61 protein-coding genes and 1 other RNA gene (2 of these 62 cut by a window edge) are annotated in these 53,393 nt (G+C 66.0%); 49 read left to right on the top strand and 13 right to left on the bottom strand.

Features of this window, described 5'->3' with window-relative positions:
* The 16 genes from P0D62_RS01235 to P0D62_RS01160 form a co-directional block, all read left to right on the top strand.
* A protein-coding gene (locus P0D62_RS01235; RefSeq protein ID WP_275700791.1) for an ABC transporter ATP-binding protein/permease crosses the window boundary here: on the top strand, positions 1 to 2,548 show its 3' portion. Its footprint begins 959 nt before the window's first position; the window shows 2,548 of its 3,507 coding nt (coding positions 960-3,507); the start codon falls outside the window, past its left edge; the stop codon is at positions 2,546 to 2,548.
* A gap of 200 nt (positions 2,549 to 2,748) precedes the next feature.
* A complete protein-coding gene (gene rplN / locus P0D62_RS01230; RefSeq protein ID WP_275700790.1) occupies positions 2,749 to 3,117 on the top strand; it encodes a 50S ribosomal protein L14 in 369 nt (122 codons plus the stop codon).
* A gap of 1 nt (position 3,118) precedes the next feature.
* Complete coding sequence (rplX, locus tag P0D62_RS01225) at positions 3,119 to 3,490, top strand: 50S ribosomal protein L24 (RefSeq protein WP_275700789.1); 372 nt, start codon at positions 3,119 to 3,121, stop codon at positions 3,488 to 3,490.
* The gene (gene rplE / locus P0D62_RS01220) at positions 3,490 to 4,119 is read left to right on the top strand and encodes a 50S ribosomal protein L5 (protein WP_275700788.1); all 630 of its coding nucleotides are present in this window, start codon (positions 3,490 to 3,492) and stop codon (positions 4,117 to 4,119) included. The genes rplX and rplE overlap by 1 nt, the downstream gene beginning before the upstream one ends.
* A gap of 9 nt (positions 4,120 to 4,128) precedes the next feature.
* Positions 4,129 to 4,314: a type Z 30S ribosomal protein S14 gene (locus P0D62_RS01215; RefSeq protein WP_219080753.1), complete on the top strand. Its 186-nt coding sequence runs from the start codon at positions 4,129 to 4,131 to the stop codon at positions 4,312 to 4,314.
* A 74-nt stretch (positions 4,315 to 4,388) separates the two neighbouring features.
* Positions 4,389 to 4,793: a 30S ribosomal protein S8 gene (gene rpsH, locus P0D62_RS01210; protein WP_275700787.1), complete on the top strand. Its 405-nt coding sequence runs from the start codon at positions 4,389 to 4,391 to the stop codon at positions 4,791 to 4,793.
* A gap of 26 nt (positions 4,794 to 4,819) precedes the next feature.
* Positions 4,820 to 5,362: a 50S ribosomal protein L6 gene (rplF, locus tag P0D62_RS01205; RefSeq protein WP_275700786.1), complete on the top strand. Its 543-nt coding sequence runs from the start codon at positions 4,820 to 4,822 to the stop codon at positions 5,360 to 5,362.
* Positions 5,362 to 5,745 carry a 50S ribosomal protein L18 gene (gene rplR / locus P0D62_RS01200; RefSeq protein WP_275700785.1) on the top strand — a complete coding sequence of 128 codons (384 nt, stop codon included), beginning with the start codon at positions 5,362 to 5,364 and terminating at the stop codon, positions 5,743 to 5,745. The genes rplF and rplR overlap by 1 nt, the downstream gene beginning before the upstream one ends.
* A 25-nt stretch (positions 5,746 to 5,770) precedes the next feature.
* On the top strand, positions 5,771 to 6,376 hold the full coding sequence (gene rpsE, locus P0D62_RS01195; protein WP_275700784.1) for a 30S ribosomal protein S5: 606 nt from the start codon (positions 5,771 to 5,773) through the stop codon (positions 6,374 to 6,376).
* Positions 6,376 to 6,558: a 50S ribosomal protein L30 gene (gene rpmD / locus P0D62_RS01190; RefSeq protein WP_275700783.1), complete on the top strand. Its 183-nt coding sequence runs from the start codon at positions 6,376 to 6,378 to the stop codon at positions 6,556 to 6,558. The genes rpsE and rpmD overlap by 1 nt, the downstream gene beginning before the upstream one ends.
* Position 6,559: 1 nt before the next feature.
* A complete protein-coding gene (gene rplO, locus P0D62_RS01185; RefSeq protein ID WP_275700782.1) occupies positions 6,560 to 7,000 on the top strand; it encodes a 50S ribosomal protein L15 in 441 nt (146 codons plus the stop codon).
* 201 nt (positions 7,001 to 7,201) lie between these two features.
* Positions 7,202 to 8,518 carry a preprotein translocase subunit SecY gene (gene secY / locus P0D62_RS01180; protein WP_275700781.1) on the top strand — a complete coding sequence of 439 codons (1,317 nt, stop codon included), beginning with the start codon at positions 7,202 to 7,204 and terminating at the stop codon, positions 8,516 to 8,518.
* Complete coding sequence (locus P0D62_RS01175) at positions 8,515 to 9,105, top strand: adenylate kinase (protein WP_275700780.1); 591 nt, start codon at positions 8,515 to 8,517, stop codon at positions 9,103 to 9,105. Before secY ends, P0D62_RS01175 begins: the two co-directional genes overlap by 4 nt.
* Complete coding sequence (gene map, locus P0D62_RS01170) at positions 9,102 to 9,932, top strand: type I methionyl aminopeptidase (RefSeq protein ID WP_275700779.1); 831 nt, start codon at positions 9,102 to 9,104, stop codon at positions 9,930 to 9,932. Before P0D62_RS01175 ends, map begins: the two co-directional genes overlap by 4 nt.
* Positions 9,933 to 9,987: 55 nt before the next feature.
* Positions 9,988 to 10,356 (top strand): DUF1707 SHOCT-like domain-containing protein, encoded by a 369-nt coding sequence (locus P0D62_RS01165; protein ID WP_275700778.1) that lies wholly within the window; start codon positions 9,988 to 9,990, stop codon positions 10,354 to 10,356.
* Between the two features lie 200 nt (positions 10,357 to 10,556).
* Positions 10,557 to 11,489 (top strand): neutral zinc metallopeptidase, encoded by a 933-nt coding sequence (locus P0D62_RS01160; RefSeq protein WP_275700777.1) that lies wholly within the window; start codon positions 10,557 to 10,559, stop codon positions 11,487 to 11,489.
* Positions 11,490 to 11,494: 5 nt separating this feature from the next.
* Here P0D62_RS01160 and P0D62_RS01155 read toward each other — a convergent pair whose 3' ends face one another.
* From P0D62_RS01155 to P0D62_RS01135, 5 genes are all read right to left on the bottom strand, one after another.
* Positions 11,495 to 13,309 (bottom strand): glycoside hydrolase family 3 protein, encoded by a 1,815-nt coding sequence (locus P0D62_RS01155; RefSeq protein ID WP_275700776.1) that lies wholly within the window; start codon positions 13,307 to 13,309, stop codon positions 11,495 to 11,497.
* A 45-nt stretch (positions 13,310 to 13,354) separates the two neighbouring features.
* A complete protein-coding gene (locus P0D62_RS01150) occupies positions 13,355 to 14,185 on the bottom strand; it encodes a carbohydrate ABC transporter permease (RefSeq protein ID WP_275700775.1) in 831 nt (276 codons plus the stop codon).
* Between the two features lie 3 nt (positions 14,186 to 14,188).
* Positions 14,189 to 15,133 carry a carbohydrate ABC transporter permease gene (locus tag P0D62_RS01145; protein WP_275700774.1) on the bottom strand — a complete coding sequence of 315 codons (945 nt, stop codon included), beginning with the start codon at positions 15,131 to 15,133 and terminating at the stop codon, positions 14,189 to 14,191.
* 2 nt (positions 15,134 to 15,135) lie between these two features.
* Positions 15,136 to 16,428 carry a sugar ABC transporter substrate-binding protein gene (locus tag P0D62_RS01140; RefSeq protein WP_275700773.1) on the bottom strand — a complete coding sequence of 431 codons (1,293 nt, stop codon included), beginning with the start codon at positions 16,426 to 16,428 and terminating at the stop codon, positions 15,136 to 15,138.
* 145 nt (positions 16,429 to 16,573) lie between these two features.
* A complete protein-coding gene (locus tag P0D62_RS01135) occupies positions 16,574 to 17,611 on the bottom strand; it encodes a LacI family DNA-binding transcriptional regulator (protein ID WP_275700772.1) in 1,038 nt (345 codons plus the stop codon).
* A 105-nt stretch (positions 17,612 to 17,716) separates the two neighbouring features.
* Between P0D62_RS01135 and P0D62_RS01130 the strand changes: the two genes are divergently transcribed.
* The gene (locus tag P0D62_RS01130) at positions 17,717 to 20,899 is read left to right on the top strand and encodes a GH36-type glycosyl hydrolase domain-containing protein (RefSeq protein ID WP_275700771.1); all 3,183 of its coding nucleotides are present in this window, start codon (positions 17,717 to 17,719) and stop codon (positions 20,897 to 20,899) included.
* Between the two features lie 12 nt (positions 20,900 to 20,911).
* On the opposite strand, the gene P0D62_RS01125 is transcribed toward P0D62_RS01130, so the two are convergent.
* Entirely contained in the window at positions 20,912 to 21,190 is a 279-nt protein-coding gene (locus tag P0D62_RS01125; protein ID WP_275700770.1) for a YciI family protein, read from the bottom strand.
* Positions 21,191 to 21,321: 131 nt separating this feature from the next.
* Between P0D62_RS01125 and infA the strand changes: the two genes are divergently transcribed.
* The 13 genes from infA (at position 21,322) to P0D62_RS01060 (ending at position 31,748) form a co-directional block, all read left to right on the top strand.
* Positions 21,322 to 21,543, top strand: a complete 222-nt coding sequence (infA, locus tag P0D62_RS01120; protein ID WP_068749455.1) for a translation initiation factor IF-1 — start codon at positions 21,322 to 21,324, stop codon at positions 21,541 to 21,543.
* A gap of 230 nt (positions 21,544 to 21,773) precedes the next feature.
* Entirely contained in the window at positions 21,774 to 21,887 is a 114-nt protein-coding gene (rpmJ, locus tag P0D62_RS01115) for a 50S ribosomal protein L36 (RefSeq protein ID WP_020575560.1), read from the top strand.
* Positions 21,888 to 22,126: 239 nt separating this feature from the next.
* Positions 22,127 to 22,501 (top strand): 30S ribosomal protein S13, encoded by a 375-nt coding sequence (rpsM, locus tag P0D62_RS01110; protein WP_275700769.1) that lies wholly within the window; start codon positions 22,127 to 22,129, stop codon positions 22,499 to 22,501.
* A gap of 41 nt (positions 22,502 to 22,542) precedes the next feature.
* Positions 22,543 to 22,950, top strand: a complete 408-nt coding sequence (gene rpsK / locus P0D62_RS01105) for a 30S ribosomal protein S11 (protein ID WP_275700768.1) — start codon at positions 22,543 to 22,545, stop codon at positions 22,948 to 22,950.
* Positions 22,951 to 22,982: 32 nt separating this feature from the next.
* On the top strand, positions 22,983 to 23,588 hold the full coding sequence (rpsD, locus tag P0D62_RS01100) for a 30S ribosomal protein S4 (protein WP_275700767.1): 606 nt from the start codon (positions 22,983 to 22,985) through the stop codon (positions 23,586 to 23,588).
* Between the two features lie 99 nt (positions 23,589 to 23,687).
* On the top strand, positions 23,688 to 24,710 hold the full coding sequence (locus tag P0D62_RS01095) for a DNA-directed RNA polymerase subunit alpha (RefSeq protein WP_275700766.1): 1,023 nt from the start codon (positions 23,688 to 23,690) through the stop codon (positions 24,708 to 24,710).
* Between the two features lie 54 nt (positions 24,711 to 24,764).
* Positions 24,765 to 25,256 carry a 50S ribosomal protein L17 gene (gene rplQ / locus P0D62_RS01090; protein ID WP_275700765.1) on the top strand — a complete coding sequence of 164 codons (492 nt, stop codon included), beginning with the start codon at positions 24,765 to 24,767 and terminating at the stop codon, positions 25,254 to 25,256.
* A 162-nt stretch (positions 25,257 to 25,418) separates the two neighbouring features.
* The gene (locus tag P0D62_RS01085) at positions 25,419 to 26,423 is read left to right on the top strand and encodes an ABC transporter substrate-binding protein (RefSeq protein ID WP_275700764.1); all 1,005 of its coding nucleotides are present in this window, start codon (positions 25,419 to 25,421) and stop codon (positions 26,421 to 26,423) included.
* 89 nt (positions 26,424 to 26,512) lie between these two features.
* The gene (locus tag P0D62_RS01080; protein WP_275700763.1) at positions 26,513 to 27,556 is read left to right on the top strand and encodes an ABC transporter substrate-binding protein; all 1,044 of its coding nucleotides are present in this window, start codon (positions 26,513 to 26,515) and stop codon (positions 27,554 to 27,556) included.
* A 10-nt stretch (positions 27,557 to 27,566) separates the two neighbouring features.
* Positions 27,567 to 28,469, top strand: coding sequence for an ABC transporter permease (locus tag P0D62_RS01075; RefSeq protein ID WP_275700762.1), 903 nt, complete (start codon positions 27,567 to 27,569; stop codon positions 28,467 to 28,469).
* Positions 28,469 to 29,260 carry an ABC transporter ATP-binding protein gene (locus P0D62_RS01070; protein WP_275700761.1) on the top strand — a complete coding sequence of 264 codons (792 nt, stop codon included), beginning with the start codon at positions 28,469 to 28,471 and terminating at the stop codon, positions 29,258 to 29,260. The genes P0D62_RS01075 and P0D62_RS01070 overlap by 1 nt, the downstream gene beginning before the upstream one ends.
* Positions 29,261 to 29,354: 94 nt before the next feature.
* Complete coding sequence (locus P0D62_RS01065; protein ID WP_319946972.1) at positions 29,355 to 30,440, top strand: glycosyltransferase; 1,086 nt, start codon at positions 29,355 to 29,357, stop codon at positions 30,438 to 30,440.
* Positions 30,441 to 30,536: 96 nt separating this feature from the next.
* Complete coding sequence (locus P0D62_RS01060; protein ID WP_275700760.1) at positions 30,537 to 31,748, top strand: glycosyltransferase 87 family protein; 1,212 nt, start codon at positions 30,537 to 30,539, stop codon at positions 31,746 to 31,748.
* Positions 31,749 to 31,752: 4 nt separating this feature from the next.
* Here P0D62_RS01060 and P0D62_RS01055 read toward each other — a convergent pair whose 3' ends face one another.
* Positions 31,753 to 31,896, bottom strand: a complete 144-nt coding sequence (locus P0D62_RS01055) for a hypothetical protein (RefSeq protein ID WP_275700759.1) — start codon at positions 31,894 to 31,896, stop codon at positions 31,753 to 31,755.
* A 119-nt stretch (positions 31,897 to 32,015) separates the two neighbouring features.
* On the opposite strand from P0D62_RS01055, the gene P0D62_RS01050 reads away from it, so the two are divergent.
* The 3 genes from P0D62_RS01050 to P0D62_RS01040 are packed head-to-tail and all read left to right on the top strand — an operon-like array spanning position 32,016 to position 34,697.
* A complete protein-coding gene (locus P0D62_RS01050; protein WP_275700758.1) occupies positions 32,016 to 33,104 on the top strand; it encodes a sensor histidine kinase in 1,089 nt (362 codons plus the stop codon).
* 16 nt (positions 33,105 to 33,120) lie between these two features.
* Positions 33,121 to 34,215 carry a sensor histidine kinase gene (locus tag P0D62_RS01045; protein WP_275700757.1) on the top strand — a complete coding sequence of 365 codons (1,095 nt, stop codon included), beginning with the start codon at positions 33,121 to 33,123 and terminating at the stop codon, positions 34,213 to 34,215.
* Positions 34,167 to 34,697: a response regulator gene (locus P0D62_RS01040; protein ID WP_275700756.1), complete on the top strand. Its 531-nt coding sequence runs from the start codon at positions 34,167 to 34,169 to the stop codon at positions 34,695 to 34,697. Before P0D62_RS01045 ends, P0D62_RS01040 begins: the two co-directional genes overlap by 49 nt.
* An 85-nt stretch (positions 34,698 to 34,782) precedes the next feature.
* Here the strand turns inward: P0D62_RS01040 and P0D62_RS01035 are convergent, their stop codons facing one another.
* The 4 genes from P0D62_RS01035 to trmB are packed head-to-tail and all read right to left on the bottom strand — an operon-like array spanning position 34,783 to position 37,601.
* Positions 34,783 to 35,397 carry a superoxide dismutase gene (locus P0D62_RS01035; protein WP_275700755.1) on the bottom strand — a complete coding sequence of 205 codons (615 nt, stop codon included), beginning with the start codon at positions 35,395 to 35,397 and terminating at the stop codon, positions 34,783 to 34,785.
* Between the two features lie 58 nt (positions 35,398 to 35,455).
* Complete coding sequence (locus tag P0D62_RS01030; protein WP_275700754.1) at positions 35,456 to 36,061, bottom strand: class I SAM-dependent methyltransferase; 606 nt, start codon at positions 36,059 to 36,061, stop codon at positions 35,456 to 35,458.
* A complete protein-coding gene (truA, locus tag P0D62_RS01025; protein WP_275700753.1) occupies positions 36,058 to 36,873 on the bottom strand; it encodes a tRNA pseudouridine(38-40) synthase TruA in 816 nt (271 codons plus the stop codon). Before truA ends, P0D62_RS01030 begins: the two co-directional genes overlap by 4 nt.
* Positions 36,870 to 37,601: a tRNA (guanosine(46)-N7)-methyltransferase TrmB gene (gene trmB / locus P0D62_RS01020; protein ID WP_275700752.1), complete on the bottom strand. Its 732-nt coding sequence runs from the start codon at positions 37,599 to 37,601 to the stop codon at positions 36,870 to 36,872. Before trmB ends, truA begins: the two co-directional genes overlap by 4 nt.
* Positions 37,602 to 37,665: 64 nt before the next feature.
* On the opposite strand from trmB, the gene P0D62_RS01015 reads away from it, so the two are divergent.
* Together P0D62_RS01015 and P0D62_RS01010 are read left to right on the top strand one after the other, a co-directional pair.
* Positions 37,666 to 38,076, top strand: a complete 411-nt coding sequence (locus tag P0D62_RS01015; protein ID WP_275700751.1) for a YccF domain-containing protein — start codon at positions 37,666 to 37,668, stop codon at positions 38,074 to 38,076.
* A gap of 8 nt (positions 38,077 to 38,084) precedes the next feature.
* On the top strand, positions 38,085 to 38,477 hold the full coding sequence (locus tag P0D62_RS01010; protein WP_275700750.1) for a phage holin family protein: 393 nt from the start codon (positions 38,085 to 38,087) through the stop codon (positions 38,475 to 38,477).
* 71 nt (positions 38,478 to 38,548) lie between these two features.
* Here the strand turns inward: P0D62_RS01010 and P0D62_RS01005 are convergent, their stop codons facing one another.
* A complete protein-coding gene (locus tag P0D62_RS01005; RefSeq protein WP_275700749.1) occupies positions 38,549 to 40,633 on the bottom strand; it encodes an elongation factor G-like protein EF-G2 in 2,085 nt (694 codons plus the stop codon).
* Between the two features lie 243 nt (positions 40,634 to 40,876).
* Between P0D62_RS01005 and rplM the strand changes: the two genes are divergently transcribed.
* The 12 genes from rplM to P0D62_RS00945 all read left to right on the top strand — a co-directional run bounded on the left by rplM (position 40,877) and on the right by P0D62_RS00945 (position 50,605).
* Entirely contained in the window at positions 40,877 to 41,320 is a 444-nt protein-coding gene (rplM, locus tag P0D62_RS01000) for a 50S ribosomal protein L13 (protein ID WP_275700748.1), read from the top strand.
* 23 nt (positions 41,321 to 41,343) lie between these two features.
* Positions 41,344 to 41,868 carry a 30S ribosomal protein S9 gene (rpsI, locus tag P0D62_RS00995; protein ID WP_275700747.1) on the top strand — a complete coding sequence of 175 codons (525 nt, stop codon included), beginning with the start codon at positions 41,344 to 41,346 and terminating at the stop codon, positions 41,866 to 41,868.
* A 131-nt stretch (positions 41,869 to 41,999) separates the two neighbouring features.
* The gene (gene glmM, locus P0D62_RS00990; protein ID WP_275700746.1) at positions 42,000 to 43,352 is read left to right on the top strand and encodes a phosphoglucosamine mutase; all 1,353 of its coding nucleotides are present in this window, start codon (positions 42,000 to 42,002) and stop codon (positions 43,350 to 43,352) included.
* Between the two features lie 66 nt (positions 43,353 to 43,418).
* A complete protein-coding gene (locus tag P0D62_RS00985) occupies positions 43,419 to 44,159 on the top strand; it encodes a zinc ribbon domain-containing protein (RefSeq protein WP_275700745.1) in 741 nt (246 codons plus the stop codon).
* Between the two features lie 58 nt (positions 44,160 to 44,217).
* Entirely contained in the window at positions 44,218 to 44,451 is a 234-nt protein-coding gene (locus P0D62_RS00980; RefSeq protein ID WP_275700744.1) for a type II toxin-antitoxin system ParD family antitoxin, read from the top strand.
* The gene (locus P0D62_RS00975; protein ID WP_275700743.1) at positions 44,448 to 44,738 is read left to right on the top strand and encodes a type II toxin-antitoxin system RelE/ParE family toxin; all 291 of its coding nucleotides are present in this window, start codon (positions 44,448 to 44,450) and stop codon (positions 44,736 to 44,738) included. Before P0D62_RS00980 ends, P0D62_RS00975 begins: the two co-directional genes overlap by 4 nt.
* A 90-nt stretch (positions 44,739 to 44,828) precedes the next feature.
* Positions 44,829 to 45,186, top strand: an RNA gene (gene rnpB / locus P0D62_RS00970) — RNase P RNA component class A.
* 256 nt (positions 45,187 to 45,442) lie between these two features.
* The gene (locus P0D62_RS00965) at positions 45,443 to 45,916 is read left to right on the top strand and encodes a hypothetical protein (RefSeq protein ID WP_275700742.1); all 474 of its coding nucleotides are present in this window, start codon (positions 45,443 to 45,445) and stop codon (positions 45,914 to 45,916) included.
* 98 nt (positions 45,917 to 46,014) lie between these two features.
* Positions 46,015 to 47,523, top strand: coding sequence for a DUF4041 domain-containing protein (locus tag P0D62_RS00960; RefSeq protein ID WP_275700741.1), 1,509 nt, complete (start codon positions 46,015 to 46,017; stop codon positions 47,521 to 47,523).
* Between the two features lie 86 nt (positions 47,524 to 47,609).
* Positions 47,610 to 48,305 carry a DUF3800 domain-containing protein gene (locus tag P0D62_RS00955; RefSeq protein WP_275700740.1) on the top strand — a complete coding sequence of 232 codons (696 nt, stop codon included), beginning with the start codon at positions 47,610 to 47,612 and terminating at the stop codon, positions 48,303 to 48,305.
* A 429-nt stretch (positions 48,306 to 48,734) separates the two neighbouring features.
* Positions 48,735 to 49,592, top strand: a complete 858-nt coding sequence (locus P0D62_RS00950; RefSeq protein WP_275700739.1) for a DUF3800 domain-containing protein — start codon at positions 48,735 to 48,737, stop codon at positions 49,590 to 49,592.
* 230 nt (positions 49,593 to 49,822) lie between these two features.
* Positions 49,823 to 50,605 carry an enoyl-CoA hydratase/isomerase family protein gene (locus P0D62_RS00945; protein ID WP_275700738.1) on the top strand — a complete coding sequence of 261 codons (783 nt, stop codon included), beginning with the start codon at positions 49,823 to 49,825 and terminating at the stop codon, positions 50,603 to 50,605.
* Between the two features lie 162 nt (positions 50,606 to 50,767).
* Here the strand turns inward: P0D62_RS00945 and P0D62_RS00940 are convergent, their stop codons facing one another.
* The gene (locus P0D62_RS00940; RefSeq protein ID WP_275700737.1) at positions 50,768 to 51,694 is read right to left on the bottom strand and encodes a CPBP family intramembrane glutamic endopeptidase; all 927 of its coding nucleotides are present in this window, start codon (positions 51,692 to 51,694) and stop codon (positions 50,768 to 50,770) included.
* A gap of 133 nt (positions 51,695 to 51,827) precedes the next feature.
* On the opposite strand from P0D62_RS00940, the gene P0D62_RS00935 reads away from it, so the two are divergent.
* Positions 51,828 to 53,021: a sensor histidine kinase gene (locus P0D62_RS00935; protein ID WP_275700736.1), complete on the top strand. Its 1,194-nt coding sequence runs from the start codon at positions 51,828 to 51,830 to the stop codon at positions 53,019 to 53,021.
* Positions 53,009 to 53,393 carry the 5' portion of a response regulator gene (locus P0D62_RS00930; protein ID WP_275700735.1) on the top strand. The gene runs 254 nt beyond the window's last position, so the window shows 385 of its 639 coding nt (coding positions 1-385); the start codon lies at positions 53,009 to 53,011; the stop codon falls past the right edge of the window. The genes P0D62_RS00935 and P0D62_RS00930 overlap by 13 nt, the downstream gene beginning before the upstream one ends.

The following is a 53,393-nucleotide window of genomic DNA, read 5'->3' as shown; positions in this document are numbered from 1 at the left end:
GTCCGGCATGGTCCAGGAGGTCTCGGGGACGCGAGAGACCAAACCCGGTCATGTGCGCGAGGTGCAGGCGATCTCGAAGATGTTCTCCAGCGTCGGCACGAACGATCTCGAGTCGTTGAAGCACTTCCTCGACACCAACGGCGGAGGCATCGACAGCCACGTCAACTCGATCCAGTACGCCTATGACGTCTCGCCGCAGATCTTCGCGTCGGACACGTCGGACGGGGCCCGCCAGATCAATCCCGACACGAGTTTCGATTCCCTCGGCTTCGGCGGGATGTCGGCCAACTCCATGCTGTCGGCGTCGATGAGCACCAACGTCTTCCACGAGTTGATGGAGGACCGCTCCCTGATCGACTCCCACTTCGAACTGGTTGCCGGCCAGTGGCCCACCGCCGCCGACGAGACCCTCATCGTGCTCACCCCCAGCGGCGGGTTCAGCGACTTCGGCCTCTACGCCATGGGCCTGCGCGATCCCGCAGAGCTGGACGAGATGGTCCGCCAGGTGATCGACGAGGAGAAGGTCGAGCCGCCGGGCCCGCCATTGAACGTCAGCTACGAAGAGATCATGGACGTCACCTTCACGCTGGTGGACGCCGCCGACTTCTACACCTACGACGACGAATTCGACGTGTGGACCGACCGCAAGGGCGACAAGGGGTACGTCAAGGATCTCGTCGAGGAAGGCGACGAACTCCGAGTGGCGGGCATCGTCAAACCCACCGACGACTCGGCGCGCCTCCAACCCGGCATCTACTACACGCGCGCGCTCACCACCGAGGTCATCGATCGGGCGGCGCGCTCGGAGATCGCGCGCAGCCAGCTCGACGCGACGGACACCGACGTCTTCACGGGACGGCGCTTCGGCGAGGAGCCCGACCAGGAGGAGTTCGACTTCGCATCGATGTTCACCATCGACGAGAAGAAGATCGCGAAGGCGTTCACCTTCGACCAGTCGAAGCTGAAGCTCGACATGTCAGGCCTGGAGTCCGGCTTCTCGGGGATGGACCTCAGCCTGGCCGACATTCAGATCGATCCGTCCAAGATGCCGGCGCTCGACCTCGACGGCATCATCGCCGGCCTCGATCTGGCCGACATCATCCAGCTTCCCGAACCCGACCCGGATGCCGAGCAGCCCGGCACCCAGGAGCCTGACACAGACCAGCCCATGCCGACGATCGATCCCGAGCAACTCGGGCTCATCCTGACGCAGCTCGGCGAGGGCTACGCGGCCTTCGCCGCCGCCAACGGCCTGGATCCGGTCGACGTCGCGACGAACCTCCCGGTGTTCCTGGCATCCCCCGACGGGCAGGCGCTGATCGCCTCAGCTGGAGAGGGGCTCGATACCGAGCAACTCGACGCCGTGCTGCAGGGCTACGTCGCGTTCGCGCTGGAGAACGAACTGGACCCCGTCGATCCGACCACCACGCTTCCCGAGTTCGTGGCCTCCGAAGAAGGCCAGGAGCTGCTCGGCATCGCCGACGCGCTGACCCCTGATCCCAACGCCGGCCTCGTCGAGCGGCTGATCCAGGGCTATCTCGTCTTCACCATCGAGAAGGGGCTCGATCCCACCGACGCGCAGAAGAACTTCACGGCCTTCCTGGAGTCCGACGCGGGGAAGGCGTTGCTGGGGGAGGCGCGTTCCTACATCAACACCGACGCCATCCAGAGCCAGCTGCAGGGAGTCCTTGGCGACTACATGCAGAAGGTCATGGCCGTCTACATGGAGGATGTCGGCTCCCAGCTGGCGTCTGCGCTGGGCGACCAGATCGGCTCGGCGCTGGAGTCCAACATGGGGGATCTCGCCAAGAACATGGGCGAGGCGATGGGCGTCGATCAGGAGGCCTTCATGGAGGCCTTCAAGATGGAGCGCAGTCCGGAGCAGGTGGCGCAGCTGCTGATGTCGGTGGCCACCACCCAGACGGCCAGCCTTGAGAGCAACCTCCGCAAGCTCGGCTACGCCGACTTCGACGACCCCTCGCGCATCGACATCTATCCGCGCGACTTCGAGTCGAAGGGCGAGGTCACCCGGATCCTCGACGAGTACAACGACCGCATGCGGGGTGCGGGCAGCGAGGATCAGGTGGTCACTTACACCGACATCGTCGGGGTGCTGATGAGCTCGGTGACGGAGATCGTCAACATGATCAGCAACATCCTGATCGCCTTCGTCGCCATCTCGCTGGTCGTCTCGTCGATCATGATCGGCGTCATCACCTATATCTCGGTGCTGGAACGCAAGAAGGAGATCGGCATCCTTCGCTCCATCGGCGCCAGCAAGCGCGACATCCGTCGTGTGTTCAACGCCGAGACGCTGATCGTCGGCTTCGTCGCCGGCGCCCTCGGCGTCACCATCACCTTCTTGCTGACGATCCCCGCCAACGCAATCGTCTACGCCAACTTCGACGTGCCCAACATCGCCCAGCTGCCGCTGGCAGCCGCCGGCATCCTGGTGCTGATCAGCATGACCCTCACCGCGCTCGCCGGCTTGATCCCGTCGACGGCCGCCTCCCGTAAGGACCCCGTCGAAGCCCTCCGCAGCGAGTAGGGTGCTGATTTCGTCGCTCAGGTGCGGTGGGATAGACTGTCGAAGTTGTCTTGGGTCTGAGCCCTCTCTCGAGGGGACCTCTCCCGGGCGCATGGTCACCATCTCCATCGAGCTTGGTGGCTGCCTTCTGGCAAAATCCAGGGGGACCGTTTCTAGTTTCGCAAGGCCTTTTACCGGAACCGGCGAGACAAGGAGAAGTAATGATCCAGCAGGAGTCGCGGCTTAAGATCGCCGACAACACTGGTGCCAAGGAGATCCTTTGCATCCGTGTTCTCGGTGGATCCCGACGCCGCTATGCCTACCTCGGCGACACGATCGTCGCCACCGTCAAGGACGCGATCCCTGGCGGCAACGTCAAGAAGGGCGACGTGGTCAAGGCCGTCGTCGTCCGCACCAAGAAGGAGCGTCGCCGCGCCGACGGTTCCTACATCAAGTTCGACGAGAACGCCGCCGTGATCCTCAAGGCCGACGGGGAACCCCGCGGTACCCGCATCTTCGGCCCCGTCGCCCGTGAGCTGCGCGAGAAGAAGTTCATGCGCATCGTCTCGCTCGCCCCGGAGGTGATCTGAGATGAATTCGCTCCATGTCAAGAAGGGTGACCGCGTCAAGGTCATCTCCGGCAAGGACAAGGGTGCCATCGGCGAGATCATCGCCGTCTACCCCGAGGACCAGCGCGTCACCGTTCAGGGTGTCAACCTGGTCAAGCGTCACCGCCGCGAGGCGCAGGGCGCCAACGGCCGCCGGATCGAAGGCGGCGTGATCACCTCCGAGGCCCCGATCCACGTGTCCAACGTGCAGCTCGTGACCAAGGTCGACGGCAAGGACGTGGTGACCCGCGTCGGCTACAAGCGCGTCGAGGTCACCAAGCGTCGTCCTGACGGTTCGGAGTACAAGGCCTTCCGTTCGGTGCGCATCGCGCGCAAGACGGGGGAGGAGATCTGATGAGCGCCACCGCAACCACCACCGCTTTGCCGCGGCTGAAGCAGAAGTACCGTTCGGAGATCGTGCCTGCTCTCCAGCAGGAGTTCTCCTACGACAACGTGATGCAGATCCCGGGCCTGGTGAAGGTCGTCGTGAACATGGGTGTCGGCGAGGCTGCTCGCGACTCCAAGATCATCGACGGCGCCATCCGCGACCTGACCGCCATCACCGGCCAGAAGCCCCAGGTGACCCGCGCCCGCAAGTCCATCGCTCAGTTCAAGCTGCGCGAGGGCATGCCCATCGGCTGCCACGTCACCCTTCGTGGCGATCGCATGTGGGAGTTCGCTGACCGCCTGCTGACCCTGGCGCTGCCCCGTATCCGCGACTTCCGCGGCCTCAACGGCGCCCAGTTCGACGGCAACGGCAACTACACCTTCGGTCTCAACGAGCAGGTCATGTTCCTCGAGATCGATCAGGACAAGATCGATCGCGTGCGCGGCATGGACATCACGTTCGTGACCTCCGCCACCAACGACGCTGAGGGCCGGGCGCTGCTGAAGCACCTGGGCTTCCCGTTCAAGGCCGTCGACGACCCCAAGAAGGCCAAGTCGAAGCGCGGTCCCGCCTACTACGCCAAGAAGAAGAAGTGAGCTTAAGCGATGGCTAAGACAGCACTCAAGGTCAAGCAGTCCCGCAAGCCCAAGTTCGGCGTGCGTGCCTACACCCGCTGCCAGAAGTGCGGGCGGCCCCACTCGGTCTACCGCAAGTTCGGCCTGTGCCGAGTCTGCCTGCGCGAGATGGCACATGCCGGCGAACTGCCGGGCGTGACCAAGTCGTCGTGGTGACCAGCCCCACCTACTGATCAATACGCGACAGGTCCGGCTCCCGGAAACCGGCGCGAGAAAGAGGCAAACAAGTCATGACAATGACTGATCCAATCGCAGACATGCTCACGCGTGTGCGCAACGCCAACCAGGCGTACAAGGACGAGGCGACCATGCCTGCGTCCAAGATCAAGGTGGGCATCGCCAAGATCCTTAAGCAAGAGGGCTACATCGAGGACTTCGAGCTGACCCAGGTCGAGGGCCAGGTCGGCGACGTTCTCAAGGTCGTCCTGAAGTACGGCGATTCCCGCGAGCGTTCGATCGCGGGCCTGCGTCGCATCAGCAAGCCCGGTCTGCGCGTCTACGCGAAGGCCACGGCGCTGCCGAAGGTGCTCGGCGGTCTTGGTATCGCGATCATCTCGACGTCGCAGGGTCTGCTGACCGACAAGGAAGCCAAAGCCAAGTCCGTGGGCGGCGAAGTGCTCGCCTACGTCTGGTGACCGGGCAGGGATAGGAGGAAGAGAATATGTCGCGTATTGGCAGGCTCCCTATCACCGTTCCGTCCGGTGTGGATGTCAAGCTCGATGGCCAGCAGGTCGACGTCAAGGGCCCCAAGGGTTCGCTGACGCTCACCGTCGCTGAGCCCATCGCTATCGATAAGAACGCTGAGGGCCAGCTCGAGGTCACTCGTCCCAACGACGAGCGTCAGAGCCGTTCCCTGCACGGTCTTACCCGCACTCTCGTTGCGAACATGATCGTCGGTGTCACCGAGGGCTACACGAAGAAGCTCGAGATCGTCGGCGTCGGCTACCGTGTGGTGGCCAAGGGCCCGTCGCAGCTCGAGTTCGCTCTGGGCTACTCGCACCCCGTCGTCATCAACGCGCCGGAGGGCATCACGTTCACCGTCGAGACCCCCACCCGGTTCTCGGTCGAGGGCATCGACAAGCAGCTCGTCGGCGAGACTGCGGCCAACATCCGCAAGCTCCGCAAGCCCGAGCCGTACAAGGGCAAGGGCATCAAGTACCAGGGCGAGCAGATCCGCCGCAAGGCTGGAAAGGCTGGCAAGTAATGGCTATCTCGCTAAGCACCAAGAAGTCGCTGGCTCCCAAGCAGGCGTCGCGTTCGCGTCGTCAGCTGCGTGGCCGCAAGCGCATCAACGGTTCCGCCGAGCGTCCCCGCATGGTGGTCACCCGCTCCTCGCGTCACCTGTTCGTTCAGGTGATCGACGATGTGCAGGGTCGTACCCTCGTGTCGGCGTCCACCATGGAGGCCGACCTGCGCGCCCTCGAGGCGGACAAGTCGGAGAAGGCCCGCAAGGTGGGCGCCCTGGTTGCCGAGCGCGCCAAGGCCGCCGGCATCGAGCAGGTCGTCTTCGACCGCGCAGGCAACAAGTACACCGGCCGCCTGGCGGCCCTGGCTGATTCGGCCCGCGAGGCCGGCCTCAGCTTCTGACCCGACGAAAGGAAAAGGGAACACGATGAGTGAAACCCAGCAGCGCCGCGGTGGCGGTGCTCACGGTGAACGTCGTGGCCGTGACGATCGTCGTGGCCAGGCTGCCAAGGAAGAGAAGAACCAGTACCTGGAGCGCGTGGTTGCCATCAACCGCGTCGCCAAGGTCGTGCAGGGCGGCCGTCGCTTCAGCTTCACCGCTCTCGTAGTGGTGGGCGACGGCGAAGGCATGGTCGGCGTCGGCTACGGCAAGGCGAAGGAAGTTCCGGCTGCCATCGCCAAGGGCGTGGAAGAGGCCAAGAAGAACTTCTTCCGCGTGCCGCTGATCCAGCGCACCATCCCGCACCCCGTCCAGGGCGAGAAGGCCGGCGGCGTCGTGCTGCTGCGTCCGGCGAGCCCCGGTACCGGTGTCATCGCCGGTGGCTCGGCTCGCGCCGTGCTGGAGTGCGCGGGCGTTCATGACGTCCTGTCGAAGTCGCTCGGCTCCGCCAACGCGATCAACGTGGTGCATGCCACCGTTGCCGCGCTGAAGCAGCTGGAGACCCCCCAGCAGATCGCGAACCGTCGCGGCCTGCCCGTCGAGCGTGTGGCCCCCGCGGGTCTGCTGCGCGCGGCTCAGGAGGGACGCAACTGATGGCAGAGCTGAAGATCACCCAGAAGAGGGGCCTGGTGGGCAGCAAGCAGAACCAGCGCGCCACCCTCCGCACCCTGGGTCTGAAGAAGATCGGCGACTCGGTCGTTCGTGAGGATCGTCCCGAGGTCATCGGCATGATCCGCACGGTCGCCCATCTCGTTACCGTGGAAGAGGTCAAGTGACATGGCGCTGAAGATTCATGATCTGCGTCCTGCTCCGGGTGCCAAGACCGCCAAGACCCGCGTGGGTCGCGGTGAGGGCTCCAAGGGCAAGACCGCGGGCCGGGGCACCAAGGGCACCGGAGCGCGCAAGAACGTGCCCGAGGGCTTCGAGGGTGGGCAGATGCCGATGCATATGCGCATCCCCAAGCTCAAGGGCTTCAAGAACCCCTTCCGGGTTGAGTACCAGGTGGTGAACGTCGCCACGCTGGCCGAGCTGTTCCCCAAGGGCGGCGAGGTTACCGTGGCCGACCTGGTCAAGGCTGGCGCCGTGCGCGCCGGTCGTCCGGTGAAGGTTCTCGGTTCCGGCGAACTCGACGTCAAGCTCGACGTCACCGCCGATGCGTTCTCCGGCTCCGCGAAGGAGAAGCTCGCTGCGGCGGGCGGCTCCGCGACGGTGGCCTGAGCAACAACTCGAACAAGCGCCTGGGGGCGGCAGGGAGACCTGCCGCCCCCAGGCGCTTTCTGTACCTCTTCGGCGCGTCGGCGCACGCATCGTGGACGCATCCGCCGTTTTTGGGGGCTGTTGCCGGAGCGGGGTATGCTGCCATGGTTGTCGTGCGCTGTTGCGCGCGCCCAAAAAGCGAGTAGACGAAAGTAGTGCCGGATGATTTCCGCCTTCCTCAACGCGTTCCGAACACCGGATCTGCGTAAGAAGATCTTCTTCACCCTGGGCGTCCTCGCCGTGTTCCGATTGGGCTCCACCATCCCGACGCCCAATGTGAACATGGCGCGCGTGGGTGAGTGCGTGGCGCTCGCCACCCAGGGTGCTCAGGCTGGGCTCTACAACATGATCACCCTGTTCTCGGGTGGTGCGCTGCTTCAGCTGACGATCTTCGCGCTGGGCATCATGCCGTACATCACGTCGTCGATCATCATGCAGCTGATGACGGTGGTGATCCCGAAGCTCGAGGCCCTCAAGAAGGAGGGCGCGTCGGGGCAGGCGAAGATCACCGAGTACACGCGGTACCTGACGCTGGTCCTCGCGGTGCTGAACGCGTCGGCGTTCGTCACGCTCGCTCGCACCGGACAGCTGTTCAGCGGGTGCCCCGGCGTCCTCTACACCGAGGAGCTGTTCCCGCTGGTCACGATGGTGCTGATCATGACCGCGGGCACCGCGATCATCATGTGGATGGGCGAACTGATCACCGACCGCGGCGTCGGCAACGGCATGTCCATCATGATCTTCACCCAGATCGCGGCGTCCTTCCCGTCGGGTCTGTGGTACGTCAAGCAGCAGAACCCCGGCGCGGTCGGTTGGTTCATGTTCTTCGCCGTGATCGGCGTGGGTCTGCTCGTCATGCTGGGCGTGATCTTCATCGAACAGGGACAGCGTCGCATCCCGGTGCAGTATGCCAAGCGCATGGTGGGTCGTCGCCTGGTCGGCGGATCGACCACCTACATCCCCCTGAAGGTCAACCAGGCAGGCGTGATCCCCGTCATCTTCGCCAGCTCGATCCTCTACCTGCCCATCCTCTACAGCACGTTCCAGCCCGATAGCGCCGTGGGCCTCTGGATCGCCCAGAACCTCGGCGGCACGAGCGGCCAGTTCTCGTGGGCCTACAACCTGCTGCAGTTCGTGCTGATCGTCGCCTTCGCGTACTTCTACGTCTCGATCACCTTCAACCCGGAGGAAGTCTCGGACAACATGAAGAAGTACGGCGGCTTCATCCCGGGCATCCGCGCCGGCAAGCCCACCGAGCGCTACCTCGCGTACGTCCTGTCGCGGCTCACGGCCCCCGGCTCGCTCTACCTCGCGGTCGTCGCGCTGATCCCGACCATCGCGTTCGTGCTGGTGGGAGCCAACCAGAATTTCCCCTTCGGCGGCACCTCGATCCTTATCATGGTGGGCGTCGGTCTCGATACGGTCAAGCGCATCGAGAGCCAGCTACAACAGCGTAGATACGAGGGCTTCCTTAGATGAAATTTCTGATCATGGGTGCGCCTGGTGCCGGGAAGGGCACCCAGGCCAACGACTTGGCGCAGTACTACGGGGTACCCGCCATCTCCACCGGCGAGATCTTCCGCGACAACATTCGGAACCAGACGCCCTTGGGCATCGAGGTGAAGAAGCTGATCGACGCGGGGGAGTACGTGCCCGACGATGTCACCGAGGAGATCGTCGCCGCCCGCATCGCAGAGCCGGATTGCGAGGGCGGCTTCCTTCTCGACGGCTTCCCCCGCACCATGCACCAGGTGCATTTCCTCGACAGCCACCTCGCCGAGCAGGGGCTGGCCCTCGACGCCGTGGTCTCGCTCTACGTCGAGCCCGACGTGCTGGTGGCGCGCCTGCTCGCTCGGGCAGCCAAGGAGGGCCGGGCTGACGACAACGAGGACACGATCCGTCGGCGCATGGAGGTCTACGCGGGCCAGACCGCGCCCCTGCTGATCCACTACGAGATGAAAGGCCTGCTCGTCGAGGTCGACGGCACCGGAAGCATCGACGAGATCAGGGAGCGCATGTTCGCCCAGCTCGATGACTTCCTGAAGACGTCTCCCCGGCGCGGATGAGCATTGATCGCAAGACCCCGCAGCAGCTGAAGCTGATGCGCAAGGCCGGTCTGGTCGTGGCCGAGGGGCTGGCCGCGATGATCGACGCGGCGCGTGTGGGAATCACCACGGCGGAGATCGACGCCGTCGGACGTGACGTGCTGGAGCAGCGCGGTGCCGTGTCGTCCTTCTTCGGCTATGGCGGCGACTACGGCCCACCGTTTCCTGCGGTGGCCTGCATCTCGGTCAATGACACCCTGCTGCACGGCATTCCCGATGCCAGGCCGCTCGCCGACGGCGACGTGGTCTCGATCGACTTCGGGGCGATTGTCGACGGCTGGCACGGTGACGCCGCCCGGACGATCATCGTCGGGAATGGGGAGTCCGCGGATGCGGCCATGATCGCCGTCTCCGAGCAGTCGTTCTGGGCAGGTGCGTCGGCGATGCGGCCGGGCAACAAGGTGGCCGACGTGTCCCGCGCGATCGAGACCGCCATCCGGCGCGCCCCCGAGTCGTACGGCATCCTGCGCGAGTACACCGGTCATGGGATCGGCACCGAGATGCACATGGAGCCCGACGTGCCCAACTGGCATCGCAGCCTCGCCCGCACGCCCCGTCTCGATCCTGGGGTCACGCTGGCCATCGAGCCGATGATCACGCGCGGCACCCGGCGCACCGTCGTGGCAGACGACGAATGGAGCGTGCTCAGCGCGGACGGGTCGCGGGGATCGCATTGGGAGAACACCGTCGCGATCACCGCCTCCGGCGTATGGGTGCTGACTGAGCCCGACGGGGGAGAGGCGCGGCTGCGCGCCCTCGGCGTGCCGTTCGGCGCCCTGTCCGACTGAGCGAGGGTAGGCGAGGGGGACGTCCGAGCTTGCGATTGCCGTTAGCATGGATGCCATGATTCAGCTGCCGCCGTCGTCGAAGTATCGTGCTCAGGCAGATGCGGCCGTGGACGACGCCGAACGCGAGGCCCTGACCAGCCGCCTCAATGACGCCTTCGAGCGCGGGGATCTGACCCAGGAACGGTATCTGGAGAATCTCGACATCGTGTACGCCGCCACCACGCTCGGCGATCTGATCCCCGTGGTGGAGCAGCTGCCGGGCCCGGTGGCGTCCACTCCTGCCATCGTCGAGTCGCAGTCCGCACCGCCAGGGGTGGTCAAGCAGGGCCGCAGCGTCGTGATGCCGGCCGTGGTGATCGGTGTCGGGGCTGTTGCGCTGCTGATGGTGCTCTCTGTGCTGATCGCGGTGTTGATGTTCTTGTGAGCGAGCGTCCGAGCTTCCTCCCTCCGGAAGGTCCGCGTCGTCCACCGGCGCAGCCGGGCTGGGGCGTCGGATGGCCGCCGCCGCAGGCTCCGACTCCGCGCTTCGTCGCACCTCAGCAGTTTCCTCCACCCCCGTACCCGCGCCATGCGGCCCCACCGTCCTGGCAGCCTCCTCCGCCCAGGCGTCGTCGTGGTGGCTGGGTGGTCGGCCTTCTGGTCGCCCTCGGCGGACTCGCGCTTTTCGGTTTCGGCGTGCTGACGGTGATGGGAATGCTGCTTCCCGACATCGACGACGAACCGACCGTTCGACCTTCCCCGCCAGTGGTCTCGGTGCCGCCGGCCGAGGAGCCCGACCCCGACCCGCCCGTCATGCAACCTCCCGGCGAGGAGCCGGACGCCGATCCCCGGCCTCCGGGCTGGGATCTGCCGGAGCGCGAGTGGCCGGAGATCCCGCCGGCCAACTCCAGCGACCCGAACTGGGTGGTGGTGCAGACCAGCGTCCTCTACAGCGCCCAGTTTCCCGCCCACACCGGATGTCCGCCGCCCCGCTACGCCTTCGAGTACGCCGAGATGCAGGACTACGTCACGCAGCAGATGGCGTGCATCCAGCGAGCGTGGAAGGACGTGCAGCGCGAACTCGGCTTCAGCACCCAGGACATCCCCGTGCACTTCTACTCCGGCGACGGCGTCTCGTCGGCCTGCGGATACGTGGAGGCTCCCGCCTTCTACTGCTCAGCCGACGGGGGAGCGATCTACTTCGGCCAGGGCACGCTGGACTGGGGCACCTTCCAGCTGTTCGGCATGAAGGACATGGCCGCCCACGAGTACGGCCATCACTTGCAGGCGCAGGCAGGGTTCTTCGAGGCCATGTACTACCTGGGCAACGACGACGAGATCATCCGCCGCTCGGAGTTGCAGGCCACCTGCTTCGGCCAGGGCATGATCGGTCGCGACGACTCCTTCGTGATGGACGAGGAGTACTACGACGAGCTTGAGCTCAAGCACGAGCAGGTGGTCGACGACGGCACCCACGGCAGCAACAAGGCCAACGACTTCTGGGGCTTCCGCGGGCTGTACGCCACGTCACTGTCCGAGTGCAATACCTGGACCTCGCCGTCGAAGGACGTGAAGTAGCTCCCTCAGCGCGGAGCCGCGAACAGGGGATCCTCCAAGCCCACCTGGTCCTCCGGGTGATCGCGGACGTCCTGCATCGAGCGGGGCAGATCGAAGGGAAGCACCCCCACGGGAGGAACGACGCCTGTCAGCGCGTCGACCAGGGCGTCGTCGCTGGTGCCGTAGTTCGCCGTGAGCACCGAGGCGACGTCGAGGAGGGGAGTGATTACGGCCGGGCGATCGAGGAAGACGTCGACGAGCACCGGGCAATGCCGCGCGATCCGCGCGAGCCGGTGCGCCAGGCCCGGCTGGAACTCCAGCGAGCCCTGGTGGAACCAGGCCTCAAGGAACAGCTCGTCGCGAGGCTCCCAGGGAGCGCGAAGCCGAATCACCGCGAGGCCGGCTTCCTCCGGAGTGTTCACGACGGTGCCCAAGCGCGACGCGGCCTCCGTCGACATCCCCTCGACGTAGACGCTGCGCGTGCCGGTCAGGGGCAGCACGTCGTGGCCCCGCAGCACCGTCACCGACGCCGCCTGAGCCCGGTGCCCCTCCGCGCGGAACAGGGAGCTGCCGACGATCTCCATCGCGTGCTGCTCGTCGACATAGGGGTTGTCGAAGAGTCCCAGCTGGAACTTGACCGTGAGAAGGCGTCGCACGGACTCGTCGATTCGCGCTTCACCCACCCTGCCCTGGGCGACGAGGTCGGCGAGGACCGAGACGCATTCCTCGCCGCCGAACTGGTCGCAGCCCGCCTCGAGGAGGCGTTCCATCCGGCCGTGGGTATCGAGGTGTTCGACGCCCCAGGCCCGGGCCGCGAGCACCTGATCGCCCACGTGGTTGTCGTTGACGAGCTCCCAGTCCGAGAGCACGACACCGTCGTAGCCCAGCTCGCGACGCAGCAGCTCGGTCACGATGGGGCGGTTGTAGCCGAAGCCCACCTCGTCGGCGTCGATGCCACGGAGACGCAGGCCGATCGGCTTGGAGTAGTAGGGCATGATCGCGCTCACCCCGGCCGCGATCGCCGCAGGGAAGGGCTGCAAGTGCGCTTCCTGGCTCTGGCTCGGGTACACCTGCTCAGCGCCGTAGGGGAAGTGCGAGTCCTCGCCGCCCTTGACGGTGCCGCCGCCGGGGAAGTGCTTGGCCGTGCAGGCGACGCTCCCCGTTCCCAGCTGTCGCCCTTGCATGCCGGCGATGTACGCGACGCCGAGCGCCGTGACGACCTCGGGATTCTGCCCGAAGGTCTGTGCCTGGCGCGCCCAGCGAGGCTCGGTGGCCAGGTCCAGGGTGGGGTGCAGGGCGGCGCGAATGCCGACCGCGATGTACTCCTGGCGAGCGATGTCGGCGAACCGTCGCACCAGGTCGGGATCGCGCAGGGCGCCCAGGCCGAGCATCTCGGGCCACTGTGAGAAGCAGCCCGCAGAGAAGCTCGCGCCGGCGTTCTCGGCGAAGGAGTGACGAGGATCGCTGGAGATCGTCACAGGAATGCCGTGGGGAGTCTGCTCGGCGATCGCCTGGACGGCGTTGTGCCATCGAGCCGCCGCGCCAGCGTCGCGAAGCAGATGCACGTTGAAGTGGTTGACCAGCTTGTCCTTGACGACCGTGGAGGTGGCCGTCTTGCTGATCGCGCCCGGCCCCTCCACCACCGATCCGTCCGGCCCCGCCTCGATGACGGTCTGGAACATGAGGCCGATCCTCTCGGGCAGTGAGAGCCTGCCGAGGAGATCCGCCACGCGTTCGGCGACGGGAAGGCGCGGATCCTCGTAGGGATCCATCACCCCGTTGCGGTTCAGGTCGCGGAAGACGATTCCGTGGGGATCGGTGGTGAAGGTCGGGTGTGTCACGTGGGTTCTCCTGGTCGTGGGTGCAGAGCTATCGGTGAGAGCGGATCACTTGATGCCGGTCGTCGCGATGCCCTGGATGAACCGGCGCTGGAAGATCAAGAACACCACCAGCACGGGAAGCACCACGATGGTCGCTCCGGCCATCAGCAGGCCGTACTCCGTCTGGTTCTGACCCGTCGAATAGAGCGCGAGCGCTACGGGAAGGGTATAGGTGTCGTTCGTCTGCGCGACGACCAACGGCCAGAGGAAGTTGTTCCAGCTTCCGAGGAAGGTCAGGATGCCGAGGGTGGCCAAGGCCGGCCCGAGCAGCGGAAGGATGACCCTCAGGAAGATCTGGATCTCGCCGGTGCCGTCGATGCGCGCGGCCTCGATGAGCTCTCGCGGCAGTCCGCTGATGAACTGGCGCATCATGAACACCCCGAACGGTCCCACCAGGAACGGGAGGAACAAGCCCGGCAAGGTGTTGATCAGGCCCATGTTCGCCACCAGGACGAACAGCGGGACGAAGGTCACCACACCGGGGATCATGAGAGTTCCCATGATGAGGAAGAAGATCACCTTCTTGCCCCGGAACTCCAGCATCGCCAGCGCGTAGCCCACCATCGAGCAGAAGAGCAGGTTGCCCGCGGTGACGACGCTGGCGACGATGATGGAGTTGCGGAAGTAGACGTCGAAGGAGAGTCGGCTGAAGAGGTCCGTGAAATTCGTCAGCGTGGGGCTCTCCGGCCACCAGGTGGGAGGCACTTGGCGCAGCTCGGCGCTCGTCTTGAACGCGCCGAGCACCATCCAAGCGAATGGCGTGATGACGACGACCAACGCGACCGTCAGGATGAGATAGAGCCACCAGCGTTGGCGGAAGCCGGCTTTTGTCAGCATGACTCAGTCCTCCTTACCGAGGAACTTGAACTGGAGCAGCGTGATGATCGCGATCACCAGGAAGATCAGATAGCTCAGCGCGGCGGCGAAGCCGTAGTTGCCGAAGCTGAACTGCTGATAGGTGTACATCGACGCCGAGATCGTCGAGTTCAACGGACCGCCGCTGGTCATGACGAACGGCTCCTCGAAGAACTGCAGATAGCCGATGACCGTGGTGACGGAGACGAAGAGCACCGTCGGCCTCAGGATGGGAAGCGTGACGTTGAGGAATCGCTGCCACGCGCCGGCGCCGTCGAGGGACGCCGCCTCATGCAACTCCACGGGCACCGACTGGAGGCCGGCGAGGAAGATGATCATCGAGGTGCCGAAGTTGCGCCACACGGCCATCGCGATCAGCGAGGGCATCGCCCAGGTGGTCGAGCCGAGCCAGTTCGGTCCGTCGATGCCGACCCAGCCGAGGACGGTGTTGACCAGACCGCTCTCGGGGTTCAGCAGGAAGCGCCACACCACCGCCACGGCGACGATCGACGTGATCACCGGGGTGTAGAAGCCGAGCCGGAAGACCGCTCTGAGTTTGGTGATGCCGTTGTTCAGCGCGATAGCCGCTGCCAGTGCCACTGCGAGGGTGAGTGGTACGCCGACCACGACAAAGATGCCGGTGTTCAGTGCCGCTTGCTGGAAGATCGGATCGGCAAGCGCTTTCGCGTACTGCTCGAGCCCGACGAAGTTCACGGCGAAAGGGGTGCGCAAGTCGCGGTTGCGGATGTCGGTCAGCGAGAAGAAGATCGACTGCACCACCGGCCATGCGGTGAAGACCAGGAACAGCAGCAGGAACGGCAGGGTGAAGATCCACCCCGCCCGCTCCTCCATCTTGGCGCTGGGCCCTCCGGAGGAGCGGGCGCGATTCCTGCCGGCGCGTGCCGACGGAGTCGCTGCGGTGGCCGACATGGCTACTGACCTGTGCCGATCGAATCGGCCTGCGCCTGGGCCGCCGTCATGGCGTCCTGGCCGGACAGTCCCTGTTTCGCGACCTTCTCGATCTCGCCGTCGAAGCTCTCCGCGACCTGCTCCCACGACGGGAAGGAGGGCGGTGCCTGAGCGGTGAGCAGCTGGTCGCCGAACTTGGAGAGCTTCTCGTCGCCGGCCAGAACCTGGTCATCCCAGGCCGCCTGAACCGAGGGCAGGTCGCTGGTCAGGTTGTACCACTTGATCTGGGTCTCGGGCTGGCTCAGCCAGTCCACGAGCGCCCATGCCGCATCGCGGCTCTCGGTGCCCTTGAACACGGCCAGGTTCGATCCGCCGATGAAGGAGCTGCTGGTGGCGCCGCCGGAACTCGGGATCGGCGCGACGTCGTACTTGGACGCGAAGTCGTCGTCCCCGCCCGTGGCGGCGTAATCCTCGATGATGCTCATCATCCAAGGACCGGAGACGAACATGGGCACCGCGCCTCCCACGAAGTCGGCCTCCGTCTGGCCGGCCGGCGGCTGCGGATCGGCGATGCCGTCGGCGAAGTAGGAGCCGAAGTAGTCGACGGCCGCCACCATCTCCGGCGTGTTGAAGGTGTACGCGTCGTCGCTGGCGACGGATGCTCCGCGCGACCAGGCGAAGGGAAGCACGGTCTGCCAGGATCCGGTCTGGCCCGGCTGCAGGCTGATGCCCCACTTCACGCCGTCCTGGCCCTTGAGGGAGGCCGCCATGGCCTTGAACTCGTCCTGATCCGTCGGGACGGCCGAGACTCCCGCGGCGGCGAGAATGTCGGTGCGGTAGTAGACGAGTCGCGTCTCGACGTACCACGGCACGCCGTACGAGGTGCCGTTGACGACGGTGGTGTTGTGCGCGCCCTCGAAGAAGACGCTCGAGTCGATGGAGCTGGGGGTCGGATCCAGGGCGTCCATGCCGGCGAACTCGCCCATCCAGGTGGTGCCGACCATCGCCACGTCCGGCGTGGTTCCGGCCGTGATCGAGTTGACGAACTTGTCGTGGGCGGAGTCCCAGGGGACCGCGGTGACGTTGACGGTGATGTTGGGATTGGCGTCGGTGAATTCCTTCACCAGCTCGGGCAGCTTCTCGCCCTCCGCGCCCATCGCCCACACGTCGAGAGTGCCGGAAGCATTCTCCGTGTCGACAGATTGCACGGGGGCGGGGCTCTCGCCGCCTGTGGGGTTGTCATCCGCACGGCCGCAGGCGCTGAGCATGACTGCCGCACCGGCCGCTAGAGCAACGAAGGTTAGGCCGCGTCGCATGTTTCCTCCTGTGTGTTCGGGCCGGTGGTTCTGCGACGTCAAGGTGTGGGTTCCCCGAGGGACGTCGTTGAGCCTCGACCAAATGTCGCGCGTGTAAGCGCTTACATTTGATGGTACCTGACCCCGGAGAGGAGTGCAAGAGGGGTCAGTTCGGCTCGGGGCAGCCGCAGGACTGTCGGTACACGACGGCGGTCGGGAGTCGGTGCTTGCTGTCGGTCTCGGGTGAGGAGCCGAGCAGTTGCTGGAATCTCTCGACGACCAGATGGCCGAGGTCGCGCACGGGCTGGCGGACCGTCGTCAACGCGGGGGAGAGGTAGCGGGCGGCGAAGACATCGTCCCACCCGGTGACGGAGATGTCGTCCGGGATGCGAACGCCGCTCTTCTTCAGGGCGCGCAAGACGGGGAGGGCGAGCTCGTCGTTGGCGCACACCAATCCGTCGGTTCGGATGAGCCCTGAGGTCAGGCTGTCCGCGAGAATGGCGCCGATTCGCTCGCCCCCTGCTTCGTGTGGCAGGCAGGGCACGGGATCCCGCGGGCTGAGGTCGCGCTCCTCGTGCGCTTCGACGAAACCTCTGTATCGCTCATGGAGGTCGGGTGCGACGCTGGGGTCGCCGAGGAAGAGGAGGTCTCGGCGGGCGTGAGTGTCGAGGAGGTGGCTCGTCAGCTCCTTCGCGCTGGCGAGGTTCTCGGTGGAGAAGTCCTCGATTCCTTCGTGGTGGTCTCCAGCAAAGGTGACGACGGGGATCTTGCGGCGGATCGCCTCGAGCGTGGTGGCCTTGACGCGGACGTTGCCCATGACGGCCAGCGCGTCGACCCTCCCCGCGAGCCGGCGCACCATGGCGTCGGCGTTCTTCTTGCCGTTGGTGAGCATCACCATGACGCTCGCCTCATAGGTCGCGGCCGCGGCCTCGAAGCCGGTGAGCAGTTCGGCGTAGTAGGGGCCGCTCAGTTCCGGCAAGGCCAGACCATAGGCCTCGTTGTTGCGGGCTGCGAGGGCACGCGCGGCGCCGTCGGGCACGTAGTTGAGATCCTCGACGGCGCGCAGCACGCGCTCCCTGGTGGCGGGGGAGACCACCTCGGGCTTGCTGAGCACGCGGGAGACCGTAGCGATGGACACACCCGCGGCGTCGGCCACCTCGTAGATGGTCTTGCGCCCGGTGTTTCCTCCTGGTGCCTCCGTCATTGGTCTCCCATGCTGTCGCGTGCCGTCCTGGCTGGGATGAGCTTAGCTGTTTGGCGCTAGGGGGAGCGTTGCCTCGGCGTTAGGTAAGCGCTTACAGTTTGCGTCATGGCCGATCTGCTTGCACCGTTGCACCCCTCCACTCCGCTGGAGGACGGATTGGCGGGGCTCTGGCTCCGCGAACGCGTGGATGGCGAGGAGTCGCTGTGGCGGCCGATGGATCTCTCGCGGCGTCGTTCGGGGGTCGCCGAGGGTCTGCGATGGACCTGGCGGCGCGAGGCGCAGGAGTCGGGGTGGTCCACGGAGATCCTCGTCACCAATCTCCGATCGGAGCCGGTGGAGTTCGATCTGCTCTGCGTCGAGGATCCGTCGTTGAGCCCACCAGAGGTGCTGGAAGCCAACCGTCTCTATCCCAGCCAGTACCTGGATGTGACGCCGCTCGACCTGGGAGACCGAGGCACGGGACTGGCGATCAGGCAGAACATGCCCGGTCCTCGAACGCCGTGGGCACTTCTGGGCAGCTACACGCCGTGCGTCGCGTGGGCCACGGACGCGCTGCAGCTCTTGGGGCGCGGCCTGCCGGAAGGGGCTCCGTGGCCGGGCCTCCGACGCGATCTTCCCAGCGAGCGCCTTCAGCACGAACACGCGCTCGCTGCGCTGCAGACCGAGGCGATCACGCTCCGCCCGGGTGAGCGGTGGCGTGGGGGCTTCTTCCTGATCCACCTCGACGACCACCCCGAGGCCACGACCGCTTCGGACGCGGCTCGTGCGACGTCGCTCGCGTTGAAGGCAGACGTCGAGCACCCCGTCCAGGCCCCGGTGGACGAGGCCTCCGAGAGCCTGGTCGGGCGAGAGGCCGCCTACCTACCGGTGCGAGCCCTCAGTGACGAAGAACTGTCCCGCTTGGTTCCGGGGGAGCGCCGACACCCCGAGATCGTCGACGGCCGGACGCTCGGATGGTTCACCGCCGACGGCGACCTCCTCGTCACCGCCGCGAAACAGGCGATCGTGCTGCGTCCGCACGGGCAGATCCTGCGCCCGCTCGGTGGCCTTACCCCGGACGAACACGACGTGACCAGCACCGTGTGGATGGACGGTGGCTTCTGCACGCATCTGACGCAGGGGCACGCAGCGCGGGGGAGGATCCTCTCCTCGCGCCTCACGCCGCTCGGCATCGGCCGAATCCACGGCCTTCGGATACTGGTGGACCTTGGGCGGGGCTGGCAGCTCCTGGGGACACCGTCGGCATGGCTGTCGGGGGTGGACAAGGCGACGTGGTGGTATGCGACGGGCGGGCACCTGCTGCAGGTCAGCACCGGTGCGCCCGGTCCCGATGGACGTTGCGTCGTCGCCGTCTCCGCGCTCGTCGGCGAGCCGGTGCCCGCCATGGTGGCGTTGTCGTTCGACTGGAGCGGGGCCCCCGGTGCGCTCGGGCCGGTCGCGGTAAATGGGGTGAGCGTCATCGTCGCGGCGCCCGAAGGCTCACTCGCGCGCGCTGCCAATGAGGAGGCGCGCCTCGAGATCCTGGTGCCCGACGGCGCCGTGGTGGCCGACGACGGCCCGCTTTTCGCCGACGGCTCAGGCAGGGGGGAGCCGATCGTCACCGTAGCCGTCGCTCCGATGAGGCAGTGGTCAGTGTCCTTGCTGCCCCGAACGACCCAGAGCCAAGGTGAGAGCCGAAGCGTCGAGGACTGCGGCTGGGATGACGTGCATACGAGCGTCGCCGTTCGGAGCGCGTCGCCCGGACCCGCATCCGACCTGCTGTCGCGGATCGATCAGATGACAGGTTGGTACGCCCACGACGCCATCGTCCACTACCTGTCGCCCCGAGGGCTGGAGCAGCACACCGGGGGCGCCTGGGGAACGAGGGACGTCGCGCAGGGGCCGGTCGGCCTGCTGCGATCATGGGGAGAGCATGCGGCGTGGCGCGACCTGCTGATCACCGTCTTCGGCGCGCAGCGCGCGCGAGGAGACTGGTCCCAGGCGATCGAGTTCCTGCCCGGCTTCACCCGGGCTGCGGAAGAACCCCACGGCGACGTGGTCTATTGGCCGCTGCTCGCGCTCGGGCAGTATCTCGGTGCCACCGGGGACACGTCGGTTCTGGACGCGATGGTCGCGTTCGGCGATGCCCCTGGCCGGTCGGCGTCGCTGATCGAACACGTCGGGCGAGCCCTCGACCTCATCGAGTCGACCTTCATCGACGGCACCTCGCTACCGGCTTACGGTCATGGCGATTGGAACGACTCCCTGCAGCCCGCGAACTCCGAGCTCACCCAGCGCATGGTCTCGACCTGGACGGTCGTCCTGCAGATCGAGGCGCTGGGACGGCTGGCGGCAGGGCTCGCGACTGCCTCGCCCGAGGTTGCGCAGCGATCGCTGGCCTTCGTCGAGGCGAGCAAGGAGCAGCTCCGGAACTGGTTGCTGCTCGACGGCGTGCTCGCCGGCTACGGGGTCGCTGAGGGGCCGGGGCGGTTCCGTCCGCTCATCCATCCTCGTGACGACGAAACGGGCCTGACCTACTCCTTGCTGCCCATGATCCACGCGATCTCCGGCGACCTGCTCACCATCGAGGAGGCGACGCGTCACCTGAGCCTGATCGAGCAGCACCTGACCGGTCCGGACGGCGCGCGGCTGTTCGACCGGCCGGTTGCCTACCGCGGCGGCCCGATGACGGTGTTTCGACGGGCGGAGGCCGCCAGCTTCTTCGGTCGGGAGATCGGCCTGATGTATCTGCATGCGCACATCCGGTACGCGGAGGCGCTGGCGCGGATCGGCGACGGGCCCGCACTGCTGCGTGCGATGGCTCGTGCGGTGCCCGTCGGGATCGAAGAGCTGGTGCCGAGCGCGATGCCCCGTCAGGTGAATGCGTACTCGTCCAGTTCGGACGCGGCATTCGCGGATCGCTACGAGGCCGCCGACGACTATCGCCGGGCATTGGCCGGTGAGGTGCCCCTCGAGGCGGGGTGGCGGGTGTATTCGTCCGGACCGGGGCTGTTTCTGGAGATCCTCACCCAACGCATGCTCGGCATCCGGCACGCGGCTCGTGAGATCGAGATAGACCCGGTCCTCGATCCTCAGCTGGGTACGGTCGGCGCCCGGCTTCCCGTGCTCGGCGGTCCGCTCGAGGTAGAGATCGTGCCAGGTGAGAAGGGGCACGGCCTCTTGGTCGTCGAGGTGGACGGGAGGCCGGTGCCCATGCGAGCCCTGGCCAACCCGTACCGAACGGCCGGGGTCACGGTGAGCGCGGACGACCTTCGGGGCGCCAGAAAGCTGCGCGTCGTCACGCTGTGACGCGAACGCGCCTCAGCCGGCGAAGACCCCGATCACGGGAAGCCACTTCTCGATGTGGCGTTCGGCGATGAGGTCGGCCAGCTTGAAGGGGTCCGCGTCGAGGGCCTGCTCGATCTCTGCCGCGCTCTCGCCGCGCAGGATCAGCAGCGCGTGGCTGGGGGAGGTGTCGGGCAGCGGACCGGAGGCGACCATCTGAGACAGCGACCCCAAGAAGGCGCGGTGCTCCGGTCGGATCTTGTCGAGCGATTCCTTGTCGTCGCGGTAGACGTAGCTCACGGCGTAGTAGTCCATAAGGATCAGCCTAAGGGGCCCTCGCGCTGCTACGGAGGGGAGGGGTGATTTGGGGCGCCACGAGGGCGCCCGGTATTATGACACAGGCGGAGACGTCCGTCTCCTCCCCGAAAGACGACGAATGAGAGTTTATGGCTAAGAAGGAAGGCGCCCTCGAACTCGAGGGAACCGTGGTCGAGGCCCTGCCCAACGCGATGTTCCGCGTGGAGCTGGCCAACGGTCACAAAGTCCTCACGACGATCTCCGGCAAGATGCGCCAGCACTACATCCGGATCCTGCCCGCCGACCGGGTGGTCGTCGAACTGTCGCCCTACGACCTGACCCGCGGCCGGATCGTTTACCGGCACAAGTGAGTCCAGTCCTCTGACGCAATGCGTCCGGCCTTCAGGCCGGGCGCATCTTTGCATTTTCGCGAGGCTCGGCCTCGGGCTCCGGGATTTGGGATCGGCGTCGGCATCCAGTAAAGTGGCTCGTCGGTCGTGTCTGCCCTCGGTCCTGTACTGCGGGTCGTCACGGCTCGACGATTATCCACCACAAAGATTGGGCACAGTGCTGCCCAGTCGCCGATTGAAAAGGTTGCTCGATGAAGGTTCAGCCGAGCGTCAAGAAGATCTGCGACAAGTGCAAGGTCATCCGCCGGCACGGTCGTGTGATGGTGATCTGCGAGAACCCGCGCCACAAGCAGCGCCAGGGCTGACCCTGGGCTGAGGCTCGGGAGCGAGCAGAGCATCGCGGTGCAGGAGGTCACACTCCGAAGCCGCCGACAACTACACAGCAACGTGAACGCAAAAGGTCGGAGTCCGCTCCGGCCCACACCCTTGGACGAAGGCCAAGGCCCTCACGCCACTCGGGCGGGGGGACGCGTCGCGCCACACACCTTCGCGGTCCTCAACCGGACGAGAGTCCTGGATCGAAACCTATGAAAGGTACCGCCTGATGGCACGCCTCGTTGGCGTCGATCTCCCGCGCGAAAAGCGCCTGGAGGTTGCGCTCACCTACATCTTCGGCATCGGCAAGACCCGTGCCGCCGAAACCCTCGCCGCCACTGAAATCAGCGGCGATCTCCGTGTCCACCAGCTCACCGACGATCAGCTCGTCGCGCTGCGTGACCACATCGAAGGCAACTACGAGATCGAGGGCGACCTCCGCCGTAGCGTCGCCGCCGACATCCGCCGCAAGGTCGAGATCGGCAACTACCAGGGCCGTCGTCACCGCAGCGGTCTTCCCGTGCGTGGGCAGCGTACGCGTACCAACGCGCGCACCCGCAAGGGCAAGAAGAAGGCCGTGGCCGGCAAGAAGAAGGCTCGCTGACCTCACGGTTGAGCGTTTAGGACTCAGGAGAAAAATCACTTATGGCTACTGCAAGCCGGAAGGCGGCCGCCAAGACCAAGGTGCGCCGCAAGGAAAAGAAGAATGTGCTGGCCGGCGAGGCGCATATCAAGAGCACCTTCAACAACACCATCATCACGATCACCGATCCCACGGGCGCTGTGATCTCATGGGCCTCCGCGGGCACCGTCGGTTTCAAGGGCTCGCGCAAGTCCACCCCGTTCGCCGCTCAGATGGCCGCTGAGGCCGCCGGCCGTCGCGCCATGGAGCACGGCATGAAGAAGGTCGACGTCTTCGTCAAGGGCCCCGGCTCCGGCCGTGAGACCGCCATCCGCTCGCTGGGTGCCGTCGGTCTCGAGGTCGGCGCGATCTCCGACGTGACCCCGGTGCCGCACAACGGCTGCCGTCCGCCCAAGCGTCGTCGCGTCTGATCGCCCGAGAAGAAGAAAGAAGGTAAGACAACATGGCTCGCTACACCGGCCCCATTACCAAGAAGTCTCGTCGTCTCGGCACCGATCTCGTCGGCAACGACAAGGCGTTCGAGCGTCGTCCGTACCCCCCGGGTGTGCATGGCCGCGGCCGCACCAAGGACTCCGAGTACTCGCTGCAGATGAAGGAGAAGCAGAAGGCTCGTTTCGCCTACGGCGTGCTAGAGAAGCAGTTCCGTCGTTACTACGAGGAGGCCGCTCGCCTCTCCGGCAAGACCGGCGACAACCTGCTGCGCATCCTCGAGTCGCGTCTCGACAACGTCGTGTACCGCGCTGGGTTCGCCTCCACCCGCCGTCAGGCTCGTCAGCTGATCGTGCACGGCCACTTCCTGGTCAACGGTCAGCGGGTGAACATCCCCAGCTACCGCGTCCAGGGCAAGGACATCGTCGACGTCGCTGAGAAGTCGATGAACCTGCACCCGCTGGTGGTCGCCCGTGAGACCCATCACGAGCGTTCCGTTCCGGCGTGGCTGGAGGCCCGTCCCAACCGGATGCGCATCCTCGTGCACCAGCTCCCCGTCCGCGAGCAGATCGTGGTGGACGTTCAGGAGCAGATGATCGTCGAGCTCTACTCCAAGTAGCAGGGCTCCGGTGGGCCGGCCGGCTTCCGGGCGGCCCACCTGCATATCCCCTTTTAGTTCGCACCATCAAATAGCGGTTGGTGCGGGAAGGAAACCTACATGCTCATCACTCAGCGTCCCACCCTGTCGGAAGAGGTCGTCTCCGAGCAGCGCTCCCGGTTCATCATCGAACCGCTGGAGCCCGGCTTCGGCTACACCCTCGGCAACTCGCTGCGTCGCACCCTGCTTTCGTCGATCCCTGGCGCCTCGGTGACCAGCATCAAGATCGAGGGTAACCAGCACGAGTTCTCCACCATCCCCGGTGTCGTCGAGGATGTCACCGAGATCATCCTCAACCTCAAGGGCCTGGTGCTCTCCTCCGAGGAGGACGAGCCCGTGGTCATGTACCTGCGCAAGGCAGGTGCGGGCGCCGTCACCGCGGGCGACATCCAGCCCCCGGCCGGCGTCGAGATCCACAACCCCGAGCTGCACATCGCCACGCTGAACGAGAACGGTCGGCTGGAGATGGAGCTCGTGGTGGAGCGTGGCCGCGGCTACGTGTCCTCGGTGCTCAACAAGAACCCCGAGGCCGAGATCGGCCGCATTCCCGTGGACTCGATCTACTCCCCGGTGCTGAAGGTGACCTACAAGGTGGAGGCCACCCGCGTGGCCCAGCGCACCGACTTCGATCGCCTCATCATCGACGTCGAGACCAAGGCCTCGATCGCCCCGCGCGACGCCGTCGCGTCGGCCGGTCGCACCCTGGTCGAGCTGTTCGGGCTCGCCCGTGAGCTCAACGTCGAGGCCGAGGGCATCGAGATCGGCCCGTCGCCCGTCGACGAGCAGATCGCGGAGTCGCTGAGCCTCCCCGTCGAGGATCTCGAGCTGTCGGTTCGTTCCTACAACTGCCTCAAGCGCGAGGGGATCCACACCGTGGGCGAGCTCGTTGCCCGCAGCGAAGAGGATCTGCTGGACATCCGCAACTTCGGTTCCAAGTCCATCGACGAGGTGAAGGAGACCCTGGCCACCCTGGGCCTCGCCCTCCGCGACTCGAACCCTGGCTTCGACCCTATGCAGGCCATCGAGCGCTATGACGAGGACAACGACGAAGACGTTGACTTCGCGGAGACCGAGCAGTACTGACCCGCCCGGCGAGCCACGGCTCGCACTGAATCATTCACACCTGGAGATAGAGAAATGCCGAAGCCAACCAAGGGCCCTCGCCTGGGCGGCACCCCCACCCACGAGCGCATCATCCTGCGTAACCTGGCCAGCCAGCTCTTCGAGCACGGCCGCGTCACCACCACCGAGACCAAGGCTCGCCGCGTGCAGCCGCTGGCCGAGAAGCTGATCACCAAGGCCAAGCGCGGCGATCTGCACTCGCGTCGTCTGGTGCTCAAGGACATCATCGACCGCGACACCGTGGCCGTGCTGTTCGAGGAGATCGCGCCCACCCTCAAGGATCGCGAGGGTGGCTACACCCGGATCACCAAGATCGGCAACCGCAAGGGCGACAACGCCCCCATGGCCGTGATCGAGATCATCACCGAGACGGTGGAGCAGTCGCGCTCGAACAAGGGCCGCACCGCGCCGGCCGCCACCGCCAAGGCCGACGAGGTCAAGGCGCAGATCGAGGAGGCCGCGGAGGAGACCGCCGCCGCCGACGAGGCCTCGGAAGAAGCCAAGTGATCTGAGGCTGTATGCGTTAGGAGAAGGGGCCCGAAAGGGCCCCTTCTTCGTGTTTCAGGGCCCGAGAATGTATCGACTTGATATCAAAGGCGGTGGCGGGGTGGGGGCCGTCGGAGGTGCTCTGTAGGGTGTTCCCGACACCAATGCGATGAGGAGACGTCAATGAAGCGCGCTGTGCTGGCCGGGATTCTGGCCGCCACTGTCTTGGCCGCCGGCTGTTCGAGCCCGTCCGCTACGCCCACGGCCGGCGGAAGTCCGACCACCGGCGAGTCGGCGAAGGAGCAGGTGTCGATCGGTGCGGTCACGATCGTCTCGCACCCGTCGCTGGACGCCGTCTTCGAGGGCGTGAAGGAGGGGCTGGCCGAAGCCGGCTACGTCGAGGGCGAGAATCTGACGCTCGAGTTCCAGAATCCGCAGGGCGACCAGCAGACCCTCACCAACATCGCGAACACGTACGCGTCCAGCGATCACGGATACTTCGTCGCGATCGCCACGCCCCCTGCGCAGGCGCTCGCGCAGACCATCGCCGATCGCCCGATCGTGTTCGCCTCGGTGACGGATCCGGTCGCTGCCGGTCTGGTGGAGTCGATGGAGGCGCCAGGCGGCAACGTCACGGGCACTTCCGACCAGATCCCTGCCGACCGTCAGCTCGAATACCTCCTGGAGTTGGTGCCGGATATCAAGACCATCGGCATCGTCTACACCTCGTCCGAGGTGAACGCCGAGATTCAGGCCGACATGATGACCGAAGCCGCGGCCGCCAAGGGCATCGAGGTGAAGACCGCCCCGGTGATCAACTCGTCCGAGATCGCGCAGGCCGCCGAGTCGCTCGACGTAGACGCCTATTACGTCGGTAACGACAACAACGTCGTGAGCGGCATCGAGTCCATGGTGCAGGTGGCCGAGAAGAACCAGCGACTGCTGTTCACCTCCGACGCCGACTCGGTCGACCGCGGTGCAGCGGCGACCCTCGCCACCGACTACAAGGCCCAGGGCAAGCAGACCGCACGTCTGCTCCTGAAGATCATCGACGGCTCCGACATCGCCGTGACGCCGGTCGAGATCCAGGAGTCGCTCGAGTTCACCGTCAACCCTGAGGCGGCCAAGCGGATGGGCGTGGAGATCTCGCCGGAGACGCTCGCCAAGGCCGACCGCATCGTCGAATAGTCTCTGGGGAGTTCCCGCAGAGTCCCTGCTTCGCGCCCGCGCGGCAGCTACACATCCAACGAAGCCCTGCCACATACGCAAGGAGAATTATGAAGATCAAGGCCACCATCATGGCCACCCTCGCGGCCGGCGCCCTGGCGCTCACCGCGTGCGGAGGCAACGCCACCCCCGAAGCGCCGGAGACCCCCGGGGCTCCGGGCACCGCGACCGGTGCGCCGAGCGGAGACCCGACCGAAGGCGGGCTGCCGGAGTCGATCAAGATCGGTGCGATCGTTTTCGTCACCCACCCCGCGCTCGACGCGGCCTACGCGGGCTTCGTCGAGGGCATGAAGGAGGCCGGGTACGAGGAGGGGAAGAACCTCACCATCGACGTGCAGAACCCGCAGGCGGACCAGGGCACCCTTACCAGCATCGCCGGCACTTTCGCGTCCTCGGACTACGACGGCTTCTACGGCATCGCGACCCCTCCGGCTCAGGCCCTGGCCAGCGTGATCGACGACCGTCCCATCGTGTTCTCCGCCGTGACCGATCCGGTTGCTGCCGGCCTCACCGCGAGCTGGGACGCGCCGGACGCCAACGTCACCGGGGCTTCCGACCTCAATCCGATGAAGGAGCAGCTGGAGCTGATCCTCGAGGCGCTGCCGGAGACCAAGTCCGTCGGCATCGTGTACTCCTCGGGTGAGGTGAACTCCGAGGTTCAGGTGGCAGAGGCCGAGAAGCACGCCGCCGATCTGGGACTCGAGATCAAGACCGTGACGGTCACCAACAGCGCCGAGGTGAAGCAGGCTGCCGAGTCGCTCGAAGCGGACGTCTACCTGATCCCCACCGACAACGTCGTGGTGTCCGCGGCCGAGTCCGTCCTCGAGGTTGCCGAGGGCAAGGGCAAGGCGGTGTTCGCGTCCGACGAGTCGACCATGGAGCGTGGTGCTGCGGCCGGGCTCTCCGTGAACTACACCCAGCAGGGGCGCGATGCCGCCACGATCATGCTCAAGCTGCTCGGCGGCACGCCGGCCAGCGAGGTTCCGGTGGAGACCCAGAAAGAGTTCGACCTGTTCGTGAACGAGGCCGGCGCCGCCAAGCAGGGCATCACTCTGCCGGAGTCGATCCTCTCCCGCGCGACCAAGAAGTTCTGAGGCTGCTCCCATGATCATCGCCCTCGAGGTAGGCCTGCTCTACGCCGTGATGGCGTTGGGCGTGTACCTGACCTACCGCGTGCTCGATTTCCCAGACCTGACCGTCGACGGCTCCTTCACCACGGGAGCCGCCGTCACCGCCATCCTCATCGTCAATGGGGTGCCGTTCCAGGTGGCGATCGTGGCCGCGGTGATCGCAGGCCTCCTCGCGGGCGTGATCACGGGATTGCTCCACGTCTGGGGCAACATCAACCCGCTGCTGGCCGGCATCCTCACCCAGATCGCCCTCTACTCGATCAACCTGCGCATCATGGGCAAGGCGAACTTGCCGCTGCTGCGCGAAACCACCATGTTCACCGGAATGCGGGAGGAGAAACTGCTCGCCACGTGGGTCTCGGTCGGTTCCTTCGCGGTCTGGGTGGCGATCATCGGGCTGGTGCTCTATTTCTTCCTCGGCACCAACTACGGCGTCGCGCTGCGGGCCACCGGAGACAATGAGCTGATGGCCCGCTCACAAGGCATCGCGACCGGCAAGACGAAGGTCGTCGGCCTCGCCTTGTCCAACGGTCTGGTCGCGCTGTGCGGCTCCTGGGTGGCCCAGTACAACGGATACGCCGACATCTCGATGGGTATCGGCCTGATCGTCGCGGGCCTCGCGTCGGTGATCATCGGCCAGGCCATCTTCGGCATGACCAACGTGTGGCAGGCCGTGTTGGCCGCCATCCTGGGCTCGGTGATCTACCGGGCCATCATCCAGGCCGCGCTCAGCGTCGGCCTCAACCCGAACGATATGAAGCTGATCTCGGCGGTGCTGGTGGTCGTGGCGCTGGTGCTGCCCAACTTCGGGCCGCTGAAACAAGTGCGGGTGAAGCGTCGGGCTGCCAAGGCGCAGGCCGTGGGAGGGAAGGTCTGATGCTCGAGCTCAACAACGTCACAAAGCGGTTCTTCCCCGGCACCGTCAACGAGCGCACCGCGCTCGACTCGCTCTCGCTGCGGCTGAACGAGGGCGACTTCGTCACCGTCATCGGCTCCAACGGCGCGGGCAAGTCCACCATGCTGAACGTGATCTCAGGGCGCTACCTGCCCGAGGGTGGCACCGTCGTCATCGACGGTAAGAACGTCACTCGCACGCCCGAGCATCAGCGTGCTCGCTGGGTGGCGCGCGTCTTCCAGGATCCGATGGCCGGCACGTCACCGCACCTGACCATCGAGGAGAACCTCTCGATCGCATTCGCCCGAGGCAAGCGCCGTGGCCTCGGCCTCGCCGTGACCAAGGCGAAGCGCGAGGAGTACCGCCATGCGCTGGAGCAGCTCGATCTGGGGCTGGAGAACAGGTTGGAGATGCGCGTCGGCATGCTCTCCGGTGGGCAGCGCCAGGCGCTGAGCCTGTTGATGGCCGCTCACACACGTCCGTCGATTCTGCTGCTGGACGAGCACACGGCCGCGCTGGATCCGTCGCGTGCGGAGCTGATCACTCGGCTCACCGGCGAGATGGTGGGGGAGCACAACCTCACCGCGCTCATGGTGACCCACAACATGCACCAGGCCATCGAGCTGGGCAATCGCCTGATCATGATGCACGAGGGCCGCGTCGTTCTCGAGGTGGACGAGGAAGCCAAGAAGTCGATCACGGCTGAACAGCTGCTCGAGGAGTTCGGGAAGATCAAGGGAGCGACCCTCTCCGACCGCACCCTGCTCGACTAGGAGCAGTCACGCTCTCTTCGACGCTCCTCGCAGAGCTCGTCGCACCTCAAAGAGCGTGGCGGAGTGCGGCCGCGAGACGTGTTTCAATGGGTGGATGCGCATCGCTCAACTCGCCAACTTCGTCTCGCCGACCTCGGGAGGTATGCGGGTTGCGATCGAGGAACTCGGCAAAGGGTACGTGGAGGCGGGGCACGAGCGGCTGCTGATCATCCCCGGCGAGCGCGACCAGGTCGTCGAGACGGAGCGCGGGCTGATCGCTACGATCGCGTCGCCGAAAGTGTCCGAGCAGTACCGGATGGTCGTGCGCCCCTGGCGTGCGACGGAGGTGCTGCGCCGGTTCAGGCCCACCAGCATCGAGGTGAGCGACAAGTGGACCCTGACCGGCGCGGGAGAGTGGGCGCGGCGCCATGGAGTGGGATCGGTGCTGTTCAGCCACGAACGGCTCACCGACATGCTGGCCATGTGGCTGCGTTGGGGGCCTGGCGTCAGGGCAGGCGTGGGAGCGCTGAACAGGCGGCTGGCGTCGCGTTTCGATGCCGTGGTGGTGACCAGCCGATTCGCGGCCGAGGAGTTCCGCTCCGTTCCGGGACGGGTGGAGCTGGTGCCGCTGGGGGTGGACCTTTGTACGTTCCACCCTCGCCATGGCGCGCCGATCGACGACGGGGTGCTCAAGCTCTGCTACGTCGGGCGGCTCAGCCACGAGAAGAGCCCGCAGTTGGCCGTCGAAACGGCCGTGGAGCTCCATCGACGAGGGCACAGGCTCCGGCTGGACATGTACGGAACAGGCCCGGACCGCGCCGCATTGGCCAAGCTTGCGGGCGATACCCCGGTGCGCTTCATGGGATTTCTCGCCGAACGTGAAGAGGTGGCAAGCGCCTTCGTCGGCCATGATCTCTCGTTGTCGGTGTGCCCCGCGGAGACCTTCGGGCTCGCGGTGCTCGAGGCGCTGGCCTGCGGCACGCCAGTGGTGACGTCGAATCGCGGGGGAGCGCATGAGGTGGTGGACGCGACGAGCGGCGCGCACGGGGCGCCCGACGCCGTGTCACTGGCGGACGCCGTCGAGTCCTTGCTGCCGCGCCTCGGTTCCGACTTCCGGGCGGCGGCTCGGGCACGCGCGGAGAGTTACAGCTGGGGACGCGCCGTGGAGCGGATGCTCACGCTGCACGCCTCCGTCGGATAGGTCTCGACTCGCGGGCGGTGCTAACGTCGTTTGCGCCGATATCCCGGCACGTCACTATTGACATCTAGAGATTGGTCGCCTTCCACCGTGCTTCGCGTGCTTCGATCCCCCGTGACCCGGGTGACGACCATTGTCCTGCTCATCCTCAGCGTGGTCTCGTGGGCGGTCTATCCGCCGGGACGGGTTTTCATGCCCTACCGGATCGACTTCGACGTCTATCGCACGGGCGGCCAGGTTTTCCTGGAAGGGGGCCCGCTCTACGGCGCGATGCCACCGCTGAGCCAGGGCGCGCTGCTTCCCTTCACCTACCCGCCGATCGCCGCCGTGCTGTTCAGCGCCTTCGCGATGATCCCGCTCTGGGTGGGATCCCTGTTGTTGACGCTGGGCTCGATGGCCTGCCTCTGGTGGATCGCTCGTCTGATCGAGCGACGTACTCCCCTCGCTGCGCTGCTGCCCAAGGGCGTGACGCAGCGCGATATCACGCTGGTGATGATGATCGCCTTCACCGTGGGCCTCTGGTTCGGTCCCGTGCGGGAGACCTTCCTCTTCGGACAGGTCAACATCATCCTCACCGCGCTGGTGCTGGCCGACGTGAGTTCTGAGCGACGTCGGTGGTGGAGCGGAGCCCTGGTGGGCCTGGCCATTGCGATCAAGCTGACCCCAGCCGTCTTCCTGCTGTTCTTCTTCCTGCGAGGCGATTGGCGTTCGATGCTGCGCACGGTGGCGTCGTTCCTGCTCTTCACGGGTATCGGTCACCTGGCGATGCCTGCCGAGTCTCATCGGTACTGGACCGAAGTGGTATTCAACACCGGTCGGATCGGCGGCGCGGCCTACGCGTCGAACCAATCGATCAACGGCGCGCTCGCTCGCTTCGGTACGGACGGCACCACGCCGACCCTCCTCTGGTTCGGCGTGTCACTAGTCGCGGGCCTGATCGTCGCTTGGAGCGCATGGCGGTTGCTGCGCAGCGGGCAGCGAGTCGTCGCCGGCGTCGTGGTGGGCTTCGCTGCCCTTTTCTGCTCGCCGGTGTCTTGGAGCCACCACTGGATCTGGGCATGGCCGCTGATCACCTTGATGGTGCTGTGGGCGCTGAATGGCTCGGGGCGGGTCTGGATATGGATGGGAGGCCTCGGTGTCGTCATCTTCCTCGCGACGCCGTATTGGTGGTGGCCGCGGAGGAAGCTGGCCGAGTTGGAGTGGACGTGGTATCAGCACCTCACCGGCGACGCCGTGCTGTTGTGGAGCCTCGTCGCCGTGATCCTTCTGGGAGCGCGCGCCGAGCAGATCCCTCGCACGCAGCCAGTCTGACGGTCTACTCGGCGTTGCGGCACCAGGGCAGTATCCACCAGCGATCGCACCAGGCCTGCGGCGCGACGTCGACCTCGGCGGCGTGAGCCGGCTGGGGCACGACCACGAGGCCGACTAGCAGTAACAGGGCGAGTATTGCGTTCTTCATGGTCCTAGCCTGCGTGAAGAGGGGCGCCGATGCTGTCCGTCTCGGCATGTGGCCGGTCAGGAGCGTCAAGAAGCCCTACCGCGAAGGAGGGGCCAGAGGGGGCTCGCTACGATAGCGGCGTGAGATCGTTGAAGTGGATCCAGGCGGGCTGGCTTGAGGCCACCGTTGGATTGGTGCTCGCGATCATTTCGCTTGCGAGCGCTCACCGCTTCCCGTGGCCGAGTACTGCGATGGATCTGCTCGCGGTCGCCGCCATCCTCGTCTCGCTACGGTGGCTGCGCATCGGCGTGGGCATGGCGATCCTCGTTGCGGTATTGGTGCCGTTCGTCGACCCCGAGTTCTCGGGCCTTTCGCTGTATCTCTGCATGATTCCCTGCATCACGGCCATCCGGCGCGACGAGTTCCCGCTCGCGGTCGTCATCACGATCGCGGGCGTCGCGGTGGGGGTGTGGGCGAGCCTGCGCCCGTTCGAACCCGAGGTGGTGACGGGAGGCCTGGGGATCGTGCTGGTCTCCTGGCTCGGCCTCGCCGCCATCGTCTGGGGTGGTGGGTTGGCCATCCGGTACGCCTCCCGAGCAGCGGCAGACCGGGTGGAGTCACGCTTCCACGCCCAGCAGACCGCGCTGGCCGCCGAACTGCATGGCTCGGTGAGCCGAGACTTGAGTCGGTTGGCCCGTCAGGCCGATGCGGTCAGGGAGTCAGGGGTCGCGGATCCCGAAGCGCTGCAGGAGATCGCCGACAGGGCTCGATCCGCGGAGCAGGCGCTCCGGCAAGCCACCTGGGCGCTCGCTGAGGGCTTGAAGTCGACGTCGGCGTCGGAGATGAACCCGAGTCAGGCGCTTGCGCATGGCGTCCGGGAGCTGAAACGGGCGGGGTTCTCTGTGGAGGCGATCGAGCAAGGGCACGGCGAGCTGCGCTCTGACGTCGCGGCGGTCGCCGCGAGGATCATCGCCGAGGCACTACACAACGTTCGGAGCCATGGGGGCACTGAAGCCCCGTGCACCGTGGTCGTCGAGCAGACCGGAGAGGCCTGGGAGCTGACGGTGATCAATGCACTGCGCGAGCGGTCGGGTGACACCGGCGTCGGAGTGGGGCTCTCTGCGGCGAAAGCCAGGGCCGCCGCGGTCGGAGGCCGTCTGGATTCGCGTCCGGTGAAGGAGTCATGGGTCTGTGAGGCGTGGTTGCCCCACTCCCAGGACGGTGCGTGACGTAGAGTTGCTCCTTGTGAGTACAAGGGCGTGGTTCAAAGCCGGTGGCCTGGAAATCTCGTTGGGAGTGCTCGTCGCCTTGGCGTCGCTCGTCAGCGCCGGCAGTGCCCCTTGGGGTGGAACGAGCACCGATCTGCTGCTGTTGATTCCACTCATGCTGGCACAGCGGAGAACGAGGGCAGGGGTTCTCCTTGCGCTCCTTCTCCTGGTGCTGAATCCGTTTCTCGGCCTCGGCATGCAACTGGTGTCGCTGTATCTCAGTTTGATCATCGTGATCACGGCCGTGCGACACAACCACCTCGCATGGGCGGCGTTGCTGAGCACGTCGGTGGTGATCCTGGGCAGTTGGCACGCGATGAACGCCGTGCGCGGTGATCCGACGGCGTCGGAGAGCGTGCGTATCGTGGGCGGCTGGGTGGTTCTATCAGCGGTGCTGTGGGCTGTCGGATTGGGCGTGCGGGCGGCTGATCGTGCGGCCGAGGCGCGTGTCACTGCCCGGTTCATGGCGGACCACGCGGCGCTCGCGACAGAACTGCACGACTCCGTCTGTCGCGAGCTGATGCTGCTGTCCCGGTATGCCGACCTCGCCGTGGCGACGGGTGGTGCGTCGACGGAGGATCTGGAGCGTATGGCTGATCGTGCCCGAGCGGCCAATCAGGCGCTTCGAGAGGCCACCAGGGTGCTGGCGAACGGGGGACGAGGCGCGATGGCCAGTCCCGTCACCTTCGAGGACGCACTCGCGAAAGGGCTTGAGGAGCTGACGCGCCTTGGGTTCATCGTGGAGGAGGAGCGGCCCGGGATCGTGCGTCTTCCCCCCGACGTGGACCTCGCGGCGGGACGTATTGTGGCCGAAGCGCTACATAACGTCGTGAAACACGGAAATAGTCGCGGACCTTGCCGTGTGGAGGTTGAAGTTACCCCCGCGAATGTCGCTATTATTATCGTTAATACATTGGGGGGCACCCGAGGTTCAGGGAAGGGCCTCGGGATGGGGATCACCGGAATGCAGGCCCGCGCTGGCGCTGTAGGAGGGTCGATCCAATCGAAGGGGGTTAATGGGTCATGGACATGCAAGATCAGTCTGCCTTTGAGTCGGCGAGAGTTCGGTTGAAGGTCGGCGTCTGCGACGATGACGCCTTGGCGCTCGGCGTGCTGAAGAGCACGCTCGAACTCGCGCCGTCGATGGATCTGGTCATCACGACCACCGAGTCGAGCGTGGCTCTCGCTTTCGAAGGTGAGATCGACGTCTGGCTGGTCGATATCAAGATGCCGGGGCAATGCGGTGTGAAGGTGGCGCAGCAGCTGACGTCAAGAGAAAACGCGCCGAAGGTGATCTTGATCACCTCTGGGGCGGAGGTGCCGGCCCAGGAGCTTGCCGAGGCCGGAGTCAGCGGGTTCCTCTTCAAGGACGCGAAGCTGTCGAACTATCTGGCGGCGATCGAGGCGGCCGCGGCCGGGTTCCACGTCATGTCGCCCGAGGTGAGCCCGCACTATCTCCCCGACGCGACTGTCGCGCCGGGTTCGCAAGGCAGGATCCTAGGGGGCCTTCGACGAGTCGTGAGCACGGCGAGCCGAGGTGATCAGAAGCGATAAGAATGGCCCACGGAAACCGTGAGCCATCCTTATCGATTCTGGCGGAAGACCGGCAGGGAGACACCCTGCCGGTTCTTCGCTGAGATCAGGCGAGAGCGGCGGAAGCCGCCTTGGCCTTTTCCAGTCGCTGCGCGACGTCGTTCCAGCTGACCACATTCCACCACGCGGTGACGTAGTCGCCCTTCACGTTCTTGTACTGCAGGTAGAAGGCGTGCTCCCACATGTCGAGCTGCAGGACGGGGATCTGGCCGGCCGGCAGGTTGCCCTGCTGATCGAACAGCTGGTTGATGTTCAGACGCTGGCCCAAGGTATCCCACACCAGCATCGACCAGCCGGAGCCCTGGATGCCGTTGGCGACGGCGTTGAACTGGCCCTTGAAGCCGTCGAAGGAGCCGAAGAACTCCTCGATGGCGGCCTTGACCTCGCCCTCCGGCTGACCGCCGCCGTCTGGCGACATGTTCTTCCAGAAGGTGGAGTGGTTGATGTGGCCGCCGAGGTGGAAGGCCAGATCCTTCTCCAGCTTGTTGATGGCGCCGAAGTTGCCGGACTCGCGAGCCTCGGCCAACTGCTCCAGAGCGGTGTTGGCCCCCGTCACGTAAGCCTGATGGTGCTTGCTGTGATGCAGCTCCATGATCTCCGGCGCGATGTGCGGTGCAAGGGCGCTGTAGTCGTAGTCGAGTTCGGGCAGGGTGTAGGTCATAGTGCTTCCTCTTCTCCTGGCTGTCCGGGCGCGTGTGTCCGCGCCTTCCTCAGCCATCCTAGCCACGCTCAGGTAGCCCCCGGGAGACCTTGAACACGCGGAAGCCCTTGGCGGAGGCGAGTTTCTCTGTGGGCCAACCTTGATCGCTCAACCAGCCCTGCAGGGAGTCGGCACCGAGGTTCTTTCCGACGACCAGCCAGGCCACTCCGTCGTCCTCCAAGCGAGGCAACCAGGTGAGCAGCAGCTCGTGCAGCGCCTGCTTCCCGATCCGGATGGGTGGGTTCGACCAGATCTCCTGGTAGTGGCGGTCGTCGGGCACCTCGTCGGGCGTCATGGGGTGCACCCGATCGGCGACGCCGTGCCGTTCGGCGTTGCGGCGGGTCAGCTCGACGGCGCGCTCGTTGACGTCGATGGCGTCGACGGTGATCCCGGGTTCGGCGACGGCGAGTCCCACGGCGATCGGGCCGAAGCCGCACCCGAGATCCAGCACCCGCCCGTCCATGGGCGGATCGACTTCGCGCAGCAGCACAGAGGTGCCGAGGTCGAGTCGCGAGCCGGAAAACACGCCGCCGGCGGTGAGGAAGTCCAGCTCGTTGTCGAACACGGTGGCGGTGATCGTGCGGGTGACGAGGGGGGCGTCGGTGTTCTCGAAATAGTGGCTCATGGGGTCTCCTCCAAGGTGCGCAGCGCCCTGGACTCCAGAGCGCGCTCGGCGAGCAGATGGTCGGCTGGATACCCGACCTGCTCGAGCGTGAGGCCATGCGCGGGCATGACGCCGACCTCGGTATGCCGTTTTGGTGCGATCGCGACGCGCCGCAGCCAGGTGAGGTCGCGGCGTCCCTCGGCCACCGCGGTGGTGGCGCCCACCAGCGAGCGCACCATGGAATGGCAGAAGGCGTCGGCGAGCAGATGGATCTCCACGACCCCGTCCGGGCGCTGTTCCGCGTGGAAGTCGCGGAGTTCGCGGATGGTGGTGGCGCCGTCGCGGGCCTTGCAGAACGGTGCGAAGTCACGCAGGCCGAGCAGCGTCTGGGCGGCCTCGTTCAGGATCTCGACATCCAGTGGACGGCGCAGCGCGACGATGTGGTGGCGCTGCAGCGGGTCCAGCGCCAGATCCGAGCCGATCACCCGGTAGCAGTAGCGGCGCCAGATCGCGGAGAACCGCGCGTCGAAGCCTTCGGGGGCCGCCGTCACGTCGCGCACCACGACATCGGCGGGAAGCACGCGCTGGAGGCGACGCAGCAGCGTCGGGCCGAGTTCGGGATCATCGGGCAGGTCGACGTGGCAGACCTGGCCGCGCGCGTGCACGCCCGCATCCGTGCGGCCGGCGACGGTGAGCTCCGGGGCCTCCTCGAGACGCAGTACCCGGGGAATCCACTCCTCGAGCACACCTTGCACCGTGCGCAGCCCTGGTTGGCGCGCCCAGCCATGGAAGTCGGTGCCGTCGTAGGCGAGGTCGATCCGCCACCGCATCATGGCCGCCGGTAGCTCAGGTCGTACACCGTCCGCCCCGCGGCCAGTCCCTTGGCCTCGTACTTGGTGACGGGACGCTCGGCGAGGCGTGGCGCCCAGCCGTCGTGTTCGTTCCTCAACGCGGGGTGGTCGTCCAGCTGCTCGCGCATCCAGAGCGCGTAGTCCTCCCAGTCGGTGGCCAGCCGCCAGACCCCTCCGGGTGCGAGCTTGCGCGCGACGAGGTCGCCGAACGACGACGACACCAAGCGGCGCTTGTTGTGGCGCTTCTTGTGCCAGGGGTCGGCGAAGAAGGTCCAGAGTTCTTCGATCGTGCCGTCGTCGAAGAGCCGGTCCAGCGCCTGCGCACCGTCGACCATGGCGATCCTCACGTTGTCGACGCCGGCACGTCCGATCTTGCCGAGCATGGATGCCACGGCTGGCTGGAACACCTCGAACGCGATCACGTTCGCCTCCGGGCGGCCTGCTGCCATGGGCACCAGGGACTCGCCGTTGCCGCAGCCGATCTCGACGATCAGGGGCGCCTCGCAGCCGAACTCCGTCGCCCAATCGACGGCGGCCTCACGGGCGATGGAGGTGGACTTTTCCTCCTGGGGGATGTCGATGACGAACTCGTCGCTGTACCGCTCCCACGCCTTGGACTGGGAGTCGTTCATGCGTGCGCTGCGGCGCACGAAGCTCACCACCTCGCGCTTGCCCCGCCGCTTCAGGGTCTCGGTTTCCACAGACTGCACCGAACAAGGCTAGCGGGATTGAGCTGGGAAGTATCGTGGGAAACAAGCTGATGGAAGGTGTGACATGCGTTTCCTGCTCAATCTGATCTGGTTCCTGTTCGGCGGGCTCTGGCTCGGACTCGGATATTTCTTGGCCGGCGTACTGGCATGCATCCTGATCGTCACCATCCCGGTGGGGGTGGCGTCGTTCCGGATGGCTCGCTACGTGATCTGGCCGTTCGGCAAGGCGGTGGTGCGCAAGCCCGGCGCCGGCGCGGGATCGGCTCTGATGAACGGCATCTGGTTCATCATCGCCGGATGGTGGCTGGCGCTGCTGCACATCGTCGCCGCGGTCGGGCAGACCCTCACCATCGTCGGCATCGCCAACGCCGCGGTGAGCCTCAAGATGATCCCCGTGTCCTGCTTCCCGTTCGGTAAGCGGATCGTCGATCGTGGGTCGCTCATTCCCACCGAGCGCCCCCTGCACTCGTTCTGAGGCGCATCATGGAATTCGTGCTCCGCACCGTCGCGACGGCCGGCGGCGTCTGGGCTGCCACTTGGCTGGTGCCCGGTATCCATCTGTATGCCGCCACCACCGGCGAGAAGGTGTTCTCGTTGGCCGTGGTGGCCATCGTCATCGGCGTCGTGAATGCGCTGATCAAGCCCTTCGCCCAGGCGTTGGGACTCTGCCTGGTGGTGCTCACCTTCGGGTTGTTCCTCGTGGTGATCAACGCCCTGCTGCTGGAGTTCGCGGCCTGGGTCAGCGGTCTGGTCGGCATCGGGTTCTATGTCGATGGGTTCTGGCCCGCGGTCTGGGGGTCGATCATCGTCAGCATCGTCTCCGGAGTGCTGAACGCCATCTTCAACACCGACAAGTACTCGACGCGCGCCGGCTGACCCTCGGAAGAAGCGCCACAGAGGAAGGCCCCGCCCGGTTGGGCGGGGCCTTCCTCTGACCTGGACGGGTGTCAGTCCTTCGGCCACAGCTCCTGCGGCATCAGCTCGTAGGCGTGGAACTCGCGGGTGAACGAGCCGCTGCCCTGGGCCAACCCTCGCAGGTCGATCGGGTAGCGGACCAAGCCGAGCTGCGGCACCAGAGCCTCGATGATCGAGCGGCCGGCCTCGTCCATGTCGCTGCCGAGCACCTGGCCGCGGCGCGAGGCGAGATCGGTGAGCACGGGGCCGAGGAACTCGCTGCTGACGGTGACCCTCACCAGATCGATCGGTTCGAGCAGGCCGACGGCGCCTGGCGAGGAGGCCGCGTCGCGAAGCGCCAGGGAGCCCGCCACCTGGAACGCCATGTCGGAGGAGTCCACCGAGTGCGCCTTGCCGTCATGGAGGGTGACCCGCACGTCGACCATGGGCTTGCCGAAGACGGTGCCCTGCTTCAGCTGCTGCTCGAGGCCGGACTGCACGGAGCCGATGTAGGCGCGGGGCACGGCGCCGCCCACCACCTTGTCCACGAACTCGAAGCCGGACCCGCGGGGGAGAGGCTCGACGTCGATGTTGCAGACGGCGTACTGACCATGGCCGCCCGACTGCTTCACGTTGCGGCCGAGGCCCTTCGCGGGCGTGAGGAAGGTCTCGCGCAGCGCGACGCGCACCTCTTCTTCCGCGAGTTGCACGTTGAAACGTTCGGTGAGCCGGGCGATCAGGAGATCCTTGTGGGCTTGGCCCATCACCCAGAGCAGCTGCTGCTCGGTCTCGGCGTTGCGCTCCAGGCGCACCGTCGGATCCTCGACGGAGATCCGATGCAACGCTCCCGCGAGCTTGTCCTCGTCGCCCCGGCTGGTGGCTCGGACGGCGACGGGCAGCAGCGGCTTGGGAAGGCTCCAGGGCAGGATCACCGCAGGGCGTTCGACCGCGGACAGGGTGTCGGAGGTCTCGGCATGCGCCAGCTTGGTGACCTGAACGATCTCGCCCGCGATCGCCGTCGTCTTGGGGATGAACTCCAATCCGGACGGGGCGGTCATGGGGCCGATGCGCTCGTCGTCGTCGTGATCGGGATGCAGCGGATCGACTCCCGCTCCGAAGAGCTCGCGGTGCCCGGAGACGTGCACCACCTCGTCGACGCGGAGCGTGCCGGAGAATACGCGCACCAGGGAGGTGCGGCCGGAGTACGGATCGGAGGTGGTGCGGATCACCTGGGCCACGAGCTGCGCGTCGGGATCGCAGACGAGGTCGGGAAGCCTGGCCCCGACCGGGGTGGTGGCGGTGGGCAGGCCGTGCATGGATGGCGACGGGAAGCCGCCCTCGATCCAGCGCAGCAGCTCCTCGGTGCCCTTATCGGAGGTGGTGTGAGTGGGCATCAAAGGGAAGAAGCGGCCGCTCGCCACCGCGAGGCCCAAGGCCTTGTGGGTCTCCTCGACGGCGATCTCCTCGCCCTCCAGATAGCGCTCCAGCAGGTCGTCGTCCTGGATCTCGGTGATGATCGCCTCGAGCAGTGGTGCGCGGCGTTCCTCGATGAGCTCCATCTCCTCGTCGGTGGCATCGCGTGACACGCGGGCGCCAGAGGAGTAGTCGTGCGCCCGCTTGTTCAGCAGCGACAGGTTGCCGACGTTCTCGCCGTTCACCACGAGCGGGATCAGCGCCGGTATGGTCTCTTCGCCGAAGGTGGCCCGGCAGGTCTCGACCATCTGCTCGAATGACGCCCTGCCCTGATCCAGCTTGGTGATGGCGACGATGCGCGGCAGATGCACCTGATCGCATTCCTGCCACAGCGTCACCGTGACCGGGTCGATGTCCTCGCCGGCAGGAACCACGAACACCGCGGCATCGGCGGCGCGCAGGCCGGCTCGAAGCTCGCCCACATAGTCGGGGTGGCCCGGGGCGTCCAGCAGGTTGATCTGCACCTTGACAGCTGGGATGGACGCGAGCGTCAGCGAGGCCGCGCGCTCCGCCGTCTGTTTCTCTCCCCGGTAGCCCTCGACGCGAGCACGCAATAAGTGCTCGAACAGCGTCGTCTTGCCGGAACCGCTTCCGCCCACGAGGACGACATTGCGGATGTCGTCGGGGGAACTGACAGTGATCTGCGAACTCGACTTTGAGGCCATGCACAGACGCTACCGCTTGCCTAGTCAGCGGTGTAACGCGCCCCCCAGTTAATGTGGATCGGTGCCATGTCCGCCTGCCGATCGGGTAGACTACCCGGCGCCGCACAGCCTCCGTTTTGACCATCCGTGGTCCACGAAGTAAGGTTGGTAGGCGTTGCGCACCGCGTGCCCCGGGTTATTCGGCGGAGGCAGGTGCTCAACCTTTCGAGTTTGAAGTAAACGAATGGAAGTTGGTCTGCGTCCGTGTCTACGTACACCCCAAAGCCAGGCGAAATCGCCCGGAACTGGCATGTGATCGATGCCGAAGACGTCGTGCTCGGTCGTCTCGCGGTGACTGCCGCGACCCTGCTTCGCGGTAAGCACAAGGCCACCTTCGCCCCGCATGTCGACGGCGGAGACTTCGTCATCGTCGTCAATGCTTCGAAGATCGCCCTGACCGGTAACAAGCGCGCCGATTCGATGCGCTACTCCCACTCCGGCCGTCCGGGCGGGCTGAAGTCCGTCTCCATCGGCGAGCTGCTGGAGAAGGATCCCCGCAAGGCAGTCGAGCGTGCGGTCTGGGGCATGCTGCCTAAGAACAAGCTGTCGCGCCAGCTGATGGGCAAGCTCAAGGTCTACTCCGGCCCGGAGCACCCGCACGCCGCGCAGCAGCCGCAGTCGTACCAGATCACCCAGATCGCCCAGTGAGCCACGAGAGCGCGAGTACACAAATGACCACAGAGATTGTTGACGAGACCGTCGCCGACGACATCACGCCGTTCACCGACGACCAGGATCGCGAGATCGCCTATCGTTCCGATTCGGCCCCGGCTGTCGCCGCCGGCCTGGGCGATCGTCCCGCCGTCGTTGCCCCGGGCAGCGCCACCGGCCGCCGCAAGCAGGCCGTGGCCCGCGTCCGCCTGATCCCCGGCTCCGGCCAGTGGAAGGTCAACGGCCGCTCGCTCGATTCCTACTTCCCGAACAAGGTGCACCAGCAGCTGATCAACGACCCGTTCGTCGTTGCCGGCCTCGAGGGCTCCTATGACGTGATCTGCCGCATCCATGGCGGTGGCATCACCGGCCAGGCCGGCGCCCTGCGTCTCGGCATCGCCCGTGCGCTGAACGCCATCGACACCGAGGCCAGCCGCCCCGCGCTGAAGAAGGCCGGACTGCTGACCCGCGATGCTCGCATCAAGGAACGCAAGAAGGCCGGTCTCAAGAAGGCGCGTAAGGCTCCTCAGTACAGCAAGCGCTGATTTTTGCCTCAAGCACACCCGTCCCGCACCCGCGGGGCGGGTGTTCTGCGTTTCTGGATAGCCACTCCGCGCCTCGTTGTCGGCCGTCGGGATTCGCTCAATCCGAGTGCGCGGTTGTAGGCTCGCGTCTCATGGCACGTCTCTTCGGCACCGATGGGGTGCGCGGCAAAGCGAATGTTGATCTCACTGCGGAACTGGCTGTTGACCTTTCCGTGGCGGCAGCCCACATCCTGGGTGAGGCCGGGGCCCTGAAGGCGGCTCGACCGTTCGCGGTCGTCGGACGGGATCCCCGGGCCAGCGGCGAGTTCCTGGAGGCCGCGGTGATCGCAGGCCTCGCGTCGGCAGGCGTGGACGTGATCCGGCTCGGCGTGCTGCCGACTCCCGCCGTCGCCTACCTGGTGGATGAGCTGAACGCAGACCTGGGCGTGATGATCTCCGCCTCGCACAACCCCATGCCCGACAATGGCATCAAGTTCTTCTCCCGCGGTGGCGTCAAGCTCGACGACTACCTCGAGGATGCGATCGAGGCCCGGATGGGCGAGGAATGGACCCGCCCCACCGGCGACCGCGTCGGTCGGGTCCGCTCCGATCTGGGCGCCGTCGACACCTACGTGGCGCACCTCGTGGCGTCGCTGGGCGAGGACGCCAGCCTGGAGGGGCTCAAGGTGGTCATCGACTGCGCGAACGGCGCCGCGTCGGTGACCGCGCTCGAGGCCTTCGCGGCCCAGGGAGCCACCGTGATCCCGATGCATGCGGATCCGGACGGCCTCAACATCAACGACAACTGCGGCTCCACGCACATGGGCTCGCTCAAGGAACGGGTCGTGGCCGAGGGGGCCGATCTCGGCCTCGCCCTCGACGGCGACGCCGACCGCTGCCTTGCCGTCGATGCGCAGGGCAACCTGGTGGACGGCGACCAGATCCTGGCGATCCTCGCCATCGCGCTGCACGAGGATCACCGTCTGCACTCGGACACCCTGGTGGCCACCGTGATGAGCAACCTCGGCCTGATCCAGGCGATGAAGGCCCACGGCATCCGCGTCGACCAGACGAAGGTGGGCGACCGCTACGTGCTGGAGTCGATGAACGCCAACGGCTTCGCGCTGGGCGGCGAGCAGTCGGGGCACGTCATCATCAACGAGTTCGCCAACACCGGCGACGGCACGCTCACCGGCCTGCATCTTGCCGCGCGGATGATGCGCACGGGCAAGACGCTCGCCGAGCTCGCCTCCGTCATGCAGATCCTTCCCCAGGTGGTGATCAATGTGCGCGGTGTCGACAAGCTGCGTGCCGGCATCGACCAGGAGGTCCAGCAGGGCGTCTCCGCCGCGGCCAAGCGGCTGGGCGACTCCGGCCGGGTGCTGTTGCGCCCGTCGGGCACGGAGCCCGTCGTGCGCGTGATGGTCGAGGCCGCGTCGGAGGACGAGGCCCGCGAGATCGCGGAGTCGCTGGCGGCGAAGGTCACCGAGCGCCTGGCGCTCTAACCGTCCGGGGAGGTCTCTGCGAGCGGCTACAATCGGGGCCGACAGTTCCATAGACAGGAAGCCCAGATGCTCGCAGATCCCGGTGCCCAGCTTCAGTTGCTCACGCTTGCCGACCTCGACTCGGAGGTGGCGCGCCTGCGGCACGCCGCCCAGACGCTGCCGGTGCACAAGGAGATCTCGGAGTTGGCCGCCCAGCGCCAGGAGATCGGCAACGCGCTGATCTCGGTCAACACGGAGGTCGACGACCTGAGCGTCGCCGTGCGCAAGGCGGAGTCGGAACTGCTTCCTGTCAAGGCGCGCCTGGAGCGCGACCAGGTCAGGATCGCGGACGGCTCAGTGTCGGATCCGAAGATCCTGCGAGGCCTCACCGACGAGGTCGAGCACCTCACTCGCCGCATCGCCGAGCTGGAAGATGCCGAGCTCGAGGTCATGGAGCAGCTGGAAGAGGCGACGGAGAGGCAGCAGAAGCTGGCCGCCAGTAAGGCCGAGGTCGAGACCCGGCTGCGCGCGCTGGTCGCGGATCGCGACCAGGCCGTCGCGAAGCTGAGTGAGCAGGCCAAGCATCAGCTGTCGGGGCGCCCCGCGCTGGTCAATGCCCTCCCCGATGCCCTTCTGAAGCTCTACGAACGCCTGACCGGCAAAATGGGCCGAGGGGCCGCACGCCTGGAGCGAGGCCGGTGTGGCGGCTGCCAGCTGCAGGTGACCGCCGCCGACCTCGAGACCTACCGCAAGGCCCCCGCCAACGAGGTGCTGCGCTGCGTCGAGTGCGACCGGATCCTGGTGCGCACCAAGGAATCCGGCCTCTGACGGAGCCGTCGCGGCTGCGGATCGGTCCGAGAGTACCAATTCTTGGTATTCTCGGCGTATGGCTCAGAACACCTCGGTTAGTTTGGACGACCACTTTGCCGGATTCCTCGCCCGCGAGGTCTCGTCGGGCCGCTACCGGTCCGCGAGTGAGGTCGTTCGTGCCGGACTGCGTTTGCTTGAAGACCAGGAGACGCAGTTGGCCGCGCTGCGCGCGGCGCTGGTCGCCGGGGAGGAGAGCGGAACCCCTGAGCCCTTCGACTTCGACGCGTTCATCGCGGCGAAGAAGTCGTGAGGCAGTATCGGCTCACGCCGGCTGCTCAGCGGGATCTCTCATCGATCTGGGACTTCACCGTAGAGCGTTGGGATGTGGACCAGGCGGAGACCTACGTGAACGAAATCAGGTCGGCGATCGAGAGGATCGCCGCTGACCCTCGCCGTGGACGTGCCTGCGACGAGATCCGCGAGGGATATCGCCGGTACAGCATTGGTAGCCATCTCGTCTTCTACGTCGAGGCCATCGATGCTGTTGAGGTGATTCGGATCCTGCACCAGCGGATGGACCCGACGCGGCACCTCTAGCTCAGTGTTTACGTGTGCTGAGCGCGTGTGGACACGGTGGCATGCGAATGTTGGTTCTTCCGGAAGGCGGCGATAGGATTCGTCACTGGACGAGGCACCCGGATGATCGCGGCAGTAATGCTGAGGAAAGTCCGGACTCCGTAGAGCAGGGTGGTGGGTAACGCCCACCCGGAGCGATCCGCGGGACAGTGCCACAGAAAACAGACCGCCTGGCAACAGGTAAGGGTGAAACGGTGGTGTAAGAGACCACCAGCGCCCCGGGCGACCGGGGCGGCTAGGTAAACCCCACTCGGAGCAAGGCCAAGAAGGCCGGCTATGCCGGCCGCGGACGCCGCTTGAGCGCTGCTCGCGCGAGGCGCCCGGGTAGGCTGCTAGAGCGTCGCGGCAACGCGCCGTCGAGATAGATGGTCATCGACTACAAAATCCGGCTTATAGGGTGCCTCGTCCCTCATCCCGCTCGGTATCGCCCATTGTGAGAAGCGGTTTCCGTAGTTGCGGCGTGGTTGACCCACCCGGACCAATCAATAGGAACTGTAGGGCGTCGTCGGTGAACGCCGCGCAAGCCACATTTCAAGGTGTCCAGGTTTGGCTACAGTGACAAGTGGAGTCTGGGTGCTTTTCACGCTTACACACGCGTAGTTTCTGGCCAGCTTGGCTACAGTTACGTTTGACCGATAGCCACTGGCCGAATGAGAGTCGTAGTCGTGAGTGCACTTTCCCAGCTCCTGACCGAGCGCAACCCGAACGGTTGGTCGGCTCGTGAGCTGGGAAGGGGTGCCGAGGCCAACGGGTACGAGTTGAGGCAGGCAACCGTCACGCGCTTGTTCGGTGGGCGTGATGCAAAGCTGCAGACGCTCGAGGCGATCGCCTCGGCGCTCCCGGTCACGGTGAGGGAGATGCGCGAAGCGCTCGACCTCCCCGCGGACCCGGGGGATTCGTTGAGCCCGCCGGACGAGGCGCGCCAGCTCACAGCCGATCAGCGAGCCGCTCTCGGGCAGCTCATTGAGACGACTGTGATTGGAGGACAACAAGATGGTCAGCAACCTGAAACTCAGAAGACCGACGACCCCCTCGACGACGGGGTTCTCGAGGTGACGCGCCAGGATCAGACGGCTCTGGCGGCCCGTCGCAGCCGGGTCGTTAAGGGTCACGTGTGGGCTCGTGAGGCCGAGCAGTAGCAGCATGGCGAGGAGAGCCAAGACGATGGCGGGATGGAAGCGGCGTAGTACCGGCAAGTTCGGGGGCGTCGAGAATCAACAACCGAAGAGGAACTGACATGGGGCTGTTTGGTCCGAGCAAGCAGGAGTTGGAGCGGATCGCGTTCCTTGAGAGCCAGCTGGCTGAGCGTAATGCATGGCTTGTGCAGCGTGACGCGCTGATTACGCAGCGCGATGCGCAGATCGCGTCGTTGAAGGCAGACGGGGCGACGGTGATGAGGTTCTTGGATGACCATGGCGGCCGTCAGGCGTGGGCTGATCACTCGGCAGCCCAGAAACTCGCAGCGGCGAAGGTGCACGCCGAGGCGGAACTCGCAGCCGTACAGGCGCAGACGGAGCAGGTTCAGCAACGGCTCGCGTTCATCCAGGCCAACGAGTTCGACTACGAGAACCTCAATCGGCTGCGCGCCGATCAGGCACGGTTCGAGGCCCAGATCTCCCTGCTACGCGCTCGTGCGCATCTGGAGGAAGCGGGACTCGCCAACTATGACCATCCGGCCGAGGACAGCATTGCGTTGCAGGTGGAGTTGAAGGAACTGCGCAAGCGGATCTCTGCGCAGATCCGGGGGTTCAGTGCGGTCACTTCAAAGGGTGAGGTCGCAATCCCGACGACGATGGCAGGCCAACGCAAGTTCGCGAAAGACACGGCCCGACTTGCGTTGCGTGCATTCAACGCCGAGGTGGAGAACATCATCGCCGGGGCAACGGCCAACAATCTGGACGCATCAATGACAAAGATCTTTAAAGCCGCCGAGGCGATCGAGCGGTTGGGGCAGTCCTCGAACATTGCCATCTCGCCGGCCTTCGTCGAGTTGCGGGTCAGGGAACTAAAGCTCGCAGTCGACCATCTCAAGCAGAAAGCCATCGAGCGTGAGTTGGAGCGGGAGCATCGAGCCGAGCTTCGCGAGCAGGCCAGGGTGGAGCGCGAGCTGGAAGTTGAGCGCCAGCGCCTTGAGAAGGAGAAGCAGCACTACCTGAACGTGCTCAAGGTCATCCAGGAAACGACGCAAGACGAGACTGAGATCGCCAAGCTCCATGAGCAGTTGGTTGCGATCGAGAAGGGCATTAACGATGTCGAGGAACGGGTTGCGAACATTCGTGCCGGCTATGTGTACGTGATCTCGAACATAGGTGCGTTCGGCGACCACATGGTCAAGATTGGTATGACGCGACGGTTGGAGCCGATGGACCGGGTCAAGGAACTCGGCGATGCCTCCGTGCCGTTCGGGTTCGATGTGCATGCGCTGTTTTTCTCGGAGGACGCCGTCACCGTGGAAGCCGAGCTGCATCGGCGATTTGCCGCCCAACGTGTGAATAAGATCAACCTGCGACGAGAGTTCTTCTACGCTACTCCCGCTGAGGTACGGGACGCTCTTACGGAGGTCGCGGGCAACCTGCTGGAGTTCCGTGAGGAGCCCGAGGCAGAGCAGTACCGGCTCAGCGTTGCGGCCCGGGAGGCTGGGGTGCCGCTCGTGGATGTCGAGATGCCGCAGCGCGGCATGCTCGCCGACATCGGCGACGGCCTTGGGGATGAGTTCCAGAACGCCGGAGGGACGGAGTCGGCGTGAGTACGTCCCAAGGCCCACGGAAGAAGGCAGGGTCGGCAAGTCGGACCTCCAAGCGCCGGCCCTTCAACTTGCCCCCCAGTGTGCGGGTGTCGTCGATCTTCATCGATGAGTCGGGCTCGAAGAACTCGTCTGGAGGGTTCTTCGTCGTTGGTTTCGTGAAGTCGCGTACCGTGCCGGCCTTGGCTCGTGACATGCGTGACGTTCGCCAGAAGCACCAGCATTTCAAGGAGGCGAAGTTCGGGCAGGTGAGCAAAGGAAGTTTGCCCTTCTACTTCGACTTGGTTGAGATGTTGGCGGCGTCGGATGTTCGCATAGGCGGGTCGGTGTACGACGCGAACCGGCACTTTGGAAGCGACGATCCAACGTGGCTCGTGCAGGCCCGCATGTCCAGCCAGCTGGTTCTCGGCAACCTGAACCGAGGCGAACTGCTGAACGTGTTTGTCGACCTCGTCGAGACTCCTCGAGGGGAGAGCGTTGCGAAGCGGATCCATGACAACGTGAATGGCACCCTGATGGCTCGCTCTGTGGTTGCCTCCTATGACATGGACTCGAGGTCAACCGATCTTCTCCAGTTGGCCGACATCGTGGCAGGGTCGATCGCTTACGAGCGTCGGCAGGGTGTGGCCCAGGAACCGGGGTTGAAGGGTACCCCGAAGGCTCAGGTGGCCGCTCGCTTGCGCCGCGCCTTCGGCTTGGATTCCTTCGATGACGTGCAGAAGGGTCAGGTCAATATTTTGACGATGAAAGGGCAGCCGAGAACCCTGCCTGGGCTTGAAGTTTGACCTGCCATGGGAAATACTGGAGGTGTCTGGTGGCCTTGGCTTTAACAAGCCAGCACCCACCGGCCCGGCCGTGACGATGGTTACGGTACCGGATACGTGTACTGGTTCGTGCACACTCAGACGTGTCGGGACGGGGTTCTCCTGGAGGGGATCCCGCCCCGATGTTTTTTTGCCGAAGGTTTCCGGGCCCTATCGCGCTGGAGTAAGCGCAGATGCCCCTGTTCGCACGTCTGTTTGATTTAGCTTGCGTTGGGTGAGGCCCTGGCTCGACGGGTGCTCTCCATTGCGCAGGCCTTACGAGCTATCAGCCTGGCTGCTGGGCTGGGCGCACCTGCCTGAGGGGCTGCTGAGCGTTGAGGAGAATCGATGGTGATTGAAAGAGCGCGAACGATCGATGTGGCCTGTGCGCATGACAACGAGGATTTCTGAGTGGCTATTGTCCGGGTGAACGAGCCGGTCCTCAGCGGCACGGCGGAAAACACCGCGGCCGCGCTCCGCCGCCCTCGGATCGTCGCGTATGTTGACGAATCGGGTGATCGGAACAGCGGAGAGAACCGGCAATCCGACTACTTCACGATGACCGCTGTCATGGTGGAGTCCGAACACGAGCATCAACTCCGGCTGGTGATCGAGGGTGCGAAGGCGATCTGGAACATCCGTGGTCAGCTGCACTGGGTGAAGCACCTACGCGGTCGGCGGGCAGACCGGAGGGAGACCTTGTGCGAAATGCTCTCTGTAGTGCCGGGGGTGCAGGTGATCCATGTCATTCTCAACAAGTCGATGCTGCTGCCTGAAACCTACCTTGCGAACAATCAGGAAGGGAGCTACAACTATGCGTCCAGGCTCCTGCTGGAACGGATCGCCCACGCTGCCGACAAGTGGCCGGGCGGCCCGAGGATCGCGCAGGTCTACTTCGGTCTTGTGGGCGGGGTCGACCCCGGCGAAGTGACCCGCTATCTGAATCACTGCGCGACGCATCGCGACGGGTCTAGTGGTACGCCCTGGGATGCGGTGAAGTGGCCTCTTAAGTTCGAGCCCACCTCTGCCAGAGCCGGGCTGCAGGCCGCCGATATGTACTCAGGGATGCTGTGGGTCGCGCTCCAGCATGGGGACCGGAAGTGGTTCGACATGGTTCACGATCAGATCTATCGCAGCGCGAGCGGTCGTATCGGCGGGTACGGCGTCAAGTGTTGGCCGCGCGAAGCAGTTGCCCAGCTGGCGCACCTCTGTGAGAAGAGAACTGATCCTCTTGCAGGGGCCCCAGGGGGCTTTTCCTCTCACGAGTGAACACCTGTCGGCGGTTCCGGCCTGATCCCTGGCGACCCTGCAAGAGGATCACTGAGTCCAGTTTCCTCCACTTCTCCCCGCTTGGCAATACGTGTGCACGCCACATGTGGCCGCGTGGACGGCGTTTACGAAGATGCCGGACACCTGGAGGCGCTCTGCCCGCTTGCCCCCACCTCGTCCCTCATTATTCTTTTGGTTCGCGGCGGAGCGGGCCTCCCTAGGATGGGCCCATGGAATACCAGCAGATTCGTCTGGACGTCGACGACCAGATTGCTCGAGTCACGCTGAACAGTCCCGACCGGATGAACGCGGTCGGCCTTGAGATGGCTCGTGAACTGCGGGAGGTGTTCGGCCGGCTCGCGGCGGATCCCGACGTGCGGGTCGTCGTGTTGAACGGCGAGGGCCGGGCATTCTGCGCAGGCGGAGATGTGGCGTCGTTCGGGGATGCTCTGGATCGCGATTCAGGGGAGCTGGGGGAGCTGGTCGAGGTTCTCGCCGAGGTCAGCGTCATGCTTCGCACCATGCCTCAGCCGGTGATCAGCTCCGTGCACCGCTCCGTGGCGGGCGCGGGGATGGGGCTGGCGCTGCATGCCGACTTCTGTCTCGCCGCGGAAGGCACGTTCTTCGTGACAGCGTTCGGGGGAGTGGGGCTGGCCGGCGACACGGGCGTCGCCTACGTCGTGGCCCGTCGACTCGGACATGTGAAGGCGGCGGAACTGCTGATGACCGGACGAGTGCTGTCGGCCGACGAGGCGGCCGGCGTCGGGCTGATCACGCGGGTGGTGCCGGCGGAGCAGTTGGAGGAGGCGACGCGCGAGCTGGCCGAACGGCTGAAGGCCGGCCCGCGAGGCGCGTACGCGGCGATGAAGCGGCAGATCTGGGCTGCGGAGTACGGCGGATACGAGGCCTTCCTTGCCGTCGAACGCGAGACCCAGGTGGCGTGTGGGAGCTCCGCAGAGTTCGGCGAAGGAGTGAGGGCGTTCATGGAGCGACGCCGGCCCGACTTCTCGTAGACCAGGAGGCCGCCCTTCGAGACGATTCGTCTGCCCCGACGGCCACCGCTGGTTGGTCTGTAGCCCGACGGATTCTGCAATGGCGGTGTCCGCCGGGCCTGACGAATCCCTCAGGGACCTGTGATGGGGTGCGCCTGAGGGACTCGTCAGCGGGGAGGACCGCTAGGACAGCTGGGTCTTTGCGTGGTGCCGGAGGACGAGGGCGCAGAACAGCGTGACGCCGGCGGCGTCGATGAGGAGGCCGAGCCAGGAGCCGCCGGTGGCATTGAGGTCGGCGAGGCCGATGGCGCCGAGGGCGAAGATCAGGGCGTTGTTGACGATGTGCAGCGCGATCGCGGCTTCGAGGCCGCCGGTGCGCCAGGTCAGGATGCCGGCGGCGAGGGCGAAAAAGCCCACGGCGAGCTGACCCTGAAGCTCGTACTCGTGGCCGAGCACGAACAGCGGGATCGGCAGCAGGATGCCCCACCACGGGCTCTTCAGCCAGGAGCCCAGCACCTGCTGCGGGAGTGCCCGGAACGCATACTCCTCTGCCGCGGCCTGGAACGGCACCAGGAGCAGGGCACAGGCCAGCATGCCAAGCGACGTGGCCGACCATGTGGGCTGCAGAGTGAGCTCGGGATGGACGATGAGTTCAGTCACCAGGGCCAGGGCGAGGCTCAGCCCGGTGCAGAGCAATGCCAGGGCGCCGTAGCGTCCGAGGAGGCCGACGCGCAGCCGCCCTGCGATGGAGCTCATCGTGCCGAGGCGTCGTCGCTCACCGACCCGGACCCCGATCGCGATCGACGGGATCATCAAAGCCAGGCTGATCGTCGTCGCAGCCGCGACCTCGGGACGATTCATATCGAAGTTCTCGGAGCTGAGGAGCGCATCCAGCTCCGGGCTGGTGAGCATCGCCACGACGATGGCGACCAGAACCAGCACGACGTAGACGGCGACGCTGACGAGGATGGTGACGATCGGACGCCACCAGCGGTGCCGAGGATTGATGAGAGCCCGGCGGTGGAACGGCACGTTCTCGGGGGCCGGCACGGTCGGATCGACGGGCGACGGAGGGAGCAGGAGGGACGAGGACTGAGCGGTGTATGTCATGGCAAGAATCCTGGTCGGGCGGGGCTTCGGCCACCATCGGGCGACCGGCCGGTTTGCCGTGGCCGAGAGCATGATTCGGTTCATCCTTTCGGCCGATACCGCCTGGTGTTCCGGGGCGTCTAGGGTTCTGGGCATGTCTCGCACCTCGCGCATGCCCACCTCGCAGTGGTGGTTGATCGTCGCGGTGGTTGCGGCGTCGTTGATCGCGCTGTTCGTCTCCTGGGGCCTGCAGTTGGAACGCGGCCTCCCTGAGCCGGCGAACACCATGTGGATGCTGGCGGACCCGGTGCTCGGCGTCGTCGCCATCGTGCTGCTGCCCAAGGTCTTGTATCGCGACAGCGGAGATCCCGACTGGCGGGTCGATCCTCGACGCGAGCGGCGCGGGCTGGTGTGGGGCGTGGTGATCGTCTTGTGTGCGACGGTCTCGGGAGCCGCGCTGCCGTCGGCCGCGGTCGCGGTGGTGTCGCTTGCTGGTCGGCGCCGGGCGGCGTCGATCGCCGCGGGGGCGAGCAGCTTCATGATCGCCTCCGTGGCCGGCCTGATCCTGGACCGAGAGCCCGTCCCGTGGGGGGAGATGCTGATCGCGTCGGGACTGGTCTGCGCGGTGCTGGTGATGTACGGGCTGTATCGCGGCGGGCGTCGAGCTCTGCTGCGATCGCTGCGGCAGGAAGCCGAGGCCGCCCGACGCAGCCAAGAGGCGCGAGAGTTCCAGGCGCGTCAGGAGGAGCGCACGGAGATCGCGCGCGAGATGCACGACTCGGTCTCCCACCGGCTGGCCTTGGTCGCGCTGCATGCCGGCGCGCTGGAGTACCGCGACGATCTGGAGCCCGAGAAGGTGCGTGAGGCGGCCGCCGTGATCCGGCAGGCGGCGCAGGAGGCGGCCGACGAGCTCAGGGCGACGCTGCACGTCCTTCGCGCCGACGGGTCAGAGACGCGCCCGGCGCCGACCCTCGCGGATCTGACGCGATTGGTCGACGCGGTCCGCGCCGCAGGCATGCCTGTCAGCCTCGATCTCCAGGTGCCGGACGGCGTCGTGCTTCCTGACGCGACGGCCGCGCACGCCTATCGGGTGCTGCAAGAGTCGCTCACTAACGCGTCCAAACACGCGCCCGGCCAGCGGGTCGATGTCCTCCTCGCCGCGACTCCGGGCCAGGATGTACAGGTGCGCGTCGCCAACCTGCTGGCGCCTCAAGCGCCGCGAGGCCCCGGATCACGAGTCGGACTCGTCGGCCTCCGGGAACGCATGACGCTCGTCGGCGGTCGATTCGAGGCCGGGATGAGGGGCGGCCGCTTCGTTGTGGAAGCATGGGTGCCGTGGAGAACCTGAGCGTGCTGCTCGTCGACGACGAACCGCTGATCCGCGCCGGCCTGCGGATGGTGCTGGACGGGATGCACAGCATCCGGATCGTGGGCGAGGCCGGTGACGGCGTGGAGGCCGTCGAGCTCGTCGCCCGGCTGCGCCCCGACGTAGTGCTGATGGACGTGCGGATGCCCCGGCTCGACGGCGTCGCGGCCACGGCCCAGGTGCGTGCGCTCGACGACCCGCCGGCAGTGGTGGTGCTGACCGCCTTCGCCACTGACGAGTACGTGCTCGGCGCGCTGCGCGCCGGAGCCGCAGGTTTCTTGCTCAAGCACACGCCGCCGCCGCAGCTGGTGGAGGCCGTGCGCCAGGCGGCGGCCGGCACCATGACGCTGTCGC

It is taken from the genome of Tessaracoccus caeni (assembly GCF_029211185.1).
Lineage (GTDB): Bacteria > Actinomycetota > Actinomycetes > Propionibacteriales > Propionibacteriaceae > Arachnia > Arachnia caeni.
This window is presented reverse-complemented; position numbering and strand designations above follow the sequence as displayed.

What these genes read in the sequence shown, in the direction of transcription:
- rplE (WP_275700788.1), top strand. Translation starts at nt 3,490, where the DNA reads ATGAGCGCCACCGCAACCACCACCGCTTTGCCGCGGCTGAAGCAGAAG.
- P0D62_RS01040 (WP_275700756.1), top strand. Translation starts at nt 34,167, where the DNA reads ATGGACATGCAAGATCAGTCTGCCTTTGAGTCGGCGAGAGTTCGGTTG.
- P0D62_RS01030 (WP_275700754.1), bottom strand. Translation starts at nt 36,061, where the DNA reads ATGAGCCACTATTTCGAGAACACCGACGCCCCCCTCGTCACCCGCACG.
- P0D62_RS00985 (WP_275700745.1), top strand. Translation starts at nt 43,419, where the DNA reads ATGCTCGCAGATCCCGGTGCCCAGCTTCAGTTGCTCACGCTTGCCGAC.
- P0D62_RS01135 (WP_275700772.1), bottom strand. Translation starts at nt 17,611, where the DNA reads ATGACGGAGGCACCAGGAGGAAACACCGGGCGCAAGACCATCTACGAG.
- rpsE (WP_275700784.1), top strand. Translation starts at nt 5,771, where the DNA reads ATGAGTGAAACCCAGCAGCGCCGCGGTGGCGGTGCTCACGGTGAACGT.
- P0D62_RS00935 (WP_275700736.1), top strand. Translation starts at nt 51,828, where the DNA reads ATGTCTCGCACCTCGCGCATGCCCACCTCGCAGTGGTGGTTGATCGTC.
- P0D62_RS01085 (WP_275700764.1), top strand. Translation starts at nt 25,419, where the DNA reads ATGAAGCGCGCTGTGCTGGCCGGGATTCTGGCCGCCACTGTCTTGGCC.
- rpsD (WP_275700767.1), top strand. Translation starts at nt 22,983, where the DNA reads ATGGCTCGCTACACCGGCCCCATTACCAAGAAGTCTCGTCGTCTCGGC.
- P0D62_RS01175 (WP_275700780.1), top strand. Translation starts at nt 8,515, where the DNA reads ATGAAATTTCTGATCATGGGTGCGCCTGGTGCCGGGAAGGGCACCCAG.
- P0D62_RS01080 (WP_275700763.1), top strand. Translation starts at nt 26,513, where the DNA reads ATGAAGATCAAGGCCACCATCATGGCCACCCTCGCGGCCGGCGCCCTG.
- P0D62_RS01125 (WP_275700770.1), bottom strand. Translation starts at nt 21,190, where the DNA reads ATGGACTACTACGCCGTGAGCTACGTCTACCGCGACGACAAGGAATCG.
- P0D62_RS01015 (WP_275700751.1), top strand. Translation starts at nt 37,666, where the DNA reads ATGCGTTTCCTGCTCAATCTGATCTGGTTCCTGTTCGGCGGGCTCTGG.
- P0D62_RS01150 (WP_275700775.1), bottom strand. Translation starts at nt 14,185, where the DNA reads ATGCTGACAAAAGCCGGCTTCCGCCAACGCTGGTGGCTCTATCTCATC.
- rpsK (WP_275700768.1), top strand. Translation starts at nt 22,543, where the DNA reads ATGGCTACTGCAAGCCGGAAGGCGGCCGCCAAGACCAAGGTGCGCCGC.
- P0D62_RS00960 (WP_275700741.1), top strand. Translation starts at nt 46,015, where the DNA reads ATGGGGCTGTTTGGTCCGAGCAAGCAGGAGTTGGAGCGGATCGCGTTC.
- P0D62_RS01095 (WP_275700766.1), top strand. Translation starts at nt 23,688, where the DNA reads ATGCTCATCACTCAGCGTCCCACCCTGTCGGAAGAGGTCGTCTCCGAG.
- rpsH (WP_275700787.1), top strand. Translation starts at nt 4,389, where the DNA reads ATGACAATGACTGATCCAATCGCAGACATGCTCACGCGTGTGCGCAAC.
- P0D62_RS01010 (WP_275700750.1), top strand. Translation starts at nt 38,085, where the DNA reads ATGGAATTCGTGCTCCGCACCGTCGCGACGGCCGGCGGCGTCTGGGCT.
- rpmJ (WP_020575560.1), top strand. Translation starts at nt 21,774, where the DNA reads ATGAAGGTTCAGCCGAGCGTCAAGAAGATCTGCGACAAGTGCAAGGTC.
- P0D62_RS01005 (WP_275700749.1), bottom strand. Translation starts at nt 40,633, where the DNA reads ATGGCCTCAAAGTCGAGTTCGCAGATCACTGTCAGTTCCCCCGACGAC.
- P0D62_RS01055 (WP_275700759.1), bottom strand. Translation starts at nt 31,896, where the DNA reads ATGAAGAACGCAATACTCGCCCTGTTACTGCTAGTCGGCCTCGTGGTC.
- P0D62_RS01145 (WP_275700774.1), bottom strand. Translation starts at nt 15,133, where the DNA reads ATGTCGGCCACCGCAGCGACTCCGTCGGCACGCGCCGGCAGGAATCGC.
- P0D62_RS00945 (WP_275700738.1), top strand. Translation starts at nt 49,823, where the DNA reads ATGGAATACCAGCAGATTCGTCTGGACGTCGACGACCAGATTGCTCGA.
- P0D62_RS01165 (WP_275700778.1), top strand. Translation starts at nt 9,988, where the DNA reads ATGATTCAGCTGCCGCCGTCGTCGAAGTATCGTGCTCAGGCAGATGCG.
- map (WP_275700779.1), top strand. Translation starts at nt 9,102, where the DNA reads ATGAGCATTGATCGCAAGACCCCGCAGCAGCTGAAGCTGATGCGCAAG.
- P0D62_RS01215 (WP_219080753.1), top strand. Translation starts at nt 4,129, where the DNA reads ATGGCTAAGACAGCACTCAAGGTCAAGCAGTCCCGCAAGCCCAAGTTC.
- rplX (WP_275700789.1), top strand. Translation starts at nt 3,119, where the DNA reads ATGAATTCGCTCCATGTCAAGAAGGGTGACCGCGTCAAGGTCATCTCC.
- truA (WP_275700753.1), bottom strand. Translation starts at nt 36,873, where the DNA reads ATGATGCGGTGGCGGATCGACCTCGCCTACGACGGCACCGACTTCCAT.
- rpsM (WP_275700769.1), top strand. Translation starts at nt 22,127, where the DNA reads ATGGCACGCCTCGTTGGCGTCGATCTCCCGCGCGAAAAGCGCCTGGAG.
- P0D62_RS01075 (WP_275700762.1), top strand. Translation starts at nt 27,567, where the DNA reads ATGATCATCGCCCTCGAGGTAGGCCTGCTCTACGCCGTGATGGCGTTG.
- rplN (WP_275700790.1), top strand. Translation starts at nt 2,749, where the DNA reads ATGATCCAGCAGGAGTCGCGGCTTAAGATCGCCGACAACACTGGTGCC.
- secY (WP_275700781.1), top strand. Translation starts at nt 7,202, where the DNA reads ATGATTTCCGCCTTCCTCAACGCGTTCCGAACACCGGATCTGCGTAAG.
- P0D62_RS01140 (WP_275700773.1), bottom strand. Translation starts at nt 16,428, where the DNA reads ATGCGACGCGGCCTAACCTTCGTTGCTCTAGCGGCCGGTGCGGCAGTC.
- P0D62_RS01130 (WP_275700771.1), top strand. Translation starts at nt 17,717, where the DNA reads ATGGCCGATCTGCTTGCACCGTTGCACCCCTCCACTCCGCTGGAGGAC.
- rplO (WP_275700782.1), top strand. Translation starts at nt 6,560, where the DNA reads ATGGCGCTGAAGATTCATGATCTGCGTCCTGCTCCGGGTGCCAAGACC.
- P0D62_RS00980 (WP_275700744.1), top strand. Translation starts at nt 44,218, where the DNA reads ATGGCTCAGAACACCTCGGTTAGTTTGGACGACCACTTTGCCGGATTC.
- infA (WP_068749455.1), top strand. Translation starts at nt 21,322, where the DNA reads ATGGCTAAGAAGGAAGGCGCCCTCGAACTCGAGGGAACCGTGGTCGAG.
- P0D62_RS01035 (WP_275700755.1), bottom strand. Translation starts at nt 35,397, where the DNA reads ATGACCTACACCCTGCCCGAACTCGACTACGACTACAGCGCCCTTGCA.
- P0D62_RS00940 (WP_275700737.1), bottom strand. Translation starts at nt 51,694, where the DNA reads ATGACATACACCGCTCAGTCCTCGTCCCTCCTGCTCCCTCCGTCGCCC.
- rplF (WP_275700786.1), top strand. Translation starts at nt 4,820, where the DNA reads ATGTCGCGTATTGGCAGGCTCCCTATCACCGTTCCGTCCGGTGTGGAT.
- rpmD (WP_275700783.1), top strand. Translation starts at nt 6,376, where the DNA reads ATGGCAGAGCTGAAGATCACCCAGAAGAGGGGCCTGGTGGGCAGCAAG.
- rplQ (WP_275700765.1), top strand. Translation starts at nt 24,765, where the DNA reads ATGCCGAAGCCAACCAAGGGCCCTCGCCTGGGCGGCACCCCCACCCAC.
- P0D62_RS01065 (WP_319946972.1), top strand. Translation starts at nt 29,355, where the DNA reads ATGCGCATCGCTCAACTCGCCAACTTCGTCTCGCCGACCTCGGGAGGT.
- P0D62_RS01070 (WP_275700761.1), top strand. Translation starts at nt 28,469, where the DNA reads ATGCTCGAGCTCAACAACGTCACAAAGCGGTTCTTCCCCGGCACCGTC.
- rplR (WP_275700785.1), top strand. Translation starts at nt 5,362, where the DNA reads ATGGCTATCTCGCTAAGCACCAAGAAGTCGCTGGCTCCCAAGCAGGCG.
- glmM (WP_275700746.1), top strand. Translation starts at nt 42,000, where the DNA reads ATGGCACGTCTCTTCGGCACCGATGGGGTGCGCGGCAAAGCGAATGTT.
- rpsI (WP_275700747.1), top strand. Translation starts at nt 41,344, where the DNA reads ATGACCACAGAGATTGTTGACGAGACCGTCGCCGACGACATCACGCCG.